This window comes from Lysinibacillus sp. BPa_S21 (genome assembly GCF_023337795.1).
In the GTDB taxonomy this organism is placed as follows: domain Bacteria; phylum Bacillota; class Bacilli; order Bacillales_A; family Planococcaceae; genus Lysinibacillus.
This window is the reverse complement of record NZ_JALIRS010000001.1, coordinates 1-57,671: the sequence shown is the minus strand read 5'-3', so window position 1 is coordinate 57,671 and position 57,671 is coordinate 1. Positions and strand designations below refer to the sequence as shown.

Annotated in this window: 49 protein-coding genes, 1 other RNA gene, 3 pseudogenes and 2 riboswitches (1 of these 55 running past the window's edge); of the genes and pseudogenes, 13 read left to right on the top strand and 40 right to left on the bottom strand. The window is 36.6% G+C overall.

Annotation, left to right across the window (positions count from 1 at the left end; all coding sequences use genetic code 11):
- The 11 genes from MOK21_RS00265 to MOK21_RS00215 form a co-directional block, all read right to left on the bottom strand.
- Positions 1-360 carry the 5' portion of an ANTAR domain-containing response regulator gene (locus MOK21_RS00265; protein ID WP_249071693.1) on the bottom strand. The gene continues 219 nt to the left of window position 1, outside the view, so only the first 360 of its 579 coding nucleotides appear in the window; it begins with the start codon at positions 358-360; its stop codon lies off the left edge, out of view.
- On the bottom strand, positions 353-1,783 hold the full coding sequence (locus tag MOK21_RS00260) for a sensor histidine kinase (RefSeq protein WP_249071691.1): 1,431 nt from the start codon (positions 1,781-1,783) through the stop codon (positions 353-355). The genes MOK21_RS00265 and MOK21_RS00260 overlap by 8 nt, the downstream gene beginning before the upstream one ends.
- A gap of 256 nt (positions 1,784-2,039) precedes the next feature.
- Entirely contained in the window at positions 2,040-3,947 is a 1,908-nt protein-coding gene (locus tag MOK21_RS00255; RefSeq protein WP_249071689.1) for an ATP-dependent DNA helicase, read from the bottom strand.
- 85 nt (positions 3,948-4,032) lie between these two features.
- Positions 4,033-5,169: a THUMP domain-containing class I SAM-dependent RNA methyltransferase gene (locus tag MOK21_RS00250; protein ID WP_249071687.1), complete on the bottom strand. Its 1,137-nt coding sequence runs from the start codon at positions 5,167-5,169 to the stop codon at positions 4,033-4,035.
- A 3-nt stretch (positions 5,170-5,172) separates the two neighbouring features.
- Entirely contained in the window at positions 5,173-6,912 is a 1,740-nt protein-coding gene (locus MOK21_RS00245) for a GGDEF domain-containing phosphodiesterase (protein ID WP_249071685.1), read from the bottom strand.
- A 417-nt stretch (positions 6,913-7,329) separates the two neighbouring features.
- Positions 7,330-7,710, bottom strand: an RNA gene (gene rnpB / locus MOK21_RS00240) — RNase P RNA component class B.
- Between the two features lie 60 nt (positions 7,711-7,770).
- A complete protein-coding gene (gpsB, locus tag MOK21_RS00235; RefSeq protein WP_132359074.1) occupies positions 7,771-8,064 on the bottom strand; it encodes a cell division regulator GpsB in 294 nt (97 codons plus the stop codon).
- 118 nt (positions 8,065-8,182) lie between these two features.
- Positions 8,183-9,439 (bottom strand): ribonuclease H-like domain-containing protein, encoded by a 1,257-nt coding sequence (locus MOK21_RS00230; protein WP_249071681.1) that lies wholly within the window; start codon positions 9,437-9,439, stop codon positions 8,183-8,185.
- A gap of 348 nt (positions 9,440-9,787) precedes the next feature.
- Complete coding sequence (locus MOK21_RS00225) at positions 9,788-12,052, bottom strand: DEAD/DEAH box helicase (protein ID WP_249071677.1); 2,265 nt, start codon at positions 12,050-12,052, stop codon at positions 9,788-9,790.
- Positions 12,027-12,410: a YppE family protein gene (locus tag MOK21_RS00220; protein ID WP_249071675.1), complete on the bottom strand. Its 384-nt coding sequence runs from the start codon at positions 12,408-12,410 to the stop codon at positions 12,027-12,029. Before MOK21_RS00220 ends, MOK21_RS00225 begins: the two co-directional genes overlap by 26 nt.
- 588 nt (positions 12,411-12,998) lie before the next feature.
- The gene (locus MOK21_RS00215) at positions 12,999-13,193 is read right to left on the bottom strand and encodes an endonuclease (protein WP_249071674.1); all 195 of its coding nucleotides are present in this window, start codon (positions 13,191-13,193) and stop codon (positions 12,999-13,001) included.
- Positions 13,194-13,619: 426 nt separating this feature from the next.
- On the opposite strand from MOK21_RS00215, the gene recU reads away from it, so the two are divergent.
- Positions 13,620-14,270, top strand: a complete 651-nt coding sequence (gene recU / locus MOK21_RS00210; protein WP_249071672.1) for a Holliday junction resolvase RecU — start codon at positions 13,620-13,622, stop codon at positions 14,268-14,270.
- Entirely contained in the window at positions 14,267-16,981 is a 2,715-nt protein-coding gene (locus MOK21_RS00205) for a penicillin-binding protein 1A (RefSeq protein ID WP_249071670.1), read from the top strand. The genes recU and MOK21_RS00205 overlap by 4 nt, the downstream gene beginning before the upstream one ends.
- Positions 16,982-17,149: 168 nt before the next feature.
- Here the strand turns inward: MOK21_RS00205 and MOK21_RS24045 are convergent.
- From MOK21_RS24045 to MOK21_RS00165, 8 genes and pseudogenes are all read right to left on the bottom strand, one after another.
- A pseudogene (locus tag MOK21_RS24045) lies at positions 17,150-17,394 on the bottom strand (transposase); the annotation flags it as partial.
- Positions 17,395-18,409: 1,015 nt separating this feature from the next.
- Positions 18,410-18,724 carry a YpoC family protein gene (locus MOK21_RS00195; RefSeq protein ID WP_249071668.1) on the bottom strand — a complete coding sequence of 105 codons (315 nt, stop codon included), beginning with the start codon at positions 18,722-18,724 and terminating at the stop codon, positions 18,410-18,412.
- Positions 18,721-19,383, bottom strand: a complete 663-nt coding sequence (gene nth, locus MOK21_RS00190) for an endonuclease III (protein WP_249071666.1) — start codon at positions 19,381-19,383, stop codon at positions 18,721-18,723. The genes MOK21_RS00195 and nth overlap by 4 nt, the downstream gene beginning before the upstream one ends.
- An 11-nt stretch (positions 19,384-19,394) precedes the next feature.
- Complete coding sequence (locus tag MOK21_RS00185) at positions 19,395-20,123, bottom strand: DnaD domain-containing protein (RefSeq protein ID WP_249071663.1); 729 nt, start codon at positions 20,121-20,123, stop codon at positions 19,395-19,397.
- A 109-nt stretch (positions 20,124-20,232) separates the two neighbouring features.
- On the bottom strand, positions 20,233-21,528 hold the full coding sequence (gene asnS / locus MOK21_RS00180) for an asparagine--tRNA ligase (protein WP_249071662.1): 1,296 nt from the start codon (positions 21,526-21,528) through the stop codon (positions 20,233-20,235).
- Between the two features lie 219 nt (positions 21,529-21,747).
- Positions 21,748-22,941: a pyridoxal phosphate-dependent aminotransferase gene (locus tag MOK21_RS00175; RefSeq protein ID WP_249071659.1), complete on the bottom strand. Its 1,194-nt coding sequence runs from the start codon at positions 22,939-22,941 to the stop codon at positions 21,748-21,750.
- A 16-nt stretch (positions 22,942-22,957) separates the two neighbouring features.
- On the bottom strand, positions 22,958-23,440 hold the full coding sequence (locus MOK21_RS00170) for a cell wall elongation regulator TseB-like domain-containing protein (protein ID WP_249071658.1): 483 nt from the start codon (positions 23,438-23,440) through the stop codon (positions 22,958-22,960).
- A gap of 281 nt (positions 23,441-23,721) precedes the next feature.
- Positions 23,722-23,916, bottom strand: coding sequence for a hypothetical protein (locus tag MOK21_RS00165; RefSeq protein ID WP_249071656.1), 195 nt, complete (start codon positions 23,914-23,916; stop codon positions 23,722-23,724).
- 62 nt (positions 23,917-23,978) lie between these two features.
- On the opposite strand from MOK21_RS00165, the gene MOK21_RS00160 reads away from it, so the two are divergent.
- A complete protein-coding gene (locus MOK21_RS00160) occupies positions 23,979-25,991 on the top strand; it encodes a multicopper oxidase family protein (protein WP_249071654.1) in 2,013 nt (670 codons plus the stop codon).
- 123 nt (positions 25,992-26,114) lie between these two features.
- Here the strand turns inward: MOK21_RS00160 and MOK21_RS00155 are convergent, their stop codons facing one another.
- From MOK21_RS00155 to MOK21_RS00140, 4 genes are all read right to left on the bottom strand, one after another.
- Positions 26,115-29,120, bottom strand: coding sequence for an efflux RND transporter permease subunit (locus MOK21_RS00155; protein ID WP_249071653.1), 3,006 nt, complete (start codon positions 29,118-29,120; stop codon positions 26,115-26,117).
- Between the two features lie 31 nt (positions 29,121-29,151).
- Positions 29,152-29,916 (bottom strand): MerR family transcriptional regulator, encoded by a 765-nt coding sequence (locus tag MOK21_RS00150; RefSeq protein WP_249071651.1) that lies wholly within the window; start codon positions 29,914-29,916, stop codon positions 29,152-29,154.
- Positions 29,917-30,091: 175 nt separating this feature from the next.
- Positions 30,092-31,354 (bottom strand): MFS transporter, encoded by a 1,263-nt coding sequence (locus MOK21_RS00145; RefSeq protein ID WP_249071649.1) that lies wholly within the window; start codon positions 31,352-31,354, stop codon positions 30,092-30,094.
- 61 nt (positions 31,355-31,415) lie between these two features.
- A complete protein-coding gene (locus tag MOK21_RS00140; RefSeq protein WP_249071647.1) occupies positions 31,416-31,577 on the bottom strand; it encodes a hypothetical protein in 162 nt (53 codons plus the stop codon).
- Between the two features lie 239 nt (positions 31,578-31,816).
- Here MOK21_RS00140 and MOK21_RS00135 point away from each other — a divergent pair, with 239 nt between their 5' ends.
- From MOK21_RS00135 to MOK21_RS00125, 3 genes are read left to right on the top strand one after another with little or no spacing between them, the layout of a single operon-like run.
- Positions 31,817-33,571: an ABC transporter ATP-binding protein gene (locus tag MOK21_RS00135; RefSeq protein ID WP_249071645.1), complete on the top strand. Its 1,755-nt coding sequence runs from the start codon at positions 31,817-31,819 to the stop codon at positions 33,569-33,571.
- A gap of 17 nt (positions 33,572-33,588) precedes the next feature.
- Positions 33,589-34,266 (top strand): response regulator transcription factor, encoded by a 678-nt coding sequence (locus tag MOK21_RS00130; protein WP_249071643.1) that lies wholly within the window; start codon positions 33,589-33,591, stop codon positions 34,264-34,266.
- Complete coding sequence (locus MOK21_RS00125) at positions 34,263-35,336, top strand: HAMP domain-containing sensor histidine kinase (protein WP_249071640.1); 1,074 nt, start codon at positions 34,263-34,265, stop codon at positions 35,334-35,336. The genes MOK21_RS00130 and MOK21_RS00125 overlap by 4 nt, the downstream gene beginning before the upstream one ends.
- 43 nt (positions 35,337-35,379) lie before the next feature.
- Here MOK21_RS00125 and MOK21_RS00120 read toward each other — a convergent pair whose 3' ends face one another.
- Positions 35,380-35,967 (bottom strand): NAD(P)H-dependent oxidoreductase, encoded by a 588-nt coding sequence (locus tag MOK21_RS00120; protein WP_249071639.1) that lies wholly within the window; start codon positions 35,965-35,967, stop codon positions 35,380-35,382.
- Positions 35,968-36,089: 122 nt separating this feature from the next.
- Here MOK21_RS00120 and MOK21_RS00115 point away from each other — a divergent pair, with 122 nt between their 5' ends.
- Complete coding sequence (locus MOK21_RS00115; RefSeq protein WP_249071637.1) at positions 36,090-36,527, top strand: MarR family winged helix-turn-helix transcriptional regulator; 438 nt, start codon at positions 36,090-36,092, stop codon at positions 36,525-36,527.
- 335 nt (positions 36,528-36,862) lie between these two features.
- Complete coding sequence (locus tag MOK21_RS00110) at positions 36,863-37,639, top strand: YqcI/YcgG family protein (RefSeq protein ID WP_249071635.1); 777 nt, start codon at positions 36,863-36,865, stop codon at positions 37,637-37,639.
- Here the strand turns inward: MOK21_RS00110 and MOK21_RS00105 are convergent.
- Entirely contained in the window at positions 37,636-38,961 is a 1,326-nt protein-coding gene (locus tag MOK21_RS00105) for an amino acid permease (RefSeq protein ID WP_249071633.1), read from the bottom strand. The genes MOK21_RS00110 and MOK21_RS00105 overlap by 4 nt on opposite strands.
- A gap of 26 nt (positions 38,962-38,987) precedes the next feature.
- Positions 38,988-39,917: an arginine deiminase family protein gene (locus MOK21_RS00100; protein WP_249071631.1), complete on the bottom strand. Its 930-nt coding sequence runs from the start codon at positions 39,915-39,917 to the stop codon at positions 38,988-38,990.
- Between the two features lie 157 nt (positions 39,918-40,074).
- On the opposite strand from MOK21_RS00100, the pseudogene MOK21_RS00095 reads away from it, so the two are divergent.
- Positions 40,075-40,176 (top strand): annotated as a pseudogene (locus MOK21_RS00095) (NUDIX domain-containing protein); the annotation flags it as partial.
- A gap of 115 nt (positions 40,177-40,291) precedes the next feature.
- Here the strand turns inward: MOK21_RS00095 and MOK21_RS00090 are convergent.
- The 9 genes and pseudogenes from MOK21_RS00090 to ribE form a co-directional block, all read right to left on the bottom strand.
- Positions 40,292-40,519, bottom strand: a complete 228-nt coding sequence (locus tag MOK21_RS00090) for a transcriptional regulator SplA domain-containing protein (RefSeq protein WP_249071629.1) — start codon at positions 40,517-40,519, stop codon at positions 40,292-40,294.
- A gap of 196 nt (positions 40,520-40,715) precedes the next feature.
- Positions 40,716-41,084, bottom strand: a complete 369-nt coding sequence (locus tag MOK21_RS00085; RefSeq protein WP_249071627.1) for a hypothetical protein — start codon at positions 41,082-41,084, stop codon at positions 40,716-40,718.
- Positions 41,085-41,164: 80 nt separating this feature from the next.
- Positions 41,165-42,013, bottom strand: coding sequence for a GNAT family N-acetyltransferase (locus tag MOK21_RS00080; RefSeq protein WP_249071626.1), 849 nt, complete (start codon positions 42,011-42,013; stop codon positions 41,165-41,167).
- A 123-nt stretch (positions 42,014-42,136) separates the two neighbouring features.
- The gene (locus MOK21_RS00075) at positions 42,137-42,691 is read right to left on the bottom strand and encodes a histidine phosphatase family protein (protein ID WP_249071624.1); all 555 of its coding nucleotides are present in this window, start codon (positions 42,689-42,691) and stop codon (positions 42,137-42,139) included.
- 238 nt (positions 42,692-42,929) lie between these two features.
- Entirely contained in the window at positions 42,930-44,234 is a 1,305-nt protein-coding gene (locus tag MOK21_RS00070) for a Spo0B domain-containing protein (protein ID WP_249071623.1), read from the bottom strand.
- A gap of 633 nt (positions 44,235-44,867) precedes the next feature.
- Complete coding sequence (locus MOK21_RS00065; protein WP_249071621.1) at positions 44,868-46,322, bottom strand: spore germination protein; 1,455 nt, start codon at positions 46,320-46,322, stop codon at positions 44,868-44,870.
- A 147-nt stretch (positions 46,323-46,469) separates the two neighbouring features.
- Positions 46,470-46,937, bottom strand: coding sequence for a 6,7-dimethyl-8-ribityllumazine synthase (gene ribH / locus MOK21_RS00060; protein ID WP_249071619.1), 468 nt, complete (start codon positions 46,935-46,937; stop codon positions 46,470-46,472).
- Between the two features lie 231 nt (positions 46,938-47,168).
- Positions 47,169-47,762 (bottom strand): annotated as a pseudogene (ribB, locus tag MOK21_RS00055) (3,4-dihydroxy-2-butanone-4-phosphate synthase); the annotation flags it as partial.
- Positions 47,763-47,870: 108 nt separating this feature from the next.
- Positions 47,871-48,509: a riboflavin synthase gene (ribE, locus tag MOK21_RS00050; RefSeq protein WP_249071617.1), complete on the bottom strand. Its 639-nt coding sequence runs from the start codon at positions 48,507-48,509 to the stop codon at positions 47,871-47,873.
- Positions 48,510-48,650: 141 nt separating this feature from the next.
- Positions 48,651-48,776: riboswitch (FMN riboswitch) on the bottom strand.
- A gap of 121 nt (positions 48,777-48,897) precedes the next feature.
- Positions 48,898-49,024, bottom strand: a riboswitch (FMN riboswitch).
- Between the two features lie 358 nt (positions 49,025-49,382).
- On the opposite strand from ribE, the gene MOK21_RS00045 reads away from it, so the two are divergent.
- From MOK21_RS00045 to MOK21_RS00035, 3 genes are all read left to right on the top strand, one after another.
- The gene (locus MOK21_RS00045; protein WP_374110075.1) at positions 49,383-50,543 is read left to right on the top strand and encodes a YibE/F family protein; all 1,161 of its coding nucleotides are present in this window, start codon (positions 49,383-49,385) and stop codon (positions 50,541-50,543) included.
- On the top strand, positions 50,543-51,322 hold the full coding sequence (locus MOK21_RS00040; RefSeq protein WP_249071616.1) for a YibE/F family protein: 780 nt from the start codon (positions 50,543-50,545) through the stop codon (positions 51,320-51,322). Before MOK21_RS00045 ends, MOK21_RS00040 begins: the two co-directional genes overlap by 1 nt.
- A 251-nt stretch (positions 51,323-51,573) precedes the next feature.
- Entirely contained in the window at positions 51,574-52,191 is a 618-nt protein-coding gene (locus MOK21_RS00035) for an HAD-IA family hydrolase (RefSeq protein WP_249071614.1), read from the top strand.
- Positions 52,192-52,238: 47 nt separating this feature from the next.
- Here MOK21_RS00035 and MOK21_RS00030 read toward each other — a convergent pair whose 3' ends face one another.
- From MOK21_RS00030 to MOK21_RS00020, 3 genes are all read right to left on the bottom strand, one after another.
- Positions 52,239-53,063, bottom strand: coding sequence for a methyl-accepting chemotaxis protein (locus MOK21_RS00030; RefSeq protein ID WP_249071612.1), 825 nt, complete (start codon positions 53,061-53,063; stop codon positions 52,239-52,241).
- Positions 53,064-53,170: 107 nt separating this feature from the next.
- On the bottom strand, positions 53,171-54,163 hold the full coding sequence (locus MOK21_RS00025) for a VanW family protein (protein ID WP_249071609.1): 993 nt from the start codon (positions 54,161-54,163) through the stop codon (positions 53,171-53,173).
- A 125-nt stretch (positions 54,164-54,288) separates the two neighbouring features.
- Entirely contained in the window at positions 54,289-54,912 is a 624-nt protein-coding gene (locus MOK21_RS00020; RefSeq protein ID WP_249071607.1) for a transmembrane-type terpene cyclase, read from the bottom strand.
- Positions 54,913-55,083: 171 nt separating this feature from the next.
- Here MOK21_RS00020 and pgeF point away from each other — a divergent pair, with 171 nt between their 5' ends.
- Positions 55,084-55,848 carry a peptidoglycan editing factor PgeF gene (pgeF, locus tag MOK21_RS00015; RefSeq protein ID WP_249071605.1) on the top strand — a complete coding sequence of 255 codons (765 nt, stop codon included), beginning with the start codon at positions 55,084-55,086 and terminating at the stop codon, positions 55,846-55,848.
- 80 nt (positions 55,849-55,928) lie between these two features.
- On the opposite strand, the gene MOK21_RS00010 is transcribed toward pgeF, so the two are convergent.
- Both MOK21_RS00010 and MOK21_RS00005 read right to left on the bottom strand, forming a co-directional pair.
- Positions 55,929-57,293, bottom strand: coding sequence for an amino acid permease (locus MOK21_RS00010; protein WP_249071603.1), 1,365 nt, complete (start codon positions 57,291-57,293; stop codon positions 55,929-55,931).
- Between the two features lie 87 nt (positions 57,294-57,380).
- On the bottom strand, positions 57,381-57,527 hold the full coding sequence (locus tag MOK21_RS00005) for a hypothetical protein (protein WP_249071602.1): 147 nt from the start codon (positions 57,525-57,527) through the stop codon (positions 57,381-57,383).
- Positions 57,528-57,671: the final 144 nt, after the last annotated feature.

Below are 57,671 nucleotides of genomic sequence, written 5' to 3'. Positions count from 1 at the left end.
CTGGTGAAACGCCACTTCCAACGCTGGCAGGACATTCCTCTCAGAAAATGGTTTCATGACATAGCCTAAAATATTATCCTGCTTCATGTACAGTAACAATTCTTTTTCACTATAAGCTGAAATAAATAGCACCGGTATACCGAGCTGCTGTTCAATAATTTTGCTTGCTTTTAAACCATCCAACTTTGGCATTTTAATGTCCATTAAGATTAACTGTGGCTTATGTGTAAAAGCCAACTCAATTGCTGATTCTCCATTATTCGCTTGTGCTACCACTTCGTAGCCGTTATCCTCGAGCATAAACTTCAAATCAATTGCAATAAGTGACTCATCTTCGACAATCATAACTTTCCTAGTCATTTAGGATAAATACCTCCTCACTTACAGGGAACTGAATTTGAGTATGTGTACCTTGTTCACTAGGGATAATTGAAAATGCGCCAGCTAAATCATATTCAACAAGCCTTATAATAATCTCCATTCCAAATGATGCCTTCACCTCTTGCATTCCAACGCCGTTGTCAGAAATATCTAGTGAAATAGTGGAAGCATCCTGTTGAAATTGAATGTCGATTTTACCCTCCTCACGACCAATAAAAGCATATTTCAGTGCATTTTGCAGTAGCTCACAAATGATTAACGCGAGCGAAACAGCTTTCTTAGAATGACAAAATAACTGTACATTATCATCATGAAAAGTTAACTGAATAGATGGTGTGTTGGATGTCCCAACCATTTTATTGCCAATCTTTTTAGACAACGCGATAACGTCCACTTTCTCTTCAGCATTATCCTCATTTTCTAAAATAAGTTCATAAACAGATGAAATACTATATATTCGATTTAACGCCTCTAGAAAAGCACTTGCACTGGAAGCTGACAAATCATTTCGCATTTGCAAGCGCAATAGACTTGTAACTGTCTGTAAATTATTTTTCACCCTATGATGAATTTCTCGTATAGCAAATGTTTTCATCATTAATTCATTTTCCTTCAACTTTAGCTCTGTAAGATCATGAATAATGAGGAGTGTCACTTTATCGTTTTGATGTCGAATAGGAATTTTTTTCACTATAAAGGATTTACGATCAATCGTAATTTCTAAGAAAAAGACATCGTCACCTTTATCATAGACCTCCTGTAAAAAAGGTAAAATCTTATTCAATGCAACGTTGTCAAAACGTTCTAGCCCTGATAGTTCGGATATTAATCGGTAGCCGGCAGGGTTGCTATAGATGACTTTGTTCTCATGATTTGTGAGAATAATAGATTCTACTAGCAAATCAGAAACTACTGGAATCGGTTGAGAATTTTGCTCTACAATATGCTCAATTAATGCAAAAGGCATTTGTCGAAAATCGCTTTTAGGTGTGGTTTGTATAACCACCTGTTTTTCCTGGATCAACACTGCAATAACCTGCTGGTTGTCATTAAAGAGAGGGACAACGTTTTGTTCAACCGTTATACCTTCCTGTGTGATGGCTCTAGTAATGGACGATTTTTCTTTATTTTTAAAAGCAGTAAATACTGCTGGCTCGAAGCTTTCGAAGACAAACTTACCAATTACAGATTTTTCGTATAAGCCCCATTCTGTTTTTGGGAAAGCCTCTGCTACAACAATGGCATGTGGTAAGTTTTCCAGCATGCAATCTATGAACATATAACAATCTGTCAACTCAGCATAATACGATAATGTAGCTTCTATTTCTATTAACTTTTCTACATCTATTGCAGATAAGCTCGTATATTTTTGGCACAACGTTTGAATGTTCGACAGGCTCAAACCCCCTATCACAAAATAACCAACTATTAATTTGATTATTCTTAAAATTCCTTTTCATCATTATAAACCTTTTGCAAAATTATTTTCAATATAAAAAATAATTTCCTTCAACAATTTTCGTTGCATTACAAAGAACTATATAACTTAAAAGAGAAATATTCAACACTTTTTTCAAGTTCTACATTATCTCACGATAAAAATATTATTTTACTTTACAAAAAAAGCGAGATTGCAGCAGGTGCAATCTCGCTTTTTTCTACTTTATTTCTGGTGTAACAGCTAATATATTTTCAAATGTTTCACGTTGCTTTGCTTCTTCTTCATTCAGCAAAATATGGATATCTCCATGGTCATTTGAAGTACGAATTAAACGGCCCATTCCTTGTTGTAAACGAAGTTGCATGAACGGTAATTCCACTTCTTCATATGGATTTTCTGCAAATGTACGTTTCGCATCAAATAAAGGATCATGTGGAGGGAAAGGTAAATCAAAAATAATCACTCGTGTTAATGCCTCTTCCGGCAAATCTAGACCCTCCCATAAATGATAGGAGCATAATGTTTTGATGGTGCCTTCTTGGAAATCACGAACAATCCCTGATAGTTCACGGTCCCCCTCAAACGCTACATACATCCGTTCCATAAGAGGTAATTCCGCTTTAAAATCTAACATCGCTTGCTTTGATTTAAATAAGATTAATGTTTTTTCGCCATCACGTAACAGCTGTTGAACACGCGTTGTTTTCCCTTTTTGCGATAGCTCATGTAAATAGATTCGCATAACTTCTTCATAATCGAATGGCGAAGGAACAGAGAACGACTGATAATCACGAATTCCTAAGCTATAGGCAATATATGAAAAATCTTTATTGACTGATAAAGTCGCTGAAGAGAATATTATTGGCAGTTTTTTAGAAAATAATTTTTCTGCTAAAACTTCTGTGATGAGACGCGGCATAATTACGAGCGTTTCCTCCCCATCAGTTTCCTCTAACCAATCAACAGCATCTCCCTGTGCTACGAAAATACGTAAAGATGCCTCGTATTGTTCTAAATACTCTTCTGCCATATTTAATTCATACTCTGGAATCATATACATTTCAGATTCAAAAACAAATTCCTCAAGTAATGTTTCAACATCAGCAATAAGTTGTTTACCGTATTTCAACAGATTTGACGATTTATTAATTCGTTTACGTTCTTCTTCAGAAGCTACTAGATCATCTCGTAGCTGGTCAAAAAATAGCTCGTGATCATCTTGTAATTTTTCCATCGCATATAATGTACGTTCTCGCACACCATCTACCATTAAACGCTCTAACAATTGAACAATTGTTGTCGCCTGTACTTTATACGTCATTGCTTTCTGTGCAGCATACTCCAATAAATGACCTTCATCTAGCACAATCATTGACACTTCAGGCAATAAAGCTAATTGACCTTCACGTTCACGGGAATCCTTTGTTGCTAAATGCTCCATTAAGAAATCTTGTGAACAAATAATGAGATCTGCCGATTTACGATAATGTGCGCGATGTAATGTTTGACCACATCTATTACGCAGGTCACATACTGAACACTGCATAATTGAATTGTAGTTTACTTTTTGCCAATCTTCATCACTAACAGTTGGATAATCGCTACGTTCACCATAAGGTTGTATAGCAATCATCGAACCCTGTGCGTATACTCCGTCAGGTATAGAAAACGCAATATCATCGATCCATTCATCAGTTTCTACTTTTTCTGCTTCCTCAAAACGTTTTAAGCATAAGTATTGGTCTCGTGATTTTGCTAGGCGAACATCAATTTCAAGACCTAACGTTTTCTGTAGTTTATAAATATCTCCGCCCTCTTTTACTAACTGGTCGATTAAGGTTTCATCAGCACATGCGATCAGCGCTGGTTTACCAGTATAGCGTGCATAGGATACAGCCGGTAGTAAGTAGGCAATTGTTTTCCCAGTCCCTACACCTGCCTCTGCAAAAAGCACATTTTTCTCTTTTAAAGCCTGCTCAATTTGATAGGCCATAAAAATTTGTTCATCACGGCATTCAAAGCCCTTTTCAGGTAATTCATCATAAAGGACGTCACCCATCCAGTCACCTAATGACTCAAAAAATGAGCGATCCTTTGTTAATACAAATGGTAAAGATTTACGCAATTGACGTTCCCCCTCTAACTATCTGGTCCTATTATACGCGACGAAACGGAAGATAAGAAAAAATCTTATCTTCCGTTATCGTTTTTTAATCTCTTTTAGACTTTTGTCCCCAGAATTGGTAATAATTCGTTTCAATAAAGCCATTGAATAATTTACGCTTCTTGGTCGATTGACGACCGTACAATTCCTCAAAGTTTTTCATTGAAGACAGCATGTACACAGACCAAGTCGGATAGTTTTTCATGACTTTTCCTAAATCACGAATTACTTGCTCTACGACTTCGATATCACCAATACGCTCACCGTATGGAGGATTACCAATCATAACACCATCTGTTAACTGTGTTGTAAAATCACGTGCTTGCATTTGCTTGAACGTAATTATATCACCAAAGCCCGCTTCTAATGCATTTTCTTGGGCTATACTCACCATGCGATGGTCTATATCAGACCCAAAAATTTCTAATGGTTGATCATAGTTCGCTAAGCTATCCGCTTCATCTCGCACTGCATCCCAAATTTTTGCCTTCATCCATGGCCAATCTTCTGAAATAAATTCACGATTATAGCCCGGTGCAATATTTTGCCCAAACATTGCAGCTTCTAATGCGATTGTACCTGAACCACAGAATGGATCAACGAACGGTCGATTAGGATTCCATTTTGAAATTTGAACGAGTGCCGCTGCTAATGTTTCTTTTAATGGTGCTTCACCTTGTGCTTGACGATAACCGCGTTTATGCAAGCCTGTACCCGATGTATCAATAGTAAGTGTAGCCACATCTTTTAAGATTGAAACTTCAATTTTATAGGTTGCACCGGATTCATCTAAAAACCCTAGTCGCTTATAATGCTGTTTCATGCGCTCTACAATTGCTTTTTTAGTAATTGCCTGACAATCTGGTACACTAAATAATTTCGATTTAACAGACTTCCCTGATACTGGGAAAGCTGCATCAACTGGTAGGTATTTTTCCCAAGGTAGCGCTTTTACACTTTCAAACAACTGTTCAAAAGTTTTTGCCGGAAACTGACCTACAACAATTTTTACGCGGTCTGCTACACGTAGCCATAAATTTGTTCTTGCAATGGCCGTTTCGTCACCTTCAAAATACACTTTGCCGTTATCAACTGTTGTTTCATAGCCTAGTGCCTTTACCTCTTGTGCCACAATTGACTCTAATCCCATTGCGGCAGTTGCTACTAATTTATAGTTTGCCATACACTAATTCCTTCCTTGATGTTCAATTTCCCAATACTCCATAAACTTCATAAGTTCATGAAGTGGCAACGGTTTACTGTAATAATAGCCTTGAATTATATCACAGTTCATTTTACGTAGTATATCCACTTGTTGTGCTTGTTCTACACCTTCGGCAACAACTTTCATTTTTAGGCGATGCGACATTTGAATAATGGCATCCACTACGGCCTGTTTTTCTTCGAGTGCGCCAATATGTTGAATAAAGCTTCGGTCGATTTTTAAATAATCAAGAGGAAAGCGAACTAAATAACTAAGTGACGAATAGCCTGTCCCAAAATCGTCAATAGAAATTTTAAAGCCCATTTTTTTAAGTCGCCCAAGCTTGCTAACCGTTTCATTTGCACTGTTCATTACAGTACGCTCTGTCACTTCGATTTCAAAATTATTAGCAGATGTGTTATATCGTTCTAATATCGTTTGTACAGAGTCTAAAAAGTTTTGTTGCTTAAAGTGAATGCTAGAAACATTAATGGCAACCGGGGCCTTATAGCCACATTGTCGCATCTCAATAACAGCCTCACAAGCTTTTTCTATAATCACTTCGCTTAAAGGAATGATTAATCCTGTTTCCTCTGCATAAGGAATAAATTCTGCAGGAGAGACAAACCCTAGCTTTTCACTATTCCAACGAACAAGTGCCTCTAAACCTTGAATCTCTTCCTTTTCCATAGATATTTTAGGTTGGAAATGCAGCTCAAATTCCCGGTTTTCGATTGCTCTCCGTAGTTCTGAATCTAATAATAAAACACGCTGAGCATCCGTCTTCAATTCATCGAAATAAAACGCATAATCGTTAAGGCCATTCTTTTTTGAATAAGTCATGGCCTTGTCAGCACAATGAATCAACTGCTCCGTTGTTTCACCGTCTAATGGGTACATGCTAATACCAATACTAGTAGAAATAAAGATATCTTGACCATTAACATCCAAAGGCTGTTCAATAATCCCAATAATTTGTTCAGCAAAATTTGCAGCTTCTTTGGCATTCTTCACATTTGTTAACGTAATAATAAACTCATCACCGCCATATCTAGCAATGATATCTTTATTTTTCAACAATGATTTTAAGCGCTTTGCCACCTCTACTAGAATAGTATCTCCGACTGCATGACCTAGCGTATCATTAATTTGCTTAAATCTATCTAAATCTAAAAAATAAACTGCATGCTGTACTGAATGAGAAATAGTAGAAGTTGATTCCAATAAATTATCCATTCTTTCAATATATGCAAATCGATTTGATACTTCTGTTAATGAGTCCGTTAACAAACGCTTTTCGAGTTCATTTTCTACTATTTTTCTTTCAGACAAATCTGTGAAAATACCACAGTAATTTGTAATCTCTCCTTCATCGTTGGCTACACCAACAATTGTTAACCATTCTGGATACACGTCTCCAGTTTTCCGACGATTCCATATTTCCCCCTGCCAAATACCTTCTTGTCGTATCTTTTGCCACATATCTAAATAAAATTGCAATTCATGAATACCTGACTGTAGAACGGCTGGCGTTTTTCCAACCACTTCATCACGCTTATAGCCAGTTACAAATTCAAATGCAGGATTGACCAATTCTATTCTTTTTTCTTTATCTGTGATCATAATGCCTTCAGATACATTTTCGAAGATTTTTGTCATCAAGGCAGTAGGATATTGGGTAATCGAATTTAGGTTCTCCAGACTATCGTTCACTCTGTTCATGTTTTCGCTCCATCCTATCTCTCTTTACTACCCTCATTATTTAGAAAAGCGCTTTTGCGCCAGTCTACTTTTTATGTAGACAATATGTACATCGTTGCGATAACGTTTAACTTTTTTATCAATGTTTTATGTAATGTAAGCGAAATGGTAGTTACAAGCGTTTTATGTAGCGAAAGCAAAGCATCAGACTAAATTCATCACATCCATGCGATAACGGCTAACTGACTTGTATCAGTAAAAACACCAAGCCATGAGGCACCATCGAAATGACCAACAGTGTACAGTCTTCTAATTCTCAAACGTATATCGCGCATGCCTAGGCATGATTTAAAAGTAACTTTTTCTTACTGTATTCAAAAGAAAAGCTCTCCACCAAATTGGAGAGCGCTTGTCATTTCATAAATAAGCATCAAAAAATTCCATAAGCCATGTTTTGTTCCCGAGTACTCAAACAGCTAATTGCCTCGTACGGCCGGGTAGTAATCATCTATCTACAGAGTTAACTCTGTCCCTCTATCCGTTCAATTCCTTCTAGAGAGTGCCCCTACCATAATTTGGGTTTCTCACTCGTGGGGTTTACCTCGTTCCACCTTGCATGTTTCCAAGCAAGCTACGTCACTGTGGCACTTTCAGGAAGTTTCAACCATATCAATAAGACTTAGGTTTTCCTTCCGCCGTCAGCCTTTCAGCTGCCTTACCTTATTTTTTCAGTAAGCACGAACACTACGGTCATCTCAGAACCGTGCGAGCATGGACTTTCCTCTACGACGTCTAGCGCCGCAGCGATTACCCGAATTTCATGATGATAAAAAGATTATACTAGAGTTTTATGATAAATACAATATATTTGATAAAAAATTATTCGTACAACTTACTACCAAATACGTGTTTCTCTAAATTCGAAAGACGTTTTAAAATATCAAAGTTTGTCGTACCTGTTGCCGATGCGACAGGTTGTCTCTTAGGAGTATTATCAATTTCTTCTTTTAACTGTTTATTTTCTTCACGAAGTTGGGCCACCACTTTTTCAAACGTTTCATAGTCTTGTATTATTTCATCAAGAAATGAATCGACTTCTTCAACATTGTAGCCTTTAAAATTTTTCTTAAATTCCTTTTCAAGGATCATTTTTGACGTTAATTTAATATCCATTCACATCGCCCTTCCTCACACTACATACGTTACATTATAGCACACTTCATCATATTATATCGTCTGAAAACATCAAATGTAAGGCTAAACTTGTCGTTTCTTGCGCTTACCTGGGAAATTATTTCTTATTTCCTAATCTGAGTAACCTCTTTTCCCAAGAAATTCCCCATTTCTGCTTTTGCTCTACTCTCCATTGCTCATTCTGTTTAATTAAGTTTATGCCCTCTTGAGTATAGTAAAGAGCCTGGTCATAATCTTTCATTTGATGCTCATATATCATAGCGAGCTGTTCTAATACATGCAACTTTTTTCTTTGATCAACGAAATGGAGAGCGGACACAAATGCATTGATCGCTTCACTAAACTTTTTATTTCGTTTATGTTGGATGGCTAAATAATAATGTGCATTTCCTGCTTCAAGTGCATTAAATTGCGTCGTTACCTTTTCTAAAACCTTTACACTCTGTGGACTTTCTTTTAAATCAGCATACCATTTACCGATATTTGTAAATGTCTTTGCCGATTCTTCACTCGTCTCTTCAAATAGCAAATTTGTAGAGTGGACATAAAGTGTAATCAGTGAAAGTAAATCCCATTCATTATGAAGAAGGACTTTCATAAGCGCATCTGGAGCACCGCTTTTGATGGCATCTAAATAAATAATAGGTGCAAGATATCCAGGTATATCTCCTGTGCGGGAAAAGCCAAGCTTCTCTCCCTCCACAGATTTTAATTTCATTCGTTCCATATCATTTTTCCATAAACGCTTTGAACTATGCAACAAATCGATTTGCCGTTGTGTACGCAGTTTCGGTAATTCTTTTTGGTGGAGTGTCCACCGTGTTTCAAGCTGCGGCCAGTCAAAGCTTTTTCCATTGTAGGTAATAACCGTAGCTGTTTTTTGCCAAAGCTTTGATTCAAAAAGTAAAGCAGCCTCATGTGCAGGATCGGCTAGAATATATTGCGTTAACATAAAGCTTTCATCTTCTTCAGATACTTCTAAAAAGCCTAAAAGAAAAATTTGTGTGCCTACACCTTTTAAGCCTGTCGTTTCCGTATCAAAAAATAATACTGGTTCATTCATTGCTAACGCATATGGATGTTCGAACTTTGCCTCTTGCCATTTTACTAACGCATCAAAAAATGACTGCAACTTATAATGACCATGCTGATAATTAAACGGATACTGCACCTGTCGTTTAAAAACAATACCGTACTCATTTTCTACAACTGTTAGTCCCGCCTTTTCCCACCGCTCAGTATAGCTTGGAGCAACTGGTTTTTGATAAGCAGGTTTTTCCTCTTTTTTTATAGTTGTTGTCGTTTTTTTACCGAGCATTTTTTTCATTTGTAAAATTTTATTTTCGTAAGACATTTCCTTCACTCATTTTCTGCATGTAAAATTGCTAAAACTTTTTCTTCGCTTACTGTAATCATAACGAATTATTAACTTCTGCACAAAGAGAAAATATTGTAGTGAGAATAGTAGAATGTCCTTATCACAATGCTTCATCGCAGAGCAAAATTCCCCATAAGCAACTTTAAGTGGATAAAGAATCAACACATCGGAGAAAATAATTACGCAAATCTTTATCGAATATTTCTTAGAGTCAATAAAATTGCCCAAATGTAAAAGTAGTACAACCGTTAAATGCTATTTTCTCTCATAAGAAGAGGGCTTGAGGCTTAACTTTAGCATTCCCCCTCAATCCCTCTTTGTCATTCAATTTAAAATTTCTAATAACTCCATCACTTTTTTCTTCGATTGCTGTAAGCTATCTTGAGCTCCTATACAAGATGGACAGCCTGATTCACAAGCACATCTCGCTACATGTTCCTGTGTCTTCGATAATAAATCTTCCCATAAATCATATACCTTTTCACTTAATCCAATACCGCCTGGATACTTATCATAAACAAAAAATGTCGGTTGCTCATTATGAGTTGCCTTTACCTGCGGAACAACTGCTACATCACTACTATCACATTGAATGAACAGAGGGATGAAGGCATTCATCGCATATGCTGCTCCTGTCATAGCATCCGTTAACTCGGCCTCCGACCATTTTTCTAGCGTAGAGAATGATAGCCAAGATGAGTTTGTATGCATTTCGTCAGGTGGTAGATGAATTGGGCCAGAACCAATATTATCGTGTGTACCGAAGCGTATTTTTTTAAAGATCGTTGCCTGCGCGACTAAGCCGACATCACCGAAGCCAATAACACCACTCTTATAATCTCTGCTCCGATCTTCCTCTAGTACTTTCATCTCAACTGCAAGATTAGCGTCAGTATAGTAATCGACATCTACTTCTCGTACAAACGCTTTCTTTTCTTCCCAATCAAGCTTTTCTACTTGAAATTGAATGCCCTGATGCAAATAAATAGCCTCTTCATGTAGCAATGTCATCGCACTATGACGATCCATTTCACCAATAACCTTTGTTTGCGCAGGGACAGTCATGTCAATTATTACGACATTTTCTTGTGAAGCAGAGCGAAGACTAATATCATGAGCAGGAAAACGATCACTCATCCAATGCCACTTTTCACTCGTTTTAAAAATAACGCCTTCCTCTGATAAGTATTCAAGTAACTCCTGAATCTCATATTCACCATACGTATCATGTGAGGAAAAGGGTAGCTCAAACGCTGCACATTTCAAATGATCCATTAAAATTAGCATATTTTCAGGATAAATACGTGCTTCCTCTGGTGCACTGCCAAGTAAAAAAAGTGGATGGTTCACTACGTACTGGTCAAGCGCTGCCGATTGTGCTACATAAATGATTAGCGCCTCGTCCTGACGACGGCCAGCACGACCTGCTTGCTGCCAAGCACTTGCGATATTTCCTGGGTATCCTGTCATGATACATGCTTGTAATTGGCCTATATCGACACCTAATTCCAGCGCATTTGTACTAACCACCGTCTGAATAGTACCGTCACGAAGACCTCGTTCAATAACACGTCGCTCAGATGGTAAATAACCACCTCGATAACCTCGCACCGATTCATCTAAAAGTTTATTGCGTGTAAGTTCCTTTAAGTATGTTACAATCATTTCTACTCGTACACGACTTTTAGCAAAAATAATGGTTTGAATACCTGCTGTATATAATCTTTTTGCGAGATCGCTCACCTCTAAAACAGCACTTCTACGAACACCAAATGTTTTATGAACAATAGGTGGGTTATAAAAAAGAAATGTTTTTTTCCCAACTGGCGCTCCGGAATCACTGATTAAAGAATGGCTTTCATTCGTTAAAGCTTGTGCTAACTCTTTTGGATTTTTAATAGTTGCTGATGTACAAATGAAAATCGGCTTACTGCCATAAAACTCACAAATACGCTTTAACCTTCGAATTACATGCGCAACATGTGAGCCAAACACACCTTTATATGTATGCAACTCATCAATGACGATATACTGCAAATTTTCAAATAGTGAAACCCATTTCGTATGATGTGGCAAAATCCCCGAATGAAGCATATCAGGATTTGTCATCACAATATGCCCTGCCTTACGAACCCTTTGACGAATACCAGGCGCAGTATCCCCATCATACGTATAGCTTAAAATTTCTTCACCGCTTTGTTCTATTAATTCATTTAAATCATTTTTCTGATCTTGCGCCAAAGCTTTCGTTGGAAATAAATAAATCGCGCGTGAATTTTTATCCTCTAATATTTTTTGAAGAACCGGTAAATGGTAGCAATATGATTTTCCAGATGCTGTTGGTGTAACGGCAGTAAAGGAAACACCCTCCACCGCGTAATCAAAAGCTTGACGTTGATGGGTATACAGTTGTTCTATTCCTCTTGTACGAAGAGCTTTTACAAGTGAAGGATGTAGATTCTCTGGAAAAGGTGCATATTTAGCATCTCGCCCTTCTAGCGTTTGCCAATGTAATATACGTTCCTTCAACTCCTCATCATATCTCCACTCGTTTAACAGTTCACTAATGGTTCTTTTTTTCGATAACATCTGTTTCTATCTCCTTCACTAGCCGTTCAACTTTTTTAAACGTATAAGAGGCTGAATGAATTGCATCTAAAAAACGCTTTTTACTTGTTTCTTTATAAAAAGATTGCACAACAAATTGCTCCATCGACTCCACCGCTGAAGCAATTTGTTGTGTATGCATATATTTTGGCTTATTTTTTTCAATCCACCCATTCGCCTCCTGCTGCCATTCCTTTAAAAGCTGGTGAATGACATCAGCGTGTGGCTTAACCTCAGCAAAAAAGTCGGGCGTTCGATTCTCCTCACGCATTTGCCAGAAGCGTGAAACACATTTTTCACATTCATCTATTAATTTGGAAGTTTGCTGTATTAACAACAATTCGCACCTCATCTCATCACTAAGGCTCATTACCAAAATATAGGGTTCCAACTAGGCACTTTCCTAGCGGACGTCCGATGAGCGACTTGGACTAAAAGAATGTTGGTCGTACAAAAGCTGCGTGAACTTAGAACACGATGTTCTTTGACTTCGTTCTCTTATAGCTCTCATCTTTGACGCTACCCTTAAAGAGCCGCTCAGTCTCACGCCAACAAATATTCCCTTAACTTTTGGTAATAGTCTTAAAATATTATCGTAGCTTCTTTTATCTCTAATTGAGAAGTTCGTATTTTAACTGTTGCTCATGATTCATTCGTATGAACCTAAACGCATAGTATCATTTTAGGTTAATGTTCTGAAACAGTTAAACAATAATGACATAAAACATCACTTGTAGCTGTCGCTACATAAAACTAAAGCTCGCTCAACAAAAAATCTCTTATTAATCTATATACGCTCACGAGCAAATTAACACTACATGATTTGTAAATGCCATTATTGTACGCCCACTATCGTGGTAATTAATGTATAAAAAACACTCATAATGAGTTATTTAAATTGCATATGAGATAAGTGTACCAAAGTCTATCATTTTTCACTACTAATAGGCGAACAAGCATTCTTTACTTGCCAGTTCTTTTCTGCTAAGCTTACTTTCTGGCTAACAGATTTGAGCTGCATAAAAAAATTCATGCTTTGAGCGTTGTTTTCCAAAGACACTCTCGTTAACAGTAATTGATTGACTAGATCCAACTGGGCAACTAATTGTTTAAACTTGTTCAAAATAACGCCTCCTTTGCTTTAATTTAAGTATTCCTCGCATGTATAAAATAACCTTCATGCGTGACAAAATAAGCGTAAGTTAGCTGAAAGAAGAAGTATTTCGATAAAATTTAATTGAAGTAGTCTATTAAATTTCTTCGTCTTCAAAATAGTAATCTAGGTAAAAAGCTAACGCGGAGTACAGTTTTTTCTATTATTTCACTTAGAAATTTCATCAGTTATTTTGACGATTCACGTGAAAGAACTAGTTATATTACATGATATTTTTCGACTTTAAGAGGCGAAAATTGCCCAAAGATCCATCATTAGTCGGTAATTCTAAACGTTTCTTATCTAACATCAATTATACTATTAATGGAAGTGGAGAACTGCTACTTAATCATGGTAAACTATTGTATAATAGCAGTATTATAGAGGGTGAACTAAATGACAATTCGTTATCCGAATGGGAAATTGTATTCTCCTAATCCTACTGTTCAAAAAACAGTAAAAAAGGGGAAGGACAAAGATTTTTCTTTTAGTAATCGAGGAAAAACACTAGAAGATGAAATTAATGAAGCAAACGATTATTATGTAAAAAGACGACTTGCTATCATTCATAAGAAACCTGTTCCCGTGCAAATCGTCAAAGTAGAGTACCCATCACGAAGCGCTGCAGTTATTCGTGAGGCTTATTTTCGAACGCCATCAACAACAGATTACAACGGTGTTTGGAATGGGCATTATATTGATTTTGATGCTAAAGAAACAGCTTCAAAGACCAGTTTTCCCCTAAAGAATATTCACTTACATCAAATGACACATATGCAGCAAGTGACGGAACAAAATGGTGTGGCTTTTATTATCGTTCGTTTTTCAGCTTTTGAACGATATTTTATCGTGCCATACGATGTTTTACAAAAGGCCTGGCTAGCGATGGAAAAAGGAGAACGTAAATCGATCCCCTTTTCAACTATTGAAAAGGAAGCTTTTGAAATTCCAACAAGCTATTACCCACGTATCGATTATTTACCGATTATCCAACAGCTCATTAAAGCGCAAAGCCATGGTTCTGAAAGTGAGGAGATTGTAGAATGACTGAACGTCGTCCAACACGCGGTGAGCATCAAAAGGCTCTCGCTCAAAAAAATAAAAAAAGCGCTCCTAAACCTTCAAAGAAAAAATGGTTCAAGCGCATTACGTTAACTCTTGTAGCTATAGTTGCTGCATGTTTTATTGGAGGTGCTGGGTTATTCGCCTATTATGCAAGTTCCGCACCTAAACTAGATGAAAACTTACTGAAGGATCCAGTTTCCTCAGAGTTCTATGATAAAAACGGTGATTTATTTGCAACGATAGGAGCAGAAAACCGTAAATATGTAAAATATGAAGATATACCAAAGGATATGATTAACGCTATCCTTGCAACGGAAGATGTACGCTTTTTCGAGCACGGTGGTATGGATTTTTATCGCCTTGGTGGCGCAATACTCGCTAACTTCCGTGATGGCTTCGGAGCACAAGGGGCCTCTACATTAACACAGCAAGTTGTTAAAAACTCATTTTTACAAAATGAGAAAAAATTAAAACGTAAAGCACAGGAAGCTTGGCTTGCTTACCAATTAGAACGTAAATATTCAAAAGAAGAAATTTTTGAAATGTACTTTAACAAAATGCTGATGTCAGGTCGTGTTTATGGCTTCGGTACAGCAGCCCAATATTTCTATGGGAAAGAACTAAAAGATTTAACTTTAGATGAAGAAGCATTACTTGCAGGTTTAGTACAACGCCCAAATGCTTATAATCCATTAAAAAATCCTGAACTTGCAGAAAAACGCCGTAATACGGTTCTAGGATTAATGTATCAACATGGAAAAATATCAAAAGCTCAGATGGAAGAAGCAAAGAAAGTAAACGTTCAAGCTGGTCTAGCTGACGATGCGACACGTCAAAAATTTACTGGCTCTAAATACGATGCCTTCCTTGATGTTGTTATTAATGAACTAGAGAAAAACGGTGATGGTAGTGCAATGGCAGAAGGAATTAAAGTCTATACAACACTTGATCCGAAAGCCCAACAAACTGTTGAAAACATTATGAAAGATGACAGTAACTTCCCAACAGAAAAGATTGAATCAGGTGTGGCTGTCATTGATACGAAATCTGGTCAAATTCAAGCAATCGGTGGCGGTCGCAAATTTGGGCCTGAACGTGGTTTCAACTATGCATATGACTTAAAACATCAACCTGGCTCAACGATGAAGCCATTACTAGATTATGGACCAGCAATTGAAAATTTAAAATGGTCAACTGGTCAAACACTTGTAGATAAACCTATGAACTACACAAACTCGAATCAAACCATTACAAACTGGGATAACAAATATATGGGTGCAATAACAGCACGTAAAGCTTTATATGCTTCACGTAACGTTCCAGCTGTTAAAACATTACAAGAAGTTGGTATAGATAAAGCAACAGAATTTGTTGGTCGTTTAGGTATTCATTCTGAAAATGTTTATGAATCTGACGCGATCGGTGGTGGAGATATTACGATGTCTCCTACACAAATGGCGGCTGCCTATGCAGCATTCGGGAATAATGGTGTATATACTGATCCTTATTCGATTACAAAAATCGTATACCGCGATGGTAAAACAACAAAAGACTACACACCAGAGCCTACTGTAGCAATGAGCGATTATACAGCTTATATGGTGACAGATATGTTACGTGACGTTGTCGGCAATAAGCCTGATGCATCAGGTACTGCTGCCAATGTATCTGGATTAGATATTGCAGGTAAAACAGGTACAACAAACTATTCAAATGCTGATTTTAATAAGCATAATTTACCGGGCACAAGTGTGCCGGATTCATGGTTTGCTGGTTACACAACAAACTATTCAATCGCTGTTTGGAGTGGTTATGAAGATCACTTTGATCCTATTACTACTTGGGATGAACGTCGTTTACCACAATATCTATTCAAACAAATTATGAAAGATATTTCGGCGAACGTAGAAACACCACGTTTCAAAAAACCAAAGTCAGTTGTGGAAGCTACAATTGAAGTAGGCTCAAAGCCACTAAAATTAGCTAGTAATTTTACGCCAAATGAGAAACGTCAAACAGAGCTATTCGTACGTGGTACAGAGCCTAATGAAGTTTCAGATGAATACGCAATGCCAGAACTTTCAACACCTTACAATGTAAGTGCAAGCCTTGATTTAGAAGGTCAATCTATCAATATTTCTTGGGAGCATGATGCAATGCTTAATCCGGAAACAAATGAACCGCTACCAACTACATTCGAGGTATCCGCTACTAAAAAAGGTGGAGAAACTATTTCCCTTGGTAAAACGGAAAGTAAAGGCTTAGCAGTTAGCAATACACTGGAAGATGGCAATTACACGATTTCTGTCGTAGCTGTTGTAGATGGTACACGCAGTAAACCAGGGACAACTTCCTTCGAAGTAACTGGGACAACTGATGAAAATGAAGAGCCAGATACTCCGGATGAACCTGATGTTGAGGAACCGACAAACCCTGATCAAAATGGTAATACCGAGGAAAACGGTAACCAAAATGAGAACGGAAATGGTAACACTGACAATAACAACAATCATGGAAATGGAAATGGAAATGGTAACACTAACGGGAATGGCAACAACGGCAATGGTAACAACGGCAATGCCGGAAATGGCGGTACCCCACCAGGAAACAATGGCAACAATAATGGTAACAAGCCACCAACAACGCCAACTGAACCAACCCCTCCAGATGAGGGCGCCGGTAGTACTGAATAAAAAAAGCAGAGTAGCTTAACACGAGGCACTGAAAAACTTACATTTTTTTATAATAGTGAACCTTTTCCAGATAATAATAAGGCACTTCTTGTTCTATTTTGAACAGGAAGTGCCTTATTTCTGTCTCTATTCCTTATTTATTTTCGTTTAGTAGCTTTAATATCCATTTCAAATCGTTGTGACACCTTGAATTTCGATGCCAAATAGACCACGTATCGTACCCGTGTCCGTTTTTTAATTCACTATTCTTGGCTTCTACTTTGTAGCGATTTGCAGCTAACTGCTTAAATGCTTCCGTATTTTGAAATGCTTCTTGTTCGACATATGTATCTGACTTGATTGTGACAGAATACGTTTTACGCTTTGCGCCCTTTTTGAAAACAGTCCTCTCTCATTAGACATACTTTGCATTGTAATTTTCATACCTGCTTGTGTGCTTTTTTCAATTATTTTAAGAAGATATTTCCCATTGTTTTCTTCATGGTTGTAATGACAGCCGCTGTAATAATTCGTTTATCACTCTCGCAATATGTCTTGTACCCGAAGAAAGAGGATTCCGCCGTTTTATGCCCTTTTCGCGCATCCGCATCAGAAGAGTAATTTAAATGTTCTTGGAAATCTTCCACGACTTCTTTAAGACATTCAGCTTTGGTAATTGTGGTTCCTTTGAGAATCAATAAGTTCATTGATCTGGGCGAAGTATATTATCTTTTGGCACAACAATATCATAGATCGCCATGTATGTACTTTAATTAAGGGTTTCTTGATATGAAATCATCGGGGACACCACCTGCACATTAATTCTTTTATTAGCGTGACTAAAATAATAGTATGATACATTGCGTTGTTTGGAGAAGCATCGCTCGACTCCTGCGGGAAAGCGAGACAGACGAGACCCCGCACGTAGCGAAGCGTAGGAGGAGGCTCGACGCTCGCCCGCGGAAAGCGAGCGAAATGCTTCGGAAAACAACAAAAGATGTAAATTGCAATTTTATTCAAACAAAATCATGCGAATTGGAGGAATGGAATTACGTCCATTGTCTAAACAATATTCTCCGTAATGCGCCATGTATGGACTTAAATTAAGGGTTTCTTGATTTGAAATCATCAGGGGCATCACCTGCACAATTCTTTTAAAGGAAAGCGTGACTAAAATAAGTATGATACATTGCGTTGTTTGGAGAAGCATCGCTCGACTCCTGCGGGAAAGCGAGACAGACGAGACCCCTCACGTAGCGAAGCGTAGGAGGAGGCTCGACGCTCGCCCGCGGAAAGCGAGCGGAATGCTTCGGAAAACAACAGGAGGGTCACAGTGCCAAATGAAAAAAGCGAGGTATTCAACGATTTAATCGTTGAATACCTCGCGAAGTGAGATGATATGGAATTTTTCAGTGCCCTCGCTCAGTTTGCTGAGATGATACGTCTGCATTACTTTTTAGCAGCCTGTAAACGTAACCGTGCTGCTCGTTTTTTTGTTTCCTTAAATAACTCATCGAGCTGACGATAACAAGCATATTGACCAGGCTTTGCTTTAATAAAGGTTAGTCGTTCTACACCATTAATGGGCAACACTTCATCGCCTGCTTCTTGTACTAAGTGCTCAAACAATGAAATAGCCTTTTCCATCAATCCTTTTGCTTCACCATTTCTTGCATCATGAGCTGCATGAATTTTGCCTTCTAATTCTATCCACTCTGCAAACCAAGCATCTATTTTTTCCTTTTCGATTGCCCCTACATTCACGCTTCCTTCACCAGCCCTTTTTTTAATCGCTTTTGTCCTTCTCTACAATCATCAAGCAAAGGGCAAGTATGACAGTTAGGGTTTTGAGCCTTACAGTGATAACGACCGAAGAAAATTAGCTGATGATGTGTTTTCGACCACTTGTCCATCGGTGTTTTTTTCATAATTGTTTCTTCGACTTCAAGTACTGAATCCTTCCAGCGACAAAGTCCTAATCGTTTAGATACTCGCTCTACATGCGTATCCACTGCAAGAGCAGGAATGTCAAAAGCTACAGACAACACGACATTAGCCGTCTTACGACCAACACCGGGCAATGTCACTAGTGCTTCTCGACTTGCAGGTATTTCGGCCTCGTATTCCTCTAATAGCCTTTGGCATAATGCTTGAATATTCTTTGCCTTATTGCGATACAGGCCAATGGATCGAATATCCTGTTGCAGCTCCTCTAAGGATACCGCTAAATAATCTTCTGGCTTTTTGTATTTTTGAAACAATGTTTTCGTTACTTTGTTAACCAGTACATCCGTACACTGTGCCGATAATAACGTCGCAATAGTCAGTTCAAACGGATTGTCATGTACTAGCTCACAATGTGCGTCAGGAAACATACGATCCATTTCCGCTAGACAATGCTCCCATTGTTTTTTTGTTAACATACAGAAGCCCCCTATTCTCTTTCTTCTAACCAATTATAAAATGGTACTTTATTTGTCGATTGCGTTTCTTGCTGCATCGTTCGGACTGGTGGTCGATTAAAGGTTTGTTTTTCCCGGAACTGCTCGCTTTGCTTCTGTGCAGCCTGTGGTGTTGTAATTTTTTTCTTTTTCCACTCCAGTAATATCCGATCTATATAACGAATACTTAGCTTGCCTGCAAAAACAGCCTCCTTAAGTGCCTCCTTAATAAGCGCTGGACTGTGCTTATCCTCATCTAACCAAGATCCGATTTTTTCTAGCTCTAAAGGAGATAAAAGTCGTCCCATTTCCTCTTCAAATAACCGGAATATCTCCCCCTCTTCTTGTCGAAGTGAAGCCGCTGATTTTTGATGTTCCTTCATTTCAATCATCTGCATAATGCGCTCCCATAGTGGGTATACCGAATATTTTTCATATAGCTTGCCATTTGCATCGACGTCGCTTGTTATTTCAAGGAAACCTTTTTGCATTAATCGCTGTAGACGTGAAGAAATATCATTGTCAGGCATCGTCAGACGATTCATCAGGTCATTAGGCGTTGGGAAATCATTCCCCTCCATATGGAACGCAAGTAAATGCATAACAATAAGTGCCTCATCATCCTCAATTTTTAACTCCTTATAAAACTGAAAAAAAAGCTGAGGAATTTGAATCATTCTTTGCTCAGTCCATGTACGGAGTCGATCGTTATTTGTGCTCATATTATACTTGACTCCTTTTTCCATCGTAAGTAGAAAAGCCGCGTAGATACATCACTACGCGACTTTTTTCATTTTACACTTTCAAAACCTAAACCAAACTAGTTGTTACTTATGGATATAAGCGGTTTAGTAAACGTGGGAATGGAATCGTTTCACGAATGTGCTCCGTGCCAGAAATCCATGCCACTGTACGTTCTAATCCAAGGCCGAAGCCAGAATGTGGTACAGAGCCTTGTTTACGCAACTCTAAATACCATGCATAAGCCTCTAAAGATAATTGATGCTCTTCAAGACGTGATTTTAATAAATCATAGTCATGAATACGCTCAGAACCACCAATTATTTCACCATAGCCTTCTGGTGCAATTAAATCTGCACATAATACTACATCATCACGGTCAGGATGTGGTTGCATGTAGAATGGCTTAATGCCTACTGGGTAACAAGTGATAAATACCGGTTTGTCAAATGAATTAGCAATTGCCGTTTCATGTGGTGCACCGAAATCATCGCCCCATTCGATATCATCAAATCCTTGTTCATGTAATAATTTAATGGCATCGTCGTAAGAAATACGAGGGAATGGTGCTTTGATATTTTCAAGTTTTGATGTATCACGACCAAGTCGCTCTAATTCTAATTTGCAGTTTGCCAGAACTGATTGCACAATATGCTCTACATACTGTTCTTGCACTTCTAAGTTTTCTTCAAATTCCACAAAGGCCATTTCAGGTTCAATCATCCAAAACTCGATTAAGTGACGGCGTGTTTTAGATTTTTCTGCACGGAACGTCGGACCGAATGAAAATACTTTACCTAATGCCATTGCCGCCGCTTCCATATAAAGTTGACCAGATTGAGAAAGATAGGCATCCTCATCGAAATATTTTGTGTGGAATAGCTCAGACGTACCTTCTGGAGCTGACCCCGTTAAAATCGGTGGGTCCATTTTTGTAAAGCCATTGTTGTTGAAAAACTCGTAAGTTGCACGAATAATTTCGTTACGAACTTTCATGATCGCATGTTGCTTACGAGAACGAAGCCATAAGTGACGGTTATCCATCAAAAACTCAGGACCGTGTTCTTTCGGTGTAATAGGGAAATCAGTTGCAGCATGTAGTACTTCAATACCAGTTACAGCAATTTCACAGCCAAAGCTTGAACGCTCATCTGCTTTAACTTCTCCAATAATGTACATTGACGTTTCTTGGGACATACCTTTTGCAATGGCGAAAATTTCTTCGCCTACTTCTTCTTTTACAACAACGCCCTGAACAAAGCCAGAACCATCACGTAATTGCAAGAAGGCAATTTTCCCACTTGATCGTTTGTTTGCTAACCAAGCTCCTAGCTTGACGGTTTCACCGATATGCTTTGGCATATCTTGAATCATAATTTTTTTCATAGAAATCCTCCAAAGTTCAATCAATTGTGCCTTGGCATAATTGCGTCTGGAATCGGCTTTGTGCTTGCACAAAGAACTCCTTTCCGATTCCATGACATCCGCCGGAGGCTTTAACTTCTTTCAGCGGGCGTTTGGACTCCCTCTGAAAAATAGCTTACATTCGCATTCATCTCACCACCTATAGAGGTGGGCGACTTCTGCTGAAAAATGTTAAAAGGATTAGTCTTGCCATTTTGATTTTACAAATGTATCAATTCGACGGACTGCCTCTTCTAATAAGTCTAAAGATGTAGCGTAAGATAATCGCATTGTAGTTGGTGCACCAAAGCCAGAACCTGGAATCACTGCTACGTTTGCTTCTGTTAAAATATCTGCAGCGAATGCATCTACTGAATCATAGCCAGTATGAGCCATAGCTTCTGCAACATCTGGTAATAAGTAGAATGCACCCTGAGGTTTTAAAACGTTGAAGCCAGGAATTGCGCTTAACTGCGGATAAATTTTTTCGAGACGAGATTCGAATGCTTGACGCATTTCTTCTACTGCATCTTGTGGTCCATTATACGCTTCCACTGTTGCATATTGTGCAGTTGTTGTTGCGTTTGATGTAGAGTGTGATGCAAGGTCAGTCATTGATTTAATAATGTCTGCATCCCCTGCAGCATACCCGATACGCCAGCCTGTCATAGAGTGTGATTTTGCAACACCATTTACAACGATTGTACGTGCTTTCACTGCTTCAGATACTTCAGCAATTGAAAAATGCTCAATACCATTGTATACAAGCTTCTCATAAATTTCATCTGACACGATTAAAATATCTTTTTCTTCTGCAACAGCAGTAATTTCAGCTATCTCTTCACGAGAATAAATCATACCTGATGGGTTGCTAGGAGAGTTAATAATAACTGCTTTTGTTCTATCTGTCACAGCAGCTCTTAATTGATCCGCCGTAATTTTATAGCCTTGCTCACGTGTGCCTTCAACATAAACAGGTACACCGCCCGCTAATTTAACTTGCTCAGGATAAGATACCCAATAAGGAATTGGAATAATAACTTCATCGCCCTCGTTTAAAATAACTTGGAATAAAGTATAAAGAATATGTTTTGCACCAACACCTACAATTACTTCATTCGGCTTGTATGTAAGATTGTTGTCGCGTTGAAGTTTATCGATAATAGCTTTCTTAAGTACTGGAAGACCGCCTGCAGGGGTATATTTTGTTAAACCTTTTTCCATCGAATCAATGGCAGCATTTAAAATATTTTGTGGCGTGTTGAAGTCTGGCTCACCTGCGCCTAGGCCAATAACATCAATACCTTGCTCTTTTAACGCCTTTGCTTTCGCAGTAATTGCTAAAGTTGAAGAAGGTGTTAAAGTTTTTACACGGTTTGCTAATAAGTTTTTCATACGGGATCTACTCCTCTTATAAATTCGTAATGCGCTTCCACCAGTCGCCATCCTTAAACATAATATAGACATAATTGAGCTTATCGCGATCGTTTAGGTAAGTAATTTCCCAAACAGCACCTGGTTCCTCATAGCCTAATTTTACATTAAGGATGTTTTGTACATTTCCTTCCTTTTTTAAAACCGATAATGCTTCCTTTTCCGTAATACCATCTTTTAAAAATACGTCCTTCATTGAATCAGCTTCTAGATTCGTCGGAACAAAGACAGCTTTTTTATCACCATTTTCATCTACCCCGAACACAGTGACATACGAATGTTTGCCATTATAAGTGTAGGACTCCGAGACAATTGCGAGGGCTTTGGCATCGAGGGCCAACTGTTCAGCTTGCTCTTCAATTGACTGGAATGGAGCTTCGGCTTTCCAGAGTACTAAAATACTAATGACAAGTGACAATGAAACCATAAAGACAGAAATGAAAATCAACCAGTTTTTCATATTTTCACCTTAAGTTTCACATCTAGCTTATTCTTTAACACGAATGCCCGATGTTTTTGCATGTTTATAACTGCGTGTACATTCATTTTGCTTTCCATTTTTGTCAACCTGCTTTCTTTCCTCATACCAGAACATTATACAACAATTTTGTGCTGTCGTGTTTCTTAATTTCATATATTGTACGTTGATAGGATAACGTTTTCAAATGATACGGGTAGTTATCTTTTTCTTTTTAGTTTAGCCCTTAAAAAGGGTAACTCTTTCAATGTTAATATTTCTATTCACAATTGCAAATAAGAAGTAAAATTTGCCGCTAAAAACTCAATGATAAAAACATAAAATACAGTTCGCATCTTCATCATTTTTAGCGTGATACAAGCATCTACTTGACCTGCCTGCTCTAAACTCCTACTGATGATTAAATGTCGATATTTTTTATTAGCCCGATTTTCTCCATTATTGTCCTTGTTCCTCATTGTTTTTACCCATATGATGAGGTAATGAGCAGTTTTAAGAATTGGAAAAGGGACGTGATGTTTTGACTAAAGAAGTTAATCCTACAGATCCAACAACAATACCAAAATTTGTAGATGAACTGCCAAAACCGGTTACCGCTAAACCTAAATATTATAAGGGCCAACAGAGAAAAGATTATTATGAACTAAAAATGATGCAAGCCGAGCATTGTTTCCACAAAGATTTCCCAAAATCAATAATCTGGGGCTATAACGGGCTTTATCCCGGACCGACTATTGAAGCTAGAAAAGACAAAAGTATTTATGTTCGATATAAAAATCAATTGCCCTTAAAGCATTTTTTACCAGTTGATTTTTCACTTCATACGGCAAATGATTCCCAAGAAGTAAGAACTGTTACACATTTACACGGCGCAAATGTCGATTGGGAGAGTGACGGTCACCCAGAGGCATGGTATACAAGAGATTATGCCCAAACTGGCCCAAAGTTTAGGAAAGAGATACATGAATATTCTAATCATCAACCCGGTGCAACTCTGTGGTATCATGATCATGCAATGGCGCTAACCCGTTTAAATGTCTATGCAGGATTAGCAGGTTTTTATTTACTTAGGGATACACTAGAAGAGCGTTCTAACTTACCTTGTGGTGACTATGAGTACCCTATTTTAATTCAAGATAAATCGTTTAATGAAGACGGCTCTCTTTTCTATCCAGATGAACCACCATTCCCCGTTTCGGTACATCCATCTATTACACCTGGCTTTGTTGGTAATACAATCGTTGTAAATGGTAAGGTTTGGCCTTATTTAAATGTCGAGCCTCGTAAATATAGATTTCGTTTTCTTAACGGCTCCAATAGTAGAGGTTATGTCATTAGCCTTTCAAACGGTGAGCCGATGATACAAATCGGAACAGATGGCGGCTTTTTAACAGCTCCCCGAGAAATTCAATCTGTTGAGTTATTGCCTGCTGAACGAACTGATGTCATGGTGGATTTTTCAAAATGCGAAGGTCAAGAAATAACGTTAGTCAATTCAAATGAAGATTTTATTGATGAACATACAAGTGTCATCATGCAGTTTAAAGTGTGTCTTCCTTTAAAATGTGAGGATACTAGTGAAATACCAGAGCGACTTGCAGTATCAATGGATTTACATCCACACGATGCACATATCGAGAGACATTTACCATTAACTGCTACAAGAGATGATTTTGGTCGACCAATGTTATTATTAAATAATCGTATGTATCATGATCCTACTACTGAAAAGCCTGCACTTGATAGTATAGAAATATGGAACTTTATGAACGCCACTCAATTTGATCACCCTATTCATCTGCATTTAATTCAATTTAAACTACTTGAACGACGTCCTTTCGATATGGAGCTATATCAAAATGAAGGTAGACTAGAATTTACAGGTCCCCCTGAAGAACCGCACGACTACGAACAAGGTTGGAAGGATACTGTAAAAGCGGAGGCAGGCAAAGTTACGAAAATTATTATGCATTGGAAAGATCATGTCGGTCATTATATGTGGCATTGCCATTTATTAGAGCATGAAGATCATGATATGATGCGACCAATACTCGTCATGGAGGACGTTCCCCCTGTGCAACAGCAACATGCTGACATCCAGCACCATGAAACAAAGCATTCTCCAGAACAGCATCATGACGACTCTACTACTATTGTTACCGGAAATAATGAGAACACTGTACCTCTCCTTCATAATACGCAATACATCACTCCAACAGAAGAAATAGTAGAATACGCTCAAGCTTCTTTGCCAACAGATGAAATAGACTATAACCCACAAACTATTCCTCTTCTAACTAGTACCCAAAACATTACTCGTTCAACAGAAACAGACTATTTAGAAGACAATGTGGAATATAATCAGGTATCAACACCACTCTTGAACAATACCCCAACTATTCCTTATTCAAGAGCAGAACTCGTGGAACATCCAATTACTGATATTGAACGTATTCCTCAGCCAATCTTCCCGACTACTGAGTTTCAACCTCGCCAAAGAATATCACCTAGGCGTCGGAGAAGATGGTACTAATACCACAATTATAAGGATTTTGGAATCTAAAAATTTCATATTAAAAAAGCGCGAGAAAACAATTTTTTAGAAATGATAATTTTCTCGCGCTTTTTAAAGTTTATTCAGTTTTGTGCCAGCCTCTTATATGCTTTTTTCATTCTTTTTAAAAAGACTATAAAGAATAGGTACGATAAATAATGTTAAAAAAGTAGATGTAGATAGTCCACCTATCACTACAACAGAAAGAGATTTTGATATCATCCCAGTTTCATTCGAAATAGCCATTGGGATTAATGCACCCATTGTTGCAATAGCCGTCATCAAAATTGGACGAATACGTATAACCCCTGCTTCAATTAAAGCTTTTTGCTTGGTCATACCACATCTTTCAAATTGCTTCACCTTATCAACTAAAACAATCGCATTCGTTACAACAATTCCATTTAACATGAGTAAACCGATCATCGCTGGCATACCGATTGGTTCCTTCATCATATAAAGTCCAATCAATGCACCAATAATAGAAAATGGAATAGCAAACAAGATAACAAACGGTGCTTTTCCTTCCTTGAAGGTAAAAACCATAACCAAATAAACTAAAAAAACACTAATTGCTATGGCAATCGACAACTCTTTAAAACCATCATCCATCGATGCGGATACACCTTCCTTATAGTAGCTAATACTTTCTGGAAGCTGTAAATGATGAATGATTTTATCTGCTTGAGCAGTCACATCTCCTACTTTTTCATCAGTAATAGTTCCATACACCATGACATATTCATTGCCATTTAAATGAGTAATTGAAGTCGTATGATTAACCTTCTTCAACTCTCCTAATTCATGAAGAAAGACTGGCATTCCCATTGCATTACTGATTTGGAGCTGCCCTAAATCTTCAAGAGATGTAACCTCATCTATTTTCAATCCTAGGTTTACTTCTCTCGTTTCCTCTTCAACTCTCATGGTCGTTATTACATCCCCACTGATAAGTGTCCGAAGGCTTTGTGTAACTATAGCTGGAGTGATTCCTTTTTCAGCAAGTTTTTGGTCATCCAAATCAAAAACGATTTCAGGTACTTCTCCTTCTAAAGATGTTGTCACATCGTCCATTCCTTGTACTTCTTTTAAAGCAGTTGTCATCTGTTTACTTGCTTTTTTAATATCTTCAAAATCTGCCCCATTGACAACGAGAGTGTATCTGCTTTCTGCCCCTTCTATAATTCCACCAATACTTGAAACTGTCATTTCCTCTGGTTCAGTTATCGTTGTTAATTGAACTCGCATGTCATTTACATAGTCGGTCAAATTCCCTACAGAATCATCGACTACGAAAGCAATGGTCGCTCTTTCAGATTGATCGTCAATATTTGTATTGATAAGATTAATGTCTCTTCGATCTAATAAAATATTTTCTACTTTACTTACGACATCAGCGGTTTTCTTTAAAGAAGTACCTTTCGCCATTGTCATTTCGATTTTGAAATCGTTCACTTTCTCTTGTGGCAGGAAGGTTGTCCCAAGTCTCGGTACAATAATGCAAATAGAACCTATCAAAGTTAGTAATGCCACAGTTAAAGTAATGAAACGATGATGTAAAACCCAAGTCAAACTGTTTCGATACCAAATTTGAAGTCTATTTTCATGTGATTCTTTAGGAGTAATTTTTAATAAAAAGACCTTTGATAATATCGGCACAATGGTTACAGCAACAATTAATGAAATCAACAAAGAAATAACAATTGTCCATGCAAGTGGCTTAAAAAAACTACCTACAATTCCTGGCACAAAAGCAAGTGGTAAAAAAACAGCAACAGTTGTTATCGTTGAGGAAGTAATGGCAGATGCTACTTCGCTTGTAGCTTGCTCTATTAATTCTACATTTCGTTCTTTTGAAGCTCTTACTCTTCTAAATATATTTTCAATGACGACTATTGAATCATCAACAACTCGTCCAACTGCTACAGCGATACCAGCAAGGGTCATAATATTTAATGTATATCCCAGTGCCTTCAACAAAAGAAATGATGCAAATATCGAGACCGGTATGGAGATGACGGCAATAATTGTCGAACGAATATTTTTTAAAAATAATAAGGTAATGATGATAGTCATTACTGCCCCTAAAAATACTTCACGTAACATAGAATGGACCGATTGATTAATTTCTATGGATTGATCACGTAAGACTTCGACTTTATAATCTTCCGGGATAGCTAAATTATTTATTACTTTTTTCACTTGATCAACGATTGCTACTGTATTAGCACCACCTTCAGGAATAATGCTGAAACTTATCCCCTGTTTACCATTAATGCGTGTCAAATTATTTGTGTAGTCACTTTCATATGAAACTTCAGCTATATCGCCTAAATTCGTGCTTGCAATGTTTGGCGCACTTATTTCTTTAGAAAAAACCTTTATTTCTTTTATTTCTTCAATTGATTTTAGCTCACTATTTATTCGCACTGGCAATACTTCATCTGAAATGGAGATGTCCCCAGTCGGCATTGATAGATTATTAGCCAAAATAGTTTCTCGAACATCATCTAATGTAATTCCTTTTGCCATCAATTTTTGAGGCAGAAGGCGAATATAGATATACTTTTCCGTTGTTCCATCGATTTCTATATCACTTATACCTTCTATTACAGTAAGTTGTGGAATTATAGTATTCTTTACAAAGGTTTGAACTTCGTCAATTTTATCTGTAGCATATATACCTAGTGAGAATACAATCGGATTTCCACCAGGTTTAGTTAATTCATACCTCGGTTCCCCTGCAAATTTAGGCAACTGTAATTTATCTACACTTCTCCTCGCGAGCTGCTCTGCTTCCTTCATATCCGTTGTCATGTCAAATTCAATCGTTGAATAGACGGCATTAGCAACACCGTTTGTATAAACATTTTTACTCCCTTCGAGTTTCATAAACTCTCTTTCCATTTGCTCCCCAATATCATTCATCGCTTGTTCGGGTGAGGCCCCTTGATATGGAATAACTACTGTTAAATATGGAATATCGATATTCGGATATTTTTCAATATGTAAAGTTTGTAATGAATAAATTCCCCCCACAATAATAAGAGGTACCACTAATAACATGGTTAAAGCATTTTTTATACTAAATTGAATGAATCGTTTCATATTGCACCGTCCCTAATCTTTCTTTCCACCACTACTCAATTTGTATAACAGGCAATAATAAATCTAATTGAGTAAAGTCATCACCTCGATACCACTCAAGAATGGAGCGTATCGGTACCCATTTATGTTGAAGCGCATATTGAAGTAATTTTATGTACCCTTCCTTGATCGTTGACATTTGTTCTTTAAACGGTAATGCCAGACATATACAAGAAGGCATATGTTCAATAAAATCACTGTCAGCGATATCATTTAATTTTGTATTTGCTGGAACTCCAAAGCCAATTTGAGCTTTGATAACATCTTGACCTGATAAATAGTTTAAATAATAACTTTTAATGCTAATATTTAATTGTTTTAATTCGTTTGCTCTTTTTTCAAAGTGTGCTCCAAATTTACCCGTTGTAGATTCAGCTGTATACCAAATAATTTTTTCATTATTTTTATCAATCAAATAAATATCATCACGTATAGAGTCACTTTCTAAATAGCGTAAGCTAATATCCAACAGATCCCGCTTTTGCTTCATATTTTGAATCCACGTTTTCATCATTTCCTGACGAGTCGTTTCATCCTGCTCGAGTAAATAATTTTGAATTTCATGAATAGATATATCTGCTAATCGCAAAGTGGATATTAACTTTACTGTTGCAATTTGACTATCCGCATACACTCGATAGCCATTTGAACTTCTTCCCTCCGGTAACAGTAAATTTTTGGTTTCATAAAAGCGTAATGTGCTTTTGGCTATACCTGTTCTTTCAGAGAATTCTTGAATGGTCATATATTTTTTCAAATCATCACACCTCTCTTAACCCAATGTAAACCTTCAACTAACTTGAAGGTCAAGTATTTTTTCCATTTTATGTAGTAAACTAAATGATTTAGTCACAAAAAAAGCCCCTTGTAAGGAGCATTAAGGGACTAATAAATTGAGATTCTTATTTATTTGTATTGTATTTCTAAGTGAATCAATTTGTTGCCTCGCTCTTTTCAAATCGTAAAATTCTCTTTGTTGCTATGGCCATCACTACCATAGCAATACTAACTATTAAAATAGGAACATAGACTTTAACACTAAATGCTTCAAATAATACGCCATACAGTATTTGCCCAATTGGTGCCATACATTGTGAAACGGCAATGATAATAGCCATGACCTTTCCTAAGTTTTCATTAGGGGTTTCTTTTTGTACTAGTGTAATAACATATATTGAAATAACGGTAAGAATCATAGCAATAATGAGTGCGCTACCAACAAATAAAGTATAGGAAGGATAGTAACCTATATTAAGCATGAAAGGCGTAACCGCTAGAGCCATTGGAACAATCAATAAGGCAGTGATAAAAACCCAAAAATACAAATTATTAATCCCCACTTTTTTCGCCATATACCCCATTGATAAAGCACCTAAGATTGTGGCAAAATCGATTAACCCCATCCCTACCCCATATAGTGTATCGCTACTTTGCATAGTAACACGGAGAATAATCGGGACACCCACAACAAATAAAGGTGTTAATAATAAATTTAGTAATGCCGCTAAAACCATACATTTGAATATAAAAGATTGCTTAACTACATAACTAAAGCCCTCTTTTAAATCATTGACAAGTGTCGGAATAATATGCTCGCTCTGCTCTCGTTGCATAAAGGGTATATGAATAAACATCTCTAATATGGCAGAAAGAAAAAAGAACACACCACTCAATACAACAAGGACTTTTAAGCCAATCAACCCGTACAGAATTCCTCCTAATACGGGAGCAGCTACACTAGACAATGATTGAATACCATTTACAATGCCATTGGCTTGCTCAAGCTTCTCTTCTTCCACAAGTACTGGAATACTGGCCATCACTGTCGGTGCATACATAGCACTAACAAAAGAAAGTAACACCATCACAACACCAATAAGAAATACAGAACTATTACCAAATGCTAGCATTGCGAAGAAAATAAAAACAATGATGCTACTCGTAAAATCGAAAATCACCATTAAGTTGCGTCGATTAAACCTGTCAGCAATCGCTCCCCCAAGCGGCGCAAGCAAAATAGGGACACTCGATATCGCAAATAGTACTGCAAAAAGATCTGCACGCCCCGTAATATCTAGTACATAAAGTGATAAGGCGAACCTTAAAAGTGCAGACCCTAAAATAGAAATAATTTGCCCAATCACCATAAGGTTAAAATCTTTTGAAAAACCTTTTCTTTTAATCTGTGTTTCCATTTCATTAAACCCCTTCCTTTTTAAACCCTATTTAATATGTAGATTTGTAATGACTAAGACATTAAATTATTTTTTGTATCGTAAAAAGTAGGTAATTACGGTATTCATCTCCTTTTATTTGAACTTTATTGACAACTGAAAACATTGTCTTTGCTGCATAAATTGCAATTCCTTCAATAAATGATTTAAATCCATGTGTAGCACCTCTCCATTTAGTCACCATAATTAGTATGAACTACCCCTCCTAATAGACCGACTGTCGGTTTATAACATTATATGATAATTCTCCAAAAAAAGGAACTTATATTGAAAAATTTGAATAGATCATACTATTAGGATTACATCTCTATCATAATCATCATCACTTGCCCATTTCATATTCAGTTCATAATGACATGCTATAGTAATGGTACATTAAGATTCATATTTTATTGTTGATGAAAATGAAGGGAGATTTTTACGTTGCAGGAAACACAAAAAGATACTACTAAATTGAAAGATTGGCGACGCTTTGTTCGCTTAGTTAAACAGGCTGAACCGCCGATGTGGCTTTTAATTATTGCCTTAATTATGAGTTTAGCAACTACGGGCGTAGGCTTTATCGTACCGTTATTTACAAAAAAATTAGTCGATGGCTTTTCATTAGAATCACTTAATTATTGGCAAATTATTTTATTAGGTATTGCTTTTATCGCGCAGGCAATTGCAAGTGGCCTTTCTATTTATTATTTAAATCGTGTCGGACATCATGTTGTCGCGAGATTACGAGATCAGCTATGGAGAAAGCTACTTCATTTACCAATACCTTATTATGATGAAAACGATACAGGTGAAACATTAAGTCGTGTTACGAATGACACAGCCGTTGTCAAGGAGCTTATTACGGAACACCTTGCAAACTGTTTATCTGGTGTTATTTCTATTATTGGGTCAATCATTATTCTATTAATTTTAGACTGGAAAATGACCTTAGTCATGCTGATTGCTGTTCCGCTTGCTATGATTATTTTAATGTTGTTAGGAAGACGCATGTTTGTTATTTCAAAAGGAATGCAAGATGAGACAGCAAAATTTACGTCCGTGCTAAATCAAGTTTTACCTGAGACACGATTAGTAAAAGCTTCAAATGCCGAAAATATAGAATATAAACGTGGTATGAAAGGAATTACAAATCTCTTTACGTTTGGCTTAAAAGAAGCTAAAATCCATGCTCTGATTTCACCACTCATTTCGTTTGTCTTAATGTCAGTCCTTGTGGCCATTATTGGTTATGGTGGTGTACGAGTTTCTTCTGGAGAGCTTACAGCTGGCGACATGGTGGCATTTATTTTATATTTAATCCAAATCATCATGCCGATGACCCAATTAACAATGTTCTTTACACAGCTTCAAAAAGCAATGGGTGCTACAGAGCGAATTAGTGCATTACTTGAACATGAAGAGGAAAATATTTTTGAAGGAAACACATTAGAAAAAGTGGATCAGCCGATTTATGTAAAAAATGTTGATTTCGCTTATGGAGAAGAGCCGATTTTATCGAATATCAATTTTACCATTGAACCAGGTCAAGTGACGGCCATCGTTGGACCTAGTGGCGGAGGAAAAACAACAACGTTTTCTCTGTTAGAAAGATATTATCAGCCTACTAATGGCAGTATTACACTTGGAGAAACCCCTATCAACACCTACTCCTTGCATTCATGGAGGAGTCAAATCGGCTATGTTGCGCAGGAGAGTGCACTGCTGTCAGGTACGATTCGAGAAAATATTTGCTATGGTATTAATAGAGATGTGCAGCATGAAGAGCTTGAGAGAGTTGCCAAAATGGCCTATGCCGATCACTTTATCAATGAATTACCCGAGCAATTTGACACAGAGGTAGGAGAACGAGGCATTAAGCTTTCCGGCGGTCAACGACAACGAATCTCTATCGCCAGAGCACTTTTACGTGACCCTCAAATATTAATGCTAGATGAAGCAACATCAAGTCTAGATAGTAAATCGGAAATCTATGTTCAAAAAGCATTAGATAATTTAATGCAAGGTAGAACCACTCTAGTAATTGCACACCGCCTTTCAACAGTAGTAGATGCGGATCAAATACTTTTTGTAGAGAAAGGACATATTACCGGTAGTGGCACACATGAGACTCTATTTGAGACTCATGACATGTATCGAGAGTTTGCCAAGCAACAATTACGTATTAAAGAGGAATAATGAAGGGGTTTGTTAGCATGACAAAACTATTAGTCGTAGATGATGATGCGCATATTCGAGAATTAGTTAAGGTATTTTTACAAAATGAAGGTTTAGAGGTAATTGAAGCTATGGATGGTGTGGATGCACTGTCCAAATTGGATTCTGATAAGGTGGATATGGTAATAATGGATATCATGATGCCCAATATGGATGGCTGGGAATTATGCGAAGAAATACGTTCATTTAATGATAATCTACCAATTTTAATGTTAACCGCAAAAGGAGAGACCTCGCAAAAGGTAAAGGGTTTTCATCTTGGAACAGATGATTATCTTGTTAAACCATTTGAGCCTGCAGAGCTGATCGTCCGTGTGAAATCAATCCTTAAAAGATATCATATTTCCTTATCTCAACTTGTAGAAGCTGGCAATATTAAGTTAAATCGTAATACCCATGAAGTCTTGTATAACGGCGTATCTTTAACACTTCGTTTAAAGGAATTTGAACTGTTATTTACGTTAGCAAGCTATGCCGGAAAAACTTTTTCACGAGAACAGCTAATCGAAGAGATTTGGGGATACGACTATGAAGGTGATGAACGTACAGTCGATGTTCACATTAAAAGACTTCGTCAACGTTTCCCTCAAGAAACGAGCGGATTTTCTATTCGCACAATTCGCGGCCTAGGCTATCGATTGGAACTTGTTTCATGAGAAGACTAAAAAATTTTTTAAAGCTTTTTTTAACTTTAATACTTCTTCTTATCATTAGCATCGTCTTTGCTTTTATCTCCTACCACATAACGTCTTGGCTTTATGATTGGTTAGGTAAATACCCACAAGGATTCTGGCTTCAATTATGGACCGTAGTCGGTGTTTTTGTTCTCTTTGCTTGCTCAGTCATCATCACATTTTTAATAGGATCAAAAAGACAACGGAACTATTGGAATACAATTGTAGATGCATTAAGCCGAATTGCTAAAGGTGATTTTACTGTCAAGTTAGATCTTAAAACTGATGACGAAGATCAATTTGGTCAATTAATACATGGCATCAACCATATGGCGGTCGAATTAGGCGAAATAGAAAGAATGCGTCAAGAATTTATCTCAAATGTATCTCATGAAATTCAGTCGCCTCTAACATCTATTAATGGCTTTGCTAAAGCATTGAAAAACATTGACCTCCCTGAGGATAAGCGACAGCATTATTTAGCAATCATTGAGATGGAAAGTAATCGACTATCAAAAATTAGTGACAATTTACTAAAGCTAACGTCATTAGAATCACAACATCACCCATTCGAGCCAAGGCATTACCGACTCGATAAGCAATTGCGTAATGTCGTACTTACACTTGAAGCAAATTGGCTAGCAAAAAACATCGACATGGATCTGCAATTGGAAAACATTTCGCTAATGGCTGATGAAGATTTAATGAATCAAGTATGGATGAATTTACTAAGCAACAGCATTAAATTCACGCCAGTTGCTGGCACCATTACAATTTCAATGACAAAACAAATAGATTCAATCACTATTACCATTTGTGATAATGGTATCGGTTTAACAACCGAACAACAAAAGCATGTATTCGAACGATTTTACAAGGCTGACCAATCGAGGACTGCTGAGAATGGCGGAAGTGGCTTAGGACTATCAATTGTCAAGAAAATCATCGATATGCATAACGGAACCATTACTGTTGAAAGCAAGCTTGCTGAATTTACAACATTTTTTGTAACACTGCCGTTAGAAATCAATGAGACTCGTGCAAACGAATAGGAGATTCAATCTTCGTCTGCACGAGTCTGATTAGGCAGATGAACTAGTAAGCTACTTTTCTAAAATATTGATAAACTTTTTCAAGTTTTTTGCCTTGTTTCCCCTTCTTACTTTCCATATTGCCAAATTCAAAAAACTTCACTTGTTTAATGCCAACAAAATTGAATAACGCTCTTTTCATTAATATTTTATGCGCATTATTCAGCCATAACAGTGGATATTTTGTTGGCCCCTTCATTGTCGAAATGCACACCACTGATTTTCCTTTTAAAAGTCCCTCAGGAAATAGCCCCTTTTTATCTTTATAAGCAAAATTAGCCGCAAACAATTGATCAATATACCCTAGAAGCATCGCTGGTGGTCTTCCCCACCATATCGGATAAACAAAAACGATTTTATCAGCCCACTTAATTTGTTCTCGATATTTCTCAAGCTTTGGATCACGAAACATATCACGACGGCGTTTATGCTCATGAAATACTAAAATTGGGTTAAATTGTTCCTCGTATAAATCTAAAACTTGAACCTCCTTTACGGAAGGATTGTCATGACAGCCCTTAATAGCCTCCTGTAAAAAAGCATAATTCAAACTTTTATGATTGGGATATGTATAAATAATTAATGTATTCATCATAAATCCTCCATTACTTATCATTTGATAACAAAATGGTAATCTATCTATTTTTGATTGTCAAATGATAATTGTTTTAAGATAAGTTTTTTGTTATCTTGTCAGTAAAGAGGTGAACTTATTTGGACAAAAAAGAATTATTTAATCAGTTCGTAGCATTTACAGCAGCGGTACACCAAGTAACGCACGAACTAACTCAAAACGTTAAAATCGATAATATTACACCTGTACAATATAAAATTTTAGAATATATAAAAGTAAGCCAGTCAGTTACACCTACTGAAATTAGTGATTGTCTGCATATGTCATTACCTAATACAAGCCGTGAATTACGGAAATTACAGGATAGAAAGTTTATTAAAAAAATTAGCGATACTGAGGATCGAAGAAAGCATTATGTTTGCCTTACGGAGGATGGAGAAAAAATAATGGAGGAAGCATTCGACAGCATAGAAGATCGCTTTCTACAGCTTATCCAACATGCATCTAATAATGATTTAGAGGACATTCATCATGCATTAAACATTCTTGATGAAAAGGTCTTTAATCTGAAATTATAAAAAGCACCACCATGCTTTTCTACAAGACAAGTATTGCAGGTCTTTCACTATCTATTAAATTGACAAAGAAAACGTTCCACACCTGGGTATTTCTCTCCTAAGAAGCTAGCTTTGAATAAAACGTATATCATGCATATAAGTTGATTGGAGTGGAGGCTGGGCGACTCCTTGGGGATTAGCGATATAGAGGAACGGAAATCAACCACACGTTATGGTAATGATCCTATTTAAAGTAACCCTTATACTCGCTATTTAGAAAATGTAAATGCCATACATTCGTCACTCATCTGTACTTTTTTTAATACTATAAAGATGTATAGAAGGAGGAGACATAAGTGGAAGTAGCAGTGTTAGACAAGAAGTGGATAGAAGAACATTTTGAAACACTTCCATTATGGCAACAGTCAGCATATACCGACTTCGCTGCCATGGTTGCGGATGAAGCAAATACGTTTCCCTGCATTCCAGCTAGAATGGGTTTTTTATCGAACGAGCTTCGCTATAGTTTTATCGGAGATCCACGAGAGGAGCAATCGATCAAGACGTTAGCACGATGCTTAAAGGAATACGATAAGTGTGCTAAAACGTTTGGTAAATATACAACACATACCATTTTCTTCAAAACCCCTAAGGATATGCATAAAAACTTTAATGTTGAGGATTATAGAAATTTATTTTGGACAGTTTTAAACAACTTAACTATATTTGATGAAATTGATTGGCCAAAGGATATCCCAACCGACCCATCGCATAATGAATGGGAATTTTGCTTTAACGGTCAGCCTTATTTTGTTTCTTGTGCAACGCCCGCACATAAATTACGTAAGAGTCGTAATTTTTCTACGTTATTAATGGCATTTCAGCCACGCTGGATATTTGAAGAAATGAACGATTCTACTGTCTTTGGTCGAAAATTAAAGAAGCTTATTCGTCAACGCATTAACGAATTCGATGCTATTCCAGCTCATACTGATTTAAAATGGTACGGGCAAGAAGGTAGTTATGAATGGAAGCAGTATTTTTTAAGTGATGATCAAAGTAGCCCATCGAAATGTCCTTTTTTACGTATGCAATATTCTCTGCACTTCCCACAGAACAATAAACAACATTAAACATGTTTACTGTGTTTTTGCCTTTTCATGACAATCCAAGTAGCAATTCCGATGATGATAATAAAAAGCAGGCTCACGAAAAAACCGAGTCTGCTTGTTTTTTCTCCTAACGTCCCAGACACCGTCACCATAATGAGCAACATCCCCATTGCATTCTTCACATGCTCCCACTTCGACAGTTTCATTAGCTTCATATACGTTACTAATATAAAGAGCCAATTATAAATTAGCATTAAACCAGCAGCTGTAACCAAATATTCAAAAATTTTTTCTGGCATAAGGAAGCCTATAACAATCGTTATAGTTAAACCACTCGCTAAAAAGAGAAATGCAGGAAATGGAATCTTCATTTTCCCTTTTTTCGCTAGAGAGGCTGGGGCATCATGATCCTCTGCGAGTGTAATGAGAATCGTTACGACCGCGTACAAAGAGGCTACCATTGTTGAAAAACCTGCAATAATTAACACGCCATTAAAAATGTCCGCAAAAAAAGGTATGTGATAATCATTTAGAGCTGTAATAAATGGGCTTTCCTTAATATTAAAATCCTTCCAAGAAACAAGCGCCAAAGCTAGCATAATAGCGATGATAAAAATGACAGTTATAGCAATAAGCATCACCTTTCCAGCTTTCGGTGCTTCTTTAGGGTCTTTTAAATCAATGACCATTAAACCCATAACTTCAATTCCGCCAAATGCATAAAAGGCATATAATAGTCCAAGCCATATTCCTTTCACACCTTGTGAGAAAAATTCTTCATAGTTTGCGTATAGTGCATCTAGTGTAGTTGTTTCCGTTTTAAATCCTTTTATTATTAATACAACCGCTACGACAATAAACATCACAACTGCTGCTGCCTTTAACGCCCCAAAAATATTTTGAAAGTTTTCAAAGCCCTTCATCCCCATAAGAATAACAGCTAATCCAAGCGCAGCATAAATAGATGCAGCAACCCATAATGGCAGTGCAGGAAACCAAAGCCTCGTAAAAATACCAAGCGCTGTCAATTGGCTGCCCATAATGAGCATCTCAGAAATCAAGTAAATCCAGCCATTACTAAATCCTGCCCAATTTCCAAAAGCTTGCTTTGCATAAGTACGGAATGATCCCTTATCAGGATTGTCAACTGACATCTTAACAAGAGCATCATAAACAATATACGTAGCAATTGCCGCTAACAAAAAAGGAATCACTACAGCAGGACCACTTTTGTGAATCGCCATACTTGTCCCAAGAAAAAATCCTGTTCCAAGTGTACAACCTATACCGAGAAGCGAAAGCTGCCACCAAGACAACCTTCCTTTACTTGTTTTAGCTGTCATTTTGATCAACCCTCCTGCCTTTTTATTTACTTTCTTAACAACGGCAATGTCATGCAACGAATGCCACCGCCGCCTTTTTCAAGCTCTGAGACGTCAACTTCTATTAATTTCTTCTTTTGCAATAATGGATGCTTCGTCCATTGCTGCTTCGTTGATTGCTTACTAATCAACAGTGTTTCGGGATTGAGATTGATAAAATTAATATCAGGGATTGTATTATATTTTTCAAGCCAGTAAACGTCAAAGCCATGATGATTTAAAAATTGCTCGGTCATTTCAAAACGACTGGTTTGAGCTGTGAACACTTGTACAGGAAAATAATGCATAAAGTTTTTGGCTATTACTAAATTTGCGTTCGCAACATTACAATTCATATCTAAATGAAGTGTATCGGCGCGTCTAGGCAAATCAATAATCCCAATTTCCGAAAATCCCTTTTGGAAAATACGCTCCTTCATACTTTTCACAGCCTCTAAAGTAGTTCTCATGCCAATATTAATCAGCACAGCATCCTTATTTAGAATCATCACATCTCCACATTCTAAAGCAGTAGAAGGTTGCTTATTTAATTTTTCTGGAAACCACTTTTCTAATAATGCGTGAGCATGTGGATACTCTGGACGCCTTAGTGAGCTACCCGCCTCTCCAAGAAACAAACTATTTCCTATAACACAGGCTAGATCACGAACGAAGTACCTATTTATAAGTTGCTCACTTACTGTTTTCATATCATCTGGTAGCTCTTTCGAATAGTCAATCACCTTAACACCTGCATTTTCTAACGCTGTCTTAAATTCCATGAAATTCTCCATTGCTTTTTCATGATTGACAGTAGCACTCCATCCAACATTTTCAGCTATTGTTAGATCTGTTACATCTAAGTTTGTAGGTGCACAGAGCATAACAACCTTAAGCTCTTCATGCTCCGACCAACAATCCGGTTGAAATGAGTACATATCGTTTCTCCCCCTTTTAAAATACTATCTTTGCTTAGCGTTACCATCAAGATTGCGATTATACAGACAATGTGTAAATGGCTATCTGCTTATATCCTGTCTTTGTATAGTTAAAACAAAGACAGTTACATTGATTCGATTAGAAAAGACTTTTAGGGGCTTGATGGAATTAGGAGAAAAATTAGAAGATACCGTAAAAAGAGAAGTGTTAGAGGAAACAGGTTTGATGATAGATGACCTTAAGTTATTAAATATTTTTTTGGTCGAGGATATTATCTAATGGGAATATAAAACAGTTAGTTATGAAATAAAATTTAGAGAGAAAACTTGTTATTTGTTTTCTCTCATAAGGATGTTTATTTTTTCATCCTTCATCAATGGAAATACTGATGATACGCTTGCTCTGCATCCATTTCGCTTGTATATATTAGTATATCGTTCGTTAACGGATAATACTTCTCCCAAAAAAATAGTGCCAGCTCATGTGGATGATCCGGATTGTTGACTATTGCCGCTTCTTGTATATTTGCTATATCTTGAAAATGTGGGTTACGATAAAAAATGTAGACGATATCCCCTGCATTATATTGGTGTTGCTGCATGTCATCACCTTTCTTATCTTTTTCATTAGTTTGGTTAAAAAAAGCACTTATGATTCAATTTTATTAATATAATATTAGTTTTGTTTATCACTTTCCGGTAAATGGAATCAAAAAAGCAAGTCTCTTTTAAACGGAGACTTGCTTTTTCTTCAGTATTGATAAAAAATGAGACACAACAAGGCCCTTTTATACCTAACTAGCCTTCAAGCAAAGCCATATACAGTATTTGTTGCCCATTTGTGTCCGCAATGATTGTATAAATATTATTATCATTTGTAGAGTAAATTTCTGTTCCGCTTTCCAGTTGAGTAGCATAAAAATCTTGGAAATTTTTAGAGGAGTTTGTAGTTTTAATAATTTCTCCGATCTTCTTACACTTAATATATTCTATTTCTTTCATCGATTCCAAGCTTGTAGCATTTATATAAATCAAATTATTATATTGAAGAATATCTGCCTGAGAATGTTCTTTAAGAATTGATTTCGCTGTTGGATTCGTATTTATAGCTGGTGTACAACCTACCAAAATGAATATTAGTAAATTACATATGAGTGTCTTCCTCATAATTAAAACACCTTCTTTTTAAAACGATTTGAAACAACAGGCGCTTACTATTTCAACTTTTCCATAACACCTCGCAACTTTTAAGCCATCGTCTTCTTCATTTGCACTTGCTCTGTCTGTACTACAAGCCCATGTTCCATCAAATAACTCGTGGCTGGATTACTTAATGGAAAGTTAACCGTTGCTAGTTTTACTTTGTGATTTGTAATGCTTGCGATAAAGTGTGGAATATAGTCTACAGTGCCTTTCTCCAATAACTCTAATTGATACAGCACTATGTGGTCGATCGTGCCATCTGTATCGAATACAATTCTATATAACATATAGCCAATCGCCTCATTATTCATGTTGAAAAATACTTTAGCTTCTCCTTGTTTATTACTTTGCCAGCTACATTGCCAAGGAACATCTTCCTGATAAAAGGATAAATACGGTAGCTGTTCTGGCCGAATAGTTTCCGCATGAATGGCGTTTTGCTCCTCTATTTTTGGTGCAAATTCGCCACTTAAAAATAGCAATTGATTTGTGATTGTATATCCGTATTTCTCATACAACGCAATAGCAACTTTATTCTCTTTAATAGCTTCAAGCGTTGCAATCTCCACATTCTCTCTTTCATAAATAGCGATAGTTTCTTCCATTAAAGCACGAGAAATACCTTTACCACGATAGTCTGGAGAGATACCTGTTCCTCCATTCCAAGAAGTTTTCTTACCATCAATTTGTCTAATGCCGTTTAATACAATACCAACGGGATTATTATGTTCAAATGCGACGATTGAAAGCTCTGGCGATAGTCCTTCTCCAACGAGTCGATTTAAAAACATCTCTTCATTCATTTCTATTTGTACAAAATACCCCTCAAAGCCTTTATTCCAAGTTTTTAAAGTTTCTTCTAAAGTGCACTGTGATACTGTTTTTATTTCCATGTTTTTCTCCCATCCCTTTATCATCAATTATGCCTCGAAATAATTGTACGCGGAATCAGCTTTGTGTGTATTTAGGCCTACAATGAAGAACACCCATTCCGCGACATCCATACTGAAAGAAGTTTAATTTGTGCTATTCCCTAAAAAAGATAGATCTTCTAAAGTTAATTTTTTTATTATTTCATAACCATTTCCAGGACCTTTGGGCTCGACAATAACCATTCCCATATTCGCAATATTCCCTAATCCAACATCTTCGGGAAAGCTATGGGCAATGATCACTTGATTCAGCCCCTGCGGCGGCTTTCTTTCTAACACCGATTGAAGGTTTGATAATATATTTGTTTTTTCAATGCTAGAGATATGCCCACCCAATTTATAAATCTCATACCCTATTGGATCAATTCGGATATAGGCATACGGAAATGCTAGCTGTGCTGTTTCGATTGTACGACAAAAAGGACTTGCGACAATCGGTGAATGGATCGGAACTTGAAAATAGCGAAGCAGCTGTCCAAAGTAAATTGCCTCTCTCCGCCCGAATTCAGACAAATTTCTTTGAGTAACACAATCTTGGAAATTTAAATTTGGCTGGTCTACCCCAACCGTTGCTTGACCATGCCTAGCATACAAGATGAATCCACCCTTTTTCAATAAATCAAGGATTGATTTATCCAAATATTTCAACCCCCTCCCTATAGAATACCATTTCGATTATTAGTAATATATGAAATGAATAGCTCAAAAAATGTGAAAGTGAAAGTCAAAGCAGCTTTTCGCATAAAAAACTTTATTTATAGTGAAAAAAACTTTAGCCACAGGCGTTTTTGTGCTATAGCGAAGCAACAACGTAAGTAGCATTGTTTTTCAATCAAAAATAAAACTTCCTACAATTTTCTGTAGGAAGTTTAGAAATTTACTTTATTGGAATGATTACTGTTGCAGTTGTCTCTAAATGTTTTGATGAATCAATAGAAATTTGACCGTCGTACTTATTAACAATTTCATTCACAATAAACAAGCCCTGCCCTCTTATTTTACCATTTCCTGGTTTCTTTGTAGAAAATCCTTGCTTGAATATTTGCCCTGCTTCTTTAATATTTGGTCCGGTATTTGTAACCTTAAATTCATATTGCTTATCATCGGCTTTACAGCCAATTGTAATTTTTCGTTGCTCTTCCGGTAATTCATTTGTCGCATCAATCGCATTATCTATTAAATTCGACAAGATTTTGATTAAATCCGTTGTTTTAATTTTATTAAATGTATCCTGCGAGACAGTGAAATCCATATCAATATTATGATTTTGTGCAGTTAGTTTTTTCGTTTGTAATAATATCGCCAAGCCAGGATGATCAATATTTAATTTGAGAGACTTAATTGTCTGAACCTCTTTGGATAGTGAAGATAAATATTGCTTGGCCTGATCAGGTCTATCTAATTGCAGAAATCCATGCAATACTTGTATGTGATTTGTAAAATCATGTCTTAAAGAGGACACGGATGTGATTAAAGTTTTAATTTCTGCTTGATATGTATCTTCTGTTGCTCCAACTTCCTTCGCTACTTCTTTTTGATACCATCTCTGTAAGAAGAAAACAGAGCCGATAACGATTAAAATAAGTACACCATTAAAAATAAAGACATAAAGATTGTCTTCGATCACTTTTCCCTTTATGCCATTTAATGTGTCTGCACTAATATCAATACCTAGGTATGCAATAGCTTTCCCTGTTTCATCCTTAATAGGTGCACCAACAGTTAAGTAGGAGCCATATATAGAATCTTGTATTACATCTGTTATAAATGTTTCTCCATTATAAGCTCTTTGCACTTGCATCTCGGGTACTGTACAGTCCATTCCAATATAAAAGCCTTTAGATTCAGGTGGTAAACCCATAATCATTGCTTTGGATACCTTTGGATTATCAATCTCTAATGTATAAACAAATAAGGCACCTATTTTTAATCTTGCATCATTTAAGTAATTTCTTAATTGCCAATAATAATCGTTTTCCACAGGGTTATCTAAAAATTGTTTGTACGCCTCTACATCAATAGTCGATGCGATAGAAATAGCCGCTTCTAGACTTTGGTTGGCTATTGACTCTTCTACTGTCTTTTTCATCTTTATAAAGGATGAAAAGATGTTTAAACTTGTAAACAATACTAATAAGAGAGTTGATAGTATTAAAATTAGTCTTATTTTTCGTGTTTTCATACAAACTGGTACTTCCTCATCTATAAAATAAATATCGCCTTAATTTAGTTTGGGCTTAATTTTCGCATAAAAAAAATAACAGTTGTCTTATTCAAAGTATACTTTCTACTAGGGAAATATTTATATCCAACAATTCTATTATTTAAATTTCATCATTAGCGTAGTAATTTACTCTGCCTTTTAAAGTCGCAAGATTATTCAACAGCATTGGCTATCTACTCGCCCTACTTAAAAGCACCTCCCCGATTTATTAGTAAAATACCTACGAATTCAGAATTCTTCGCCTCTCTAAATAAGAATATTGGTTCTCATTTTATCACTACATGAGCGTTTTGGCTATCAAAAACCGACATTTTTCGCACTTACTATTTGACTATTTCCTTCTTATTTCCCAGGTTGAATAGGCTGTTAGGGACTGATTAAATTTTAAAACAATTTTTTTACTTCGAGGGACGTATGTACAGGTCGCAACCATTAGTTTAATGATCCTTCTCTAGAAGGTAAACTAAAAAGAAGAACAATATTCGTTTCTCTTTTGATCTAATGTGGTCAGTTTTCTATATTCATCATAAAGCTTCCAAGTGAAAATAGAACATATAAAGACCAGGCCTATAAAGACCTGATCTCTTCATGCTAAGTATTTATTTTTTTCTTACTCGATGTCTTTGTTTCATCCTGTACATTTAAAAATTTTGGTCGCATACGATACCCTGAAGGAGATAAGCGAACTAAAGATTTTTTAATATCCTGCCAATTTAAATCTGCGCCCATATTTAAGTATGGAACACCTAGAACCCGTATATTGGCAGTATAAAGCAAGATGAAAAACACCGAAACGAAGAATCCAAATAACCCAAAAAAGGCCGATGCTAAAATAATAATTACCCTGAGAATGCTCATTGCGGATACAATAGATTGATTGCCAAGTGTAAAGGCAGCAATACTTGAAGTAGCTATAACTACAATCATGGACGGGCTCGTAACACCCGCTTTAATAGCAGCGTCACCTATTATCAACCCCCCAACAACACTTATGGAACCACTAATAACATTGGGTAAATGTATATTTGCCTCTCGAAATATTTCAAACATAAAAAGCATCATTAGTGTTTCAAGAATTGTTGGAAATGGGAGGCCTGTTCTAGACTCAACAACTGTTGCCAATAGAATGAATGGCAATTGATTTTGGTGGTAAGTTGAAAGTGCAAGCCAAAAACCTGGTAAAAGTATACTTATTAAGATCGCTATTATTCGGAGTATACGCTCCATCGAACTTACAATAATTGGATATTCGTTATCCTCACCGGATTTAAAGAGTAACATTGTATTGGCAGGTGTAATAACAGCGTATGATACACCATCAACTATGATAATCACTCGCCCTCTACTTAAAGCTTGTACAGCATAATCAGGGCGTCCAGTATAATCATGTCTAGGAAGGATTTTTGCACTCTGTTCAATTCTTTCCATCAATAAATCCCCACTAAATACAATATCCGCATCAATTCGTTGCAGCTGTGATTTTATTTTCTCAAGCATCTTTTGATTGACGACATCTTCAAAATAAAGTACAGCTACGGTTGTTTTGGAGCGTTTACCAAGTTCGTATGTTTCAACACTTAATGAATTTGTAGGTACTCGTTTTCGTATTAAAGCAATATTGATAAAAACATCCTCAATAAAATCATCTCTAGGGCCTCTGACAACTAATTCAAGAGTTGTTTCTTTAGGCTCCCGATTTGGTTTTTTAGCGATATAACTTGTATACAACAAATTCAGATGTTCAAAATATAGTAAAACATGTCCTTTATAGACTCTTGTCATGGCATCATTTTTACTTGTTATTCTCTGCAGATGAGGAATGTGTAAATTTGTTTGTATATGTTCCTCTAACAATTCATCCGATGCTTCCGTAAATAATGATTGTACCCGTTGTACTATCACGGTCTGCAGTAACCGCTCATCGATCATCGCTTCACATTTTATCAAATGTACTTTATGTTGTTGAAAGAAATACTCTTGAAATATCACATCAGCAGAGCGTTGAAATAGCGACTTCAAAGATTTCAAATTTAACTCCTGTTCCATTGAAGAAATATCCCTCATCTCCTACTGAGCCAGCTCCAAATTAGTACATTTATGAGTAATAACATAAATACACTTAAGGATATTTTCTCCATGGTTTAAAAAAATATTCAAAATACTTCCTCAGAATTATTTTCTATGATCTACGATTTATCCAATCATCTTTTTTAAATTTGCCATTTCAATAGCAGACATTGCCGCGTCATAGCCTTTATTTCCTGATTTAGTCCCCGCGCGCTCAATCGCTTGTTCAATATTTTCTGTAGTAACAATGCCAAAAATAACAGGTACATTTGTAGTTAGTGACACATTTGCAATACCTTTTGCGGATTCATTACATACGTAATCATAATGTGTTGTTGAACCACGGATTACTGTACCTAATCCAATAATTGCATCATATTTTTTTGTTTCAGCTAACTGTTTCGCGATGAATGGAACTTCAAATGCACCTGGAACCCATGCCACATCGATAGCATTCTCATCCACACCATGACGTTTTAAACCATCTAATGCACCGTCTAATAATTTGCTTGTAATAAATTCATTGAAACGACCTACTACGACCGCTATTTTTAAATCTGTACCAATTAATTGTGCTTCAAAAGTGTTTCCCATTTTTCTTATCTCCTTTTTATGGCTCATCACCATATGCTGATTGATTTCCGATTGGGCGCTGGAGGTGTCCGATGAGCGCTTTACTTATGATGCTCGCTCCACCGTGACACTGATCCCTACGAGTCGCCCAGCCGGAACGGAAATCAACTATATACATGGTATAGTTATTAATACCTTTTGGTGATCAGCCTTTTTTTATATTGTTATTGTGTTTTCATCCATTATTTGTTGACGACGATATGTTACTAATGCTTCAATTGAAATCATTTTTAATTGATGTTGTGCTGCATATTTAACAAGGTCGTTAAAACGTAGCATTTTGCCATTGTCGCCCATTATTTCGCATATAATGCCCGCAGGAATACTATTACAGAGCTTGGCCAAATCAATTGTAGCTTCTGTATGTCCTCTACGCTCTAATACACCATTGTCCTTTGCTATTAACGGAAATACATGGCCTGGTCTATGAAAATCTGCAGCTTTTGCTTGGGGTTCTATCATTTTTTGTATAGTCATTGCCCGTTCAAAGGCGCTGATTCCAGTTGATGTGTTTACATGATCTATACTAACGGTAAATGCCGTTTGATGATGGTCTGTATTCATACTTACCATAGGATTTAATGCTAATTTTTGTGCAAGTTGCTGAGAAATCGGTGTACAAATAAGACCTCTTCCATAAGTCGCCATAAAGTTAATGGTTTCGGGAGTCATAAATTCCGCAAGTGCTAGTAAATCCCCTTCGTTTTCTCGGTCCTCATCATCTACGACAATAATGATCTTACCTTGTTTTAAATCCTCGATTGCTTCTTCAATTGAATGTAGCATTATTGCCACCTCCTGTTAGAAAATGTTGAATCAATTAATGCCTCGGCATATTCCTTTCCGATTCCGTAACATCCGCTGAAGGCTTTAACTTCTTTCTGCTGAGCGAAGTTAAAACCCGTTTTGCGCTAAGAAATCCCTTGTAATGGTCGGTGGTTCCTGTCCACTCTTAAGTTGATGCAAAATGTATTTTCCAACTAAATCGGTTTCTACATTGACGAGCTCACCAATCTTCTTCTTACCTAAAATGGTTTCTTTGTATGTGTGGGGTATTAAAGATACTGTGACACTATTATTCTCAACGTGGAAGAGTGTTAAGCTCGTTCCATCAATTGTGATGGAGCCCTTTGGAATACAGAAGCTCGTTAACTCCTTTGATAGCTCGATATCAATATAGACTGCATTTGCTAACGGCCGCTTTCGCACTACTTTCCCTACCCCGTCTACATGCCCGGATACGAAATGACCACCGAAACGACCATTAGCTGACATTGCACGCTCCAAATTTACCGGATCTCCAATTGCGAGCTGCTGTAAATTTGTTGCGCTCACTGTCTCAGGCATGACATCCATCGTTAGCTCTTGTTCAGTAAAATGGATCACTGTTAAACAAACACCATTGACCGCTATACTGTCCCCAAGCTTTACATCCTCTACCATTCTCTTTGAAATAACAGTAATTTTCATACTTTGTCGATCGCTTTGCAAGGTTTTTACGGTGCCAATATCCTCAACAATTCCTGTAAACATTTTTTCACCTACTTTCATTCATTTAATCATTTTTGTTCAAACAAAAAACCCCTTAGATTTAAGGGGTTTGGGAGTGCATATACATAAGACGTCAACAAATAAACCTCATGGATATAAAATTTTTCCATAGGCTATCATCTCGTCGTTCTTCTCCCATCCAGACTGTCACTGTCGGTTTTGGATTTGCACCAAATCAGCTTGCGCTCACGGACTTTGAATTGCTTCATCACCGCCGATTGGGAATTTCACCCTACCCCGAAGAACTACTCTATTCAATTTTTTAGCCAAATAAAACAAAAACTACTTCCCAACTAGACGATGGGAAGTAGTTAACAAAGCGTACTCAAATAAACCTTATAAACTCAAGCGAATTTAAAAAGCACATACTTTTATCCTTCTCCCATCCAGACTATAACTGTCGGTTTTGGATTTGCACCAAATCAGCTTACGCTCACGGACTTTGAATTAACTTCATCACCGCCGATTGGGAATTTCACCCTACCCTGAAGGATATTTTTATTTAGCTATTTCTTACAATAACACTATTTTATTTTATTATCCAGATAATTCTTCACAAAATTTTTTCAATATTTTATTTCGCATTCGTAAGCTCGCGCTGTCTAGTACCCAAATTTGCCCTGAGCTTATTTTACACATTGTTTTATATCCAAATTAAAGGTTTTTGGAAATCACATTTTAATTATGCTATAACTAACTTAGTATGCCATTAGCCATGACTAAAATTATTTTGGAACCTCTATTCAATTAGCACGTTACTTTATAATGGCACTTTTTTATCTGCTTGACCAAAAAATCAGAGTAAAAATTGTGAGTCATTGTTCGTGTCAGCACTAACTATGACTATAACGCAACATGATTAGGTTCCCTTTTCTCATCGGAGGTTTTATATTGCAAAACATCTTGAAAAAAAAATCTTATTACAACATTATATTTTATACTTTTGTTGTAATTTGCTTTATCGCTTCAGTTTATTTCGTTTATCACAACGAAGCATTTTATGATCGATCAATTGCAGAAGTTATAAAAACGGAATTAAAAGAATCAAACCCTGTAACAGATATGTATGAAAATGAAGATCGTTTATCTACTCAGTTTATAACAGCTGTTTTAAAAAATGGGGAAGAAAAAGGGAAGCTTATTCATTTTACAAATGAGTATTCAGCTTCTGGTGCCTACGATCAAGAGTACCATGTTGGGAATAAATTATTTGTTTCCATTAAAGCAAATACAGACAAAAATGGAGATTTAACGGGGACTATTTTAGATGTAAAACGTGATCAGTTCATCTTAATAGTAGCGTGGATTTTTATTTTTGCGTTGTTGATTGTTGGTAAAAGACAAGGTTTATTTTCAATCATCAGTTTAATAGTAAACTCTCTTGTATTATCCTTCGCATTGGATTTATATGTACAATCAAATTTAAATTTGATATTTATAAGCGGGGTATGTGTTCTTTTATTTACCGTCATATCCTTACTACTTATTAACGGCTTGAATGAAAAAACATATGCAGCGGTTGTTGCAACACTTATAGGGACATTTATTTCGTTATTGATTAGCGCTTTAGTTCTGTGGATGACTAACGAGAATGGGCTTCGATATGAAGAAATGCAATTTTTAACGCGACCTTATCGAGTGATTTTTATGGCAGGGCTATTTATTGGGGCACTAGGAGCTGTAATGGATGTCTCCATTACAATGACTTCCTCAATGTTCGCTTTATTTGAACAAAATGAAAATATCTCTGACCAAGCACTGAAAAGCTCAGGAATGGATATCGGGAAAGATATTATGGGAACAATTACAAGTATTTTGTTCTTTGTTTATATATGTGGTTCAATTCCTATGTTAATTTTATATTTAAAAAATTCTTATCCATTAGGACAAACACTTTCCTTAAACCTTTCGTTAGAATTAGCTCGTGCACTAGCAGGTGGAATTGGTGTTGTTTTAACGATTCCGATCAGTCTATATACTTCTATTTTTTTCATTAATCGAAAGAGGGCAAAATAATGAATGTATTAGTTTGGTTAAGTGCCATTTTATTCATATTGATGATCGTTATTGGTGGAAAAAAAGGAGTACGGTCTTTTCTATCTTTATTTTTGAACTTTGGGGTACTCTTTATTACAATCTTTTTAATGACCAATCCTAAGAATAGTCCGGTTATATTAACGCTTATTGCCTGTACCGTCATAAGTTGGATTAGCTTATTTTTTATAAATGAAATGAGTAGTAAAACGATGACTGCTTTCATTTCTACAATGATTACGATTGTAGTTTTATTACTTTTCATTGTTTTTGTTACGGAAAAATCAATGATTCGAGGATTTGGGGAAGAATCAACAGAAGAAATTAGCATATTTTCACTTTATATAGGGGTTAACTTTGCGCAAATTGGAGCCTCCGTCATTATTATGAGTACCATTGGTGCAATTTTGGATGTTGCCATTTCCATTGCCACTTCCATGCATGAGATTCTTCACCATAATCCTGCAATAAGTAGAAAAAAACTATTTACATCAGGTTTAAGCATCGGAAAGGACATTTTAGGTACAGATACAAATACTTTATTCTATGCTTTCTTTGGTGGATATCTAAGCCTACTCATTTGGTTTAAAGATTTATCTTATTCAATTGGTGAAATTTTAAATTCTAAAGTATTTGCCACTGAAATTATTATGATTTTTTGTGCAGGGATTGGTATCGCACTGATCATTCCTATTACATCTTCGGTAAATGCCTATTATTTAACAAAAAAACGAGAAAAAACAGAAAATGCTTCACAATAGACTGTACCTGTCACTCGTTTGCTATGCGAACGAATGACAGGAATTTTACATAATAAAATTATCTGAAAATTCAGCAATCAGAAGGCTTTACATTAGAAAAATTTATTTAGAAAAAAATATTGCTCATTTAGAGTTCTTTGTAATACTTTGTTTCATATCCTGTATAATCATGTCACTTTTTTTAGTATAGGCAGTAACATTTTCAAGAAAGAAACGTCTTTACAATTAGATGATAAAGGAGAAAATTTGTAATGAAATATATTATCTTTGATTTTGATGGAACATTGGCAGATTCTACGGCAGTGTTTGCGTCGGCTTGGAATACAATCGCGCAAAAATATAAATTTAAAGGAATCGAGTTAAAGGAAATTGAAGCATTGAAAAAATTATCTATAGCGGAACGAAGTAAATTATTCGACTTCCCTATGTATAAATTGCCCATGATTTTACCTCAGTTTTATCGCTTGTATCGCCAGTCATTAAATGATGTTCATCTTTATGATGGTATGAAGGAAGTCCTGTTGGAAATTGATAAAAGGGGTTATAAGATCCTTATTATTTCCTCCAATTCACAGGAGAACATTTTAGAATTTCTAAAAATGAACGGCATCCATTGTGTATCAGACGTTCTTTGTTCAAACCGTATTTTTGGAAAGGATAAAGTGATAAAGAAATTTTTAAAGGACTCAAGCATTACATCGTCAGAAGTTTTATACATTGGTGATGAGCAAAGAGATATCGTAGCCTGCAAAAAAGCGGGTGTGCCTATCATTTGGGTTGGTTGGGGATATGACGCTATTGAAGTTGTACAACATGAGGAACCCGATTACAAAGTTGCTAAACCGCAAGAAATTTTAACTATCATATAGACGAAAAGGATAATAGCGAATATTTTGCTATTATCCTTTTATAATGATTAAGCCTTTACTTCGCTAATATGCATTAATTTTTCTGATACGCTGTTAATTCCTTTATAAGCATCGGTTAATTCATACATACTCACTGAAAATTGCTTGGTAAACGTTGCGATTTGATTTGCTGATTCATTGACTTGATCAATAGAATGTTTAATGTTTTCTAATTGGTTTGTAATGCTTTCGGCACTTTCCGTACTACTTTGTGACATTTTCTGTATTTCAGAAGCGACTACTGCAAAGCCTCTCCCATGCTCACCTGAGCGAGCAGCCTCGATAGATGCATTTAATCCAAGAATTTTAGATTTCATAGCTAAATCTTTTACTAAATGAACAATCGTATTGATTTGTTGAATATCGCCAGTCATTGATCCCGAAAACTCGGATAGCTCTCCCAAGCGATTGGATACATCAACACTTGCCACTGCTAACTCTTCATTCGTTGCGGTCATTTCTTCAACAGCACTCGAAAGCTCAGTTGCTAATAAACGCATACTATCCATTTTTTCATTCGAAATAATGGCACTTAACACACCGATTACTTTTCCACCATCAAAAATAGGCTGTGCAGAGGCAATATACGCCAGTCCAAAGCCCTCAGAACCTCGCTCTTCCCGAATGAACTTTCCTTGGCTTAGAGACTTTTCAGTTGTTGTTCCACGATACTTGACTACAGGATCCCCAACTTTAATCTTTAAGTCTACTTGTTTACCTGGCTTGTAGCCGATGACCTTCTCAGTATCAGCCACTATAATACAAGCATCATCTGGATATGTAACTTGGTAAAAATCGATAGAATCTATTGCTGCCTGGAGTTTTGCATGCATTATTTTTCCCCTTCTCCCATAACACGATTATACTAAAATCCCTCAATTTAACTATAGCATGACAATTTAAAAAAGACACCTTAAGCTAAAGTGTCTTTGGAAAACTACTACGACCTTTTCAAGATTTCTACATATTTCTCTGCAGTTCTTACCTCAACTGTTAGCGAATTTTTACTATAGTTTGCTTTGATCAAAAACGGTACGTTAGTTGTATTTTGAAATCTAAAATCTAAACCACCATAAGAAACAGTAGCGTCTCTCCCTTTTGGAACATACCCAACATCTAAAGAATGATGATGCCGTTCAACAAATTTTACAGGTACTTGATCAACTGCGTTAAATAAAGTTGAAGACGTTTGACAAATACCTCCCCCAATGCCCATCACAACCTTTTTGTTAATAATTTCTGGTGCGGGCTGATATCCATTCGCTTCATCTCTAGGTCCAACGACTGTATTAAACGAGAAATAATCTCCACTTCCAACGATAACATTATTGATGGCCTTCGCAGAAAGCTCGATATTTTTATTTCTACCAACATCATGGGTATTGAAGTATGTTGTATAGGATGCCACTACTACATTTTCTAACAAAGGAATATCTTCTAAATAATAGCCACTTTCTGTAATAATAAGGGGCATCTCCACTTTACCCCCGGTAGCCGATGCTTCTAATATTCTTTCTACTAATTCACTTTCTTTTAAAACAATTAACGGACTACCTTTCATTATTTTCCCATGATCGTCCAGCTTATCGAGGATCATACGTTTATCATAGCCAGCCGTTTTTTCATTCCCTCTCGCCAACTTTTTCGCTAATTGCTCAATTTGTTTCGTATACGATTGTTGATCACGCTCATAGCCCATGTCTTTCGGTGAAATTGTTTGTATGATGACTTTCGTTGAAGGATCTATAATTTCAACAACGACAGGCTCTATTGGTTGTTGTTCTGCAGTAACTGGCTTTTTTAAATCCTCAGCTTTTTGCTCTGACTCTTGCATTTGTTGTTCTTGCTTTTTGTCATCCGCAGTTTTCCCCTGGCAGCCAACTAGCCCAATTGTACAAAGAATACATAATGTGGTCATCCACTTCTTTTTCAAATAAAACACCTACCTATCTTCATACTACAGAGACATCTTATTCGTGTATTGCTGATAGTGTGTTTCATTTCATCATTTTTATTTGTTTAAAAAAAGAAGGTCACGGTACATCTTTATCCGTTTTTTCATTTAGCAAACTTCACAGAAAACCTATAGATTAAAACGATATAAATCCAATCATAAATAAAGATTGCCAGCGAAATAATAGTAATTAATGGTGTTCTAAAATACAAATAGAAGCCAACTGCAGCAAACACAGTTCCAATCATTTTACAAACGGCGATGCCCATTGATTGACCACTTAAATTTCCTCTTTGTATGAATAAGGCGATAAAAAGCCCTGACATCATCAGATTTTGGAAAAATGCGGCGTATATGCCTGCCATATCATCGAATTCATACATCATCGCTAAAATCGTAAAAAAGCTTACTACGAGTGTTATAAAAAAAGATGCATAAAATACCTTTCTCGGAATAATTTTTTTAAATTCCTTATAACCATAAAGTAAAAATTGCATCAGAATGAAGATATCCAAAAGAAACCACAAGAAAGTAAGAATCCTTTGCAAGTCATTTATTGGGTGAATAAATGAAAAAATAAATTCCCATGAAATATTGGCACAAATTGCGGCCATAGGCATTCCATATCTCTTATCCTTTATGCCTTGTTTAATGATTAATATATATGTAATAATCCAAAAGAACCACATATAAAAATGGCAGATTAATAGAAGTTTTTCTTGAGTCATTTTTACACCTTCCTTCATTTATGATTCTTCGATACTATATGTGAAGAAATCTATTCTTTATGTCTAAAAAAATTGTAGAAGGATATGTAATTACTGAAAGCTCTTAAAATCCTAAGCGTAAGCGCCTATACATTCATGGACCAATCATATATAGTAAGACGAGGTGATGATATGAAAACTAAAATTTATTTTGATAATGACCAATTTATCGCAGGCACTACCTTAAAGGATGACATCGAGCTAGAACATAACAATATGGCACTGCATACTTGTTTAAATGAAGCTGATGTCCTAGAAAATCGAAAAAAATTAGCAACTTCTTTAGATTGCGACTTAAATCATTTTGTATGCACGCAACAAACGCATAGTGCTAATTTCCAAAAGGTCACGATTTCGGATAAAGGACGTGGCGCTGAAAAGATGGACAATGCCATTAGGAATACCGATGCACTTTATACAGTAGAGCCTAATTTACTTTTATGTAGTTTTACAGCCGATTGCGTCCCTGTCATTTTTTATAATGAGGTCAAGGGCCTTGTTGGCGTGGTTCATTCAGGCTGGCAAGGCACTGTCAAGGAAGTAACATCAAAGCTTTTCCAGCATTTGATAGAGCATGAGCATTGTAATCCGCAAGATTTTCATGTACAAATCGGTATGGCACTCAGTCAGCAGAAATTCGAGGTAGATGCAGATGTTTACGATAAATTCCATAGTCTAGGCTATGCGGAGGATTTTATATATTACAATGCAGAAACAAATAAATATCATATCGATAATCAACAAACGGTCAAAAAACAATGTGAGCTTGCAGGTATTCCTTCTAAGCAAATTTCGATTGATTCAACGTGCACATTTCTTAGCCCAGATGGTTTTTCCTACCGCCAAGATAAACAGACTGGCAGACATTTAAGCTTTATTATGCGCAAAGAACAGTAGTTAAAAGGGACAATCCACTATTGATAATAAGCAAAAAGGATGTATCTCATAGTAGAGAAATACATCCTTTTTACATTTCATTATTTATTAACGGGACGATTTTTTCCAATTCTAAAAACATAATAGCTCATGATCACAAGAACTAAGAAAATAATGCCCACAATAAGTGAAACTCTAGTATCATCATTAATCCACATACCGATTAGCACCATTATTAAAAAGGCAATCGTTATATAGTTTGTAAATGGTGTAAAGGGCATTTTGAATGGGTGCTTGGAAAGTTGTTCACCTTTAATTTTTCTAAATCGTAGTTGACTGATTAAAATAATAAACCACGGAACCATCCCCGGTAAAACACTAGCACTGTATACATAGACAAATAAATTTCCTGGTGCAATATAACTTAAAATAACGCCGATAAACAATCCGATTAGCACGCCTGCAGTGCCAAATATCGGAACACCATTTTTAGAAAGCTTCGCAAAAAATTGTGGTGCTTGTCCATTCATGGCAAGTGTATATAGCATACGTCCAGCACTATAAATTCCACTATTACAGCCTGACATTGCTGCTGTAATGACCACAAAATTAATAATACCTGCCGCAGCGGTAATTCCAACCTTTGCAAAAGTTGCAACAAACGGGCTACCAATCGTGCCTAACTCATCCCACGGATAAACCGTTACAATGACAAAGATTGCACCGATATAAAATATTAAAATACGCCAAATAATACTTTGAATCGCATTCGTTATAGTTTTTTGAGGATTTTTCGCTTCTCCTGCTGTAATTCCAATGAGCTCAACACCTTGATAGGCTGCAACTACTAATGATAACGCAAAGAAGAAACCTGTCCAGCCGCCAGTAAAGAAACCTCCATGATTCCAAAGATTCGATAATCCGATTGCCACGCCCCCATTACCAATCCCGAAGAAAATAAGACCAAAGCCTGCAATAATCATTAAAACAATCGTTACTATTTTAATCATAGCAAACCAAAACTCAAATTCTCCAAAAGTTTTAACAGAAATAAAGTTGGCCACACCTAAAATCACCATGGCGATCAATCCTGGAATCCATGCTGGTAAATCAGGATACCAATACTGCATATACGTGCCTACTGCTATAATCTCTGACATCCCAACAATAACCCACTGAAACCAGTTACTCCACGCTGTTAAATAACCTGCTAATGGGTGTATATATTTATAGCCAAATGTTGCAAAGGAACCCGTACTCGGCTCCATATAAAGCATTTCTCCCATTGCTCGCATAATGAAAAAAATAAATAGACCTGCTATAGCATATGCAAGGAGCACGGAAGGTCCTGTCCACTGAATAGCACTTGCAGACCCCATAAACAAGCCCACGCCAATAGTGCCTCCAAGAGCAATCATTTGGATATGACGTGCATCTAATCCCCTTTTTAATTCTTTATTTGCCACTCAAACTACGCCTCTTTCTCTGAAGTTCTTCTACGATGAATTATTTTATAATAATAATCAATTCTATCAAAAAACACAATTGTATTTTTAGGAAAAACAAAAATGATCACGGCAAAAATCCATCACCGCTTCGGCAAGTCTATCCACGTTTTTGGCGGTTCTATCCATCACTTTGACGATTCTATCCGTCACTTCGGTGGTTCCATCCGTCGCTTTGACGATTCTATCCGTCACTTTGATTTCTATCCGTCACTTCGGCGGCTCTATCCGTCACTTTGACGATTATATCCGTCACTTTGATTTCTATCCGTCACTTCGGTGGTTCCATCCGTCGCTTTGACGATTCTATCCGTCACTTTGATTTCTATCCGTCACTTC

Coding starts and splice junctions, on each gene's coding strand:
- pgeF (WP_249071605.1), top strand. CDS start 55,084: ATGAAAACTAAAATTTATTTTGATAATGACCAATTTATCGCAGGCACT.
- MOK21_RS00170 (WP_249071658.1), bottom strand. CDS start 23,440: ATGAAAAACTGGTTGATTTTCATTTCTGTCTTTATGGTTTCATTGTCA.
- MOK21_RS00185 (WP_249071663.1), bottom strand. CDS start 20,123: ATGAGCACAAATAACGATCGACTCCGTACATGGACTGAGCAAAGAATG.
- MOK21_RS00140 (WP_249071647.1), bottom strand. CDS start 31,577: ATGGTGACTAAATGGAGAGGTGCTACACATGGATTTAAATCATTTATT.
- nth (WP_249071666.1), bottom strand. CDS start 19,383: ATGTTAACAAAAAAACAATGGGAGCATTGTCTAGCGGAAATGGATCGT.
- ribH (WP_249071619.1), bottom strand. CDS start 46,937: ATGGGAAACACTTTTGAAGCACAATTAATTGGTACAGATTTAAAAATA.
- MOK21_RS00035 (WP_249071614.1), top strand. CDS start 51,574: ATGAAATATATTATCTTTGATTTTGATGGAACATTGGCAGATTCTACG.
- MOK21_RS00070 (WP_249071623.1), bottom strand. CDS start 44,234: ATGAAAACACGAAAAATAAGACTAATTTTAATACTATCAACTCTCTTA.
- MOK21_RS00145 (WP_249071649.1), bottom strand. CDS start 31,354: ATGGAAACACAGATTAAAAGAAAAGGTTTTTCAAAAGATTTTAACCTT.
- MOK21_RS00020 (WP_249071607.1), bottom strand. CDS start 54,912: ATGACTCAAGAAAAACTTCTATTAATCTGCCATTTTTATATGTGGTTC.
- MOK21_RS00090 (WP_249071629.1), bottom strand. CDS start 40,519: ATGCAGCAACACCAATATAATGCAGGGGATATCGTCTACATTTTTTAT.
- MOK21_RS00175 (WP_249071659.1), bottom strand. CDS start 22,941: ATGAAAAACTTATTAGCAAACCGTGTAAAAACTTTAACACCTTCTTCA.
- MOK21_RS00030 (WP_249071612.1), bottom strand. CDS start 53,063: ATGCATGCAAAACTCCAGGCAGCAATAGATTCTATCGATTTTTACCAA.
- MOK21_RS00120 (WP_249071639.1), bottom strand. CDS start 35,967: ATGAATACATTAATTATTTATACATATCCCAATCATAAAAGTTTGAAT.
- MOK21_RS00165 (WP_249071656.1), bottom strand. CDS start 23,916: ATGAGGAACAAGGACAATAATGGAGAAAATCGGGCTAATAAAAAATAT.
- MOK21_RS00130 (WP_249071643.1), top strand. CDS start 33,589: ATGACAAAACTATTAGTCGTAGATGATGATGCGCATATTCGAGAATTA.
- MOK21_RS00065 (WP_249071621.1), bottom strand. CDS start 46,322: ATGGAACAGGAGTTAAATTTGAAATCTTTGAAGTCGCTATTTCAACGC.
- gpsB (WP_132359074.1), bottom strand. CDS start 8,064: ATGGATATTAAATTAACGTCAAAAATGATCCTTGAAAAGGAATTTAAG.
- MOK21_RS00040 (WP_249071616.1), top strand. CDS start 50,543: ATGAATGTATTAGTTTGGTTAAGTGCCATTTTATTCATATTGATGATC.
- MOK21_RS00205 (WP_249071670.1), top strand. CDS start 14,267: ATGACTGAACGTCGTCCAACACGCGGTGAGCATCAAAAGGCTCTCGCT.
- MOK21_RS00245 (WP_249071685.1), bottom strand. CDS start 6,912: ATGAACAGAGTGAACGATAGTCTGGAGAACCTAAATTCGATTACCCAA.
- ribE (WP_249071617.1), bottom strand. CDS start 48,509: ATGTTTACAGGAATTGTTGAGGATATTGGCACCGTAAAAACCTTGCAA.
- MOK21_RS00085 (WP_249071627.1), bottom strand. CDS start 41,084: ATGAGGAAGACACTCATATGTAATTTACTAATATTCATTTTGGTAGGT.
- MOK21_RS00100 (WP_249071631.1), bottom strand. CDS start 39,917: ATGTACTCATTTCAACCGGATTGTTGGTCGGAGCATGAAGAGCTTAAG.
- MOK21_RS00105 (WP_249071633.1), bottom strand. CDS start 38,961: ATGACAGCTAAAACAAGTAAAGGAAGGTTGTCTTGGTGGCAGCTTTCG.
- MOK21_RS00080 (WP_249071626.1), bottom strand. CDS start 42,013: ATGGAAATAAAAACAGTATCACAGTGCACTTTAGAAGAAACTTTAAAA.
- MOK21_RS00155 (WP_249071653.1), bottom strand. CDS start 29,120: ATGAAACGATTCATTCAATTTAGTATAAAAAATGCTTTAACCATGTTA.
- MOK21_RS00045 (WP_374110075.1), top strand. CDS start 49,383: ATGATTAGGTTCCCTTTTCTCATCGGAGGTTTTATATTGCAAAACATC.
- MOK21_RS00225 (WP_249071677.1), bottom strand. CDS start 12,052: ATGTTATCGAAAAAAAGAACCATTAGTGAACTGTTAAACGAGTGGAGA.
- MOK21_RS00125 (WP_249071640.1), top strand. CDS start 34,263: ATGAGAAGACTAAAAAATTTTTTAAAGCTTTTTTTAACTTTAATACTT.
- MOK21_RS00250 (WP_249071687.1), bottom strand. CDS start 5,169: ATGGCAAACTATAAATTAGTAGCAACTGCCGCAATGGGATTAGAGTCA.
- asnS (WP_249071662.1), bottom strand. CDS start 21,528: ATGAAAAAAATTATGATTCAAGATATGCCAAAGCATATCGGTGAAACC.
- recU (WP_249071672.1), top strand. CDS start 13,620: ATGACAATTCGTTATCCGAATGGGAAATTGTATTCTCCTAATCCTACT.
- MOK21_RS00230 (WP_249071681.1), bottom strand. CDS start 9,439: ATGTCTTACGAAAATAAAATTTTACAAATGAAAAAAATGCTCGGTAAA.